The 55,763-nt window shown below is 68.0% G+C and carries 61 protein-coding genes and 1 rRNA gene; 31 read left to right on the top strand and 31 right to left on the bottom strand.

Annotated features, from left to right (window positions below):
• Nucleotides 1-10 precede the first annotated feature (10 nt).
• The 6 genes from AB0H42_RS14755 to AB0H42_RS14730 all read left to right on the top strand — a co-directional run bounded on the left by AB0H42_RS14755 (nt 11) and on the right by AB0H42_RS14730 (nt 4,478).
• A complete protein-coding gene (locus AB0H42_RS14755) occupies nt 11-910 on the top strand; it encodes a helix-turn-helix transcriptional regulator (protein ID WP_357055277.1) in 900 nt (299 codons plus the stop codon).
• A complete protein-coding gene (locus AB0H42_RS14750; protein ID WP_357055274.1) occupies nt 907-1,122 on the top strand; it encodes a DUF397 domain-containing protein in 216 nt (71 codons plus the stop codon). Before AB0H42_RS14755 ends, AB0H42_RS14750 begins: the two co-directional genes overlap by 4 nt.
• A gap of 201 nt (nt 1,123-1,323) precedes the next feature.
• Nucleotides 1,324-1,902, top strand: coding sequence for a DUF3558 domain-containing protein (locus tag AB0H42_RS14745; protein ID WP_357055271.1), 579 nt, complete (start codon nt 1,324-1,326; stop codon nt 1,900-1,902).
• Nucleotides 1,903-1,963: 61 nt separating this feature from the next.
• Entirely contained in the window at nt 1,964-2,359 is a 396-nt protein-coding gene (locus AB0H42_RS14740; RefSeq protein WP_357055268.1) for a hypothetical protein, read from the top strand.
• Nucleotides 2,360-2,361: 2 nt separating this feature from the next.
• Nucleotides 2,362-3,630 carry a hypothetical protein gene (locus AB0H42_RS14735; RefSeq protein WP_357055265.1) on the top strand — a complete coding sequence of 423 codons (1,269 nt, stop codon included), beginning with the start codon at nt 2,362-2,364 and terminating at the stop codon, nt 3,628-3,630.
• Nucleotides 3,627-4,478, top strand: coding sequence for an ESX secretion-associated protein EspG (locus AB0H42_RS14730; RefSeq protein WP_357055262.1), 852 nt, complete (start codon nt 3,627-3,629; stop codon nt 4,476-4,478). The genes AB0H42_RS14735 and AB0H42_RS14730 overlap by 4 nt, the downstream gene beginning before the upstream one ends.
• 203 nt (nt 4,479-4,681) lie before the next feature.
• Here AB0H42_RS14730 and AB0H42_RS14725 read toward each other — a convergent pair whose 3' ends face one another.
• Both AB0H42_RS14725 and AB0H42_RS14720 read right to left on the bottom strand, forming a co-directional pair.
• Nucleotides 4,682-5,884, bottom strand: a complete 1,203-nt coding sequence (locus AB0H42_RS14725) for a cytochrome P450 (RefSeq protein WP_357055259.1) — start codon at nt 5,882-5,884, stop codon at nt 4,682-4,684.
• Between the two features lie 101 nt (nt 5,885-5,985).
• Entirely contained in the window at nt 5,986-6,582 is a 597-nt protein-coding gene (locus AB0H42_RS14720) for a TetR family transcriptional regulator (RefSeq protein WP_357055256.1), read from the bottom strand.
• A gap of 146 nt (nt 6,583-6,728) precedes the next feature.
• On the opposite strand from AB0H42_RS14720, the gene AB0H42_RS14715 reads away from it, so the two are divergent.
• The gene (locus AB0H42_RS14715) at nt 6,729-7,121 is read left to right on the top strand and encodes a VOC family protein (protein WP_357055253.1); all 393 of its coding nucleotides are present in this window, start codon (nt 6,729-6,731) and stop codon (nt 7,119-7,121) included.
• A 135-nt stretch (nt 7,122-7,256) separates the two neighbouring features.
• Here AB0H42_RS14715 and AB0H42_RS14710 read toward each other — a convergent pair whose 3' ends face one another.
• Both AB0H42_RS14710 and AB0H42_RS14705 read right to left on the bottom strand, forming a co-directional pair.
• Nucleotides 7,257-7,820, bottom strand: coding sequence for an NADAR family protein (locus AB0H42_RS14710; protein WP_357055250.1), 564 nt, complete (start codon nt 7,818-7,820; stop codon nt 7,257-7,259).
• A 172-nt stretch (nt 7,821-7,992) separates the two neighbouring features.
• Entirely contained in the window at nt 7,993-8,418 is a 426-nt protein-coding gene (locus tag AB0H42_RS14705; RefSeq protein WP_357055248.1) for an Rv3235 family protein, read from the bottom strand.
• Nucleotides 8,419-8,983: 565 nt separating this feature from the next.
• Between AB0H42_RS14705 and AB0H42_RS14700 the strand changes: the two genes are divergently transcribed.
• The 3 genes from AB0H42_RS14700 (at nt 8,984) to AB0H42_RS14690 (ending at nt 10,992) form a co-directional block, all read left to right on the top strand.
• A complete protein-coding gene (locus tag AB0H42_RS14700; RefSeq protein ID WP_357055246.1) occupies nt 8,984-9,688 on the top strand; it encodes a metal-dependent hydrolase in 705 nt (234 codons plus the stop codon).
• A gap of 68 nt (nt 9,689-9,756) precedes the next feature.
• The gene (locus AB0H42_RS14695) at nt 9,757-10,104 is read left to right on the top strand and encodes a VIT1/CCC1 transporter family protein (RefSeq protein WP_357055243.1); all 348 of its coding nucleotides are present in this window, start codon (nt 9,757-9,759) and stop codon (nt 10,102-10,104) included.
• 81 nt (nt 10,105-10,185) lie between these two features.
• A complete protein-coding gene (locus AB0H42_RS14690; protein ID WP_357055240.1) occupies nt 10,186-10,992 on the top strand; it encodes a hypothetical protein in 807 nt (268 codons plus the stop codon).
• Nucleotides 10,993-11,005: 13 nt separating this feature from the next.
• On the opposite strand, the gene AB0H42_RS14685 is transcribed toward AB0H42_RS14690, so the two are convergent.
• The 9 genes from AB0H42_RS14685 to AB0H42_RS14645 form a co-directional block, all read right to left on the bottom strand.
• On the bottom strand, nt 11,006-11,962 hold the full coding sequence (locus AB0H42_RS14685) for an MlaD family protein (RefSeq protein ID WP_357055237.1): 957 nt from the start codon (nt 11,960-11,962) through the stop codon (nt 11,006-11,008).
• The gene (locus AB0H42_RS14680) at nt 11,959-13,023 is read right to left on the bottom strand and encodes an MlaD family protein (RefSeq protein ID WP_357055234.1); all 1,065 of its coding nucleotides are present in this window, start codon (nt 13,021-13,023) and stop codon (nt 11,959-11,961) included. Before AB0H42_RS14680 ends, AB0H42_RS14685 begins: the two co-directional genes overlap by 4 nt.
• Nucleotides 13,020-14,120 (bottom strand): MlaD family protein, encoded by a 1,101-nt coding sequence (locus tag AB0H42_RS14675; protein WP_357055231.1) that lies wholly within the window; start codon nt 14,118-14,120, stop codon nt 13,020-13,022. Before AB0H42_RS14675 ends, AB0H42_RS14680 begins: the two co-directional genes overlap by 4 nt.
• Nucleotides 14,120-15,190, bottom strand: a complete 1,071-nt coding sequence (locus AB0H42_RS14670) for an MCE family protein (RefSeq protein WP_357055228.1) — start codon at nt 15,188-15,190, stop codon at nt 14,120-14,122. Before AB0H42_RS14670 ends, AB0H42_RS14675 begins: the two co-directional genes overlap by 1 nt.
• A complete protein-coding gene (locus AB0H42_RS14665) occupies nt 15,178-16,182 on the bottom strand; it encodes an MCE family protein (protein WP_357055226.1) in 1,005 nt (334 codons plus the stop codon). The genes AB0H42_RS14670 and AB0H42_RS14665 overlap by 13 nt, the downstream gene beginning before the upstream one ends.
• Complete coding sequence (locus AB0H42_RS14660; protein ID WP_357055223.1) at nt 16,179-17,171, bottom strand: MlaD family protein; 993 nt, start codon at nt 17,169-17,171, stop codon at nt 16,179-16,181. Before AB0H42_RS14660 ends, AB0H42_RS14665 begins: the two co-directional genes overlap by 4 nt.
• 6 nt (nt 17,172-17,177) lie before the next feature.
• Nucleotides 17,178-18,044, bottom strand: coding sequence for an ABC transporter permease (locus AB0H42_RS14655; protein ID WP_357055220.1), 867 nt, complete (start codon nt 18,042-18,044; stop codon nt 17,178-17,180).
• Nucleotides 18,044-18,931: an ABC transporter permease gene (locus AB0H42_RS14650; protein WP_357055218.1), complete on the bottom strand. Its 888-nt coding sequence runs from the start codon at nt 18,929-18,931 to the stop codon at nt 18,044-18,046. Before AB0H42_RS14650 ends, AB0H42_RS14655 begins: the two co-directional genes overlap by 1 nt.
• A 273-nt stretch (nt 18,932-19,204) precedes the next feature.
• Nucleotides 19,205-19,600: a nitroreductase/quinone reductase family protein gene (locus AB0H42_RS14645; protein ID WP_357055215.1), complete on the bottom strand. Its 396-nt coding sequence runs from the start codon at nt 19,598-19,600 to the stop codon at nt 19,205-19,207.
• Nucleotides 19,601-19,705: 105 nt separating this feature from the next.
• Here AB0H42_RS14645 and AB0H42_RS14640 point away from each other — a divergent pair, with 105 nt between their 5' ends.
• The 3 genes from AB0H42_RS14640 (at nt 19,706) to AB0H42_RS14630 (ending at nt 21,994) form a co-directional block, all read left to right on the top strand.
• Nucleotides 19,706-20,383: a PhoU domain-containing protein gene (locus AB0H42_RS14640; protein WP_357055212.1), complete on the top strand. Its 678-nt coding sequence runs from the start codon at nt 19,706-19,708 to the stop codon at nt 20,381-20,383.
• 562 nt (nt 20,384-20,945) lie between these two features.
• Nucleotides 20,946-21,734, top strand: a complete 789-nt coding sequence (locus AB0H42_RS14635; RefSeq protein ID WP_357055209.1) for an HNH endonuclease family protein — start codon at nt 20,946-20,948, stop codon at nt 21,732-21,734.
• A 35-nt stretch (nt 21,735-21,769) separates the two neighbouring features.
• Entirely contained in the window at nt 21,770-21,994 is a 225-nt protein-coding gene (locus AB0H42_RS14630; protein ID WP_357055206.1) for a hypothetical protein, read from the top strand.
• 52 nt (nt 21,995-22,046) lie between these two features.
• Here the strand turns inward: AB0H42_RS14630 and AB0H42_RS14625 are convergent, their stop codons facing one another.
• The 5 genes from AB0H42_RS14625 to AB0H42_RS14605 form a co-directional block, all read right to left on the bottom strand.
• Nucleotides 22,047-23,255: an FAD-dependent monooxygenase gene (locus AB0H42_RS14625; protein ID WP_357055203.1), complete on the bottom strand. Its 1,209-nt coding sequence runs from the start codon at nt 23,253-23,255 to the stop codon at nt 22,047-22,049.
• 228 nt (nt 23,256-23,483) lie between these two features.
• On the bottom strand, nt 23,484-24,143 hold the full coding sequence (locus tag AB0H42_RS14620) for a PadR family transcriptional regulator (protein ID WP_357055200.1): 660 nt from the start codon (nt 24,141-24,143) through the stop codon (nt 23,484-23,486).
• 287 nt (nt 24,144-24,430) lie between these two features.
• Nucleotides 24,431-24,769 (bottom strand): MmcQ/YjbR family DNA-binding protein, encoded by a 339-nt coding sequence (locus AB0H42_RS14615; protein ID WP_357055197.1) that lies wholly within the window; start codon nt 24,767-24,769, stop codon nt 24,431-24,433.
• Nucleotides 24,770-24,871: 102 nt separating this feature from the next.
• On the bottom strand, nt 24,872-25,447 hold the full coding sequence (locus AB0H42_RS14610) for an isochorismatase family protein (RefSeq protein ID WP_357055194.1): 576 nt from the start codon (nt 25,445-25,447) through the stop codon (nt 24,872-24,874).
• 27 nt (nt 25,448-25,474) lie between these two features.
• On the bottom strand, nt 25,475-26,725 hold the full coding sequence (locus AB0H42_RS14605) for a nicotinate phosphoribosyltransferase (RefSeq protein WP_357055577.1): 1,251 nt from the start codon (nt 26,723-26,725) through the stop codon (nt 25,475-25,477).
• Nucleotides 26,726-26,965: 240 nt separating this feature from the next.
• On the opposite strand from AB0H42_RS14605, the gene clpS reads away from it, so the two are divergent.
• The 10 genes from clpS to rdgB all read left to right on the top strand — a co-directional run bounded on the left by clpS (nt 26,966) and on the right by rdgB (nt 33,943).
• Nucleotides 26,966-27,328, top strand: a complete 363-nt coding sequence (gene clpS, locus AB0H42_RS14600; RefSeq protein WP_063130566.1) for an ATP-dependent Clp protease adapter ClpS — start codon at nt 26,966-26,968, stop codon at nt 27,326-27,328.
• A 21-nt stretch (nt 27,329-27,349) separates the two neighbouring features.
• The gene (locus AB0H42_RS14595; RefSeq protein WP_357055191.1) at nt 27,350-27,919 is read left to right on the top strand and encodes a DUF2017 domain-containing protein; all 570 of its coding nucleotides are present in this window, start codon (nt 27,350-27,352) and stop codon (nt 27,917-27,919) included.
• The gene (locus tag AB0H42_RS14590) at nt 27,916-28,977 is read left to right on the top strand and encodes a P1 family peptidase (protein WP_357055188.1); all 1,062 of its coding nucleotides are present in this window, start codon (nt 27,916-27,918) and stop codon (nt 28,975-28,977) included. The genes AB0H42_RS14595 and AB0H42_RS14590 overlap by 4 nt, the downstream gene beginning before the upstream one ends.
• 197 nt (nt 28,978-29,174) lie before the next feature.
• The gene (locus AB0H42_RS14585) at nt 29,175-29,597 is read left to right on the top strand and encodes a M67 family metallopeptidase (protein WP_357055185.1); all 423 of its coding nucleotides are present in this window, start codon (nt 29,175-29,177) and stop codon (nt 29,595-29,597) included.
• A 50-nt stretch (nt 29,598-29,647) separates the two neighbouring features.
• Nucleotides 29,648-29,926, top strand: coding sequence for a MoaD/ThiS family protein (locus AB0H42_RS14580; protein WP_063130570.1), 279 nt, complete (start codon nt 29,648-29,650; stop codon nt 29,924-29,926).
• A 4-nt stretch (nt 29,927-29,930) separates the two neighbouring features.
• A complete protein-coding gene (locus AB0H42_RS14575; protein WP_357055181.1) occupies nt 29,931-30,893 on the top strand; it encodes a cysteine synthase in 963 nt (320 codons plus the stop codon).
• Between the two features lie 71 nt (nt 30,894-30,964).
• Nucleotides 30,965-31,684 (top strand): rhomboid family intramembrane serine protease, encoded by a 720-nt coding sequence (locus AB0H42_RS14570; protein WP_357055178.1) that lies wholly within the window; start codon nt 30,965-30,967, stop codon nt 31,682-31,684.
• Nucleotides 31,685-31,753: 69 nt separating this feature from the next.
• A complete protein-coding gene (locus AB0H42_RS14565) occupies nt 31,754-32,518 on the top strand; it encodes a cyclic nucleotide-degrading phosphodiesterase (protein WP_357055175.1) in 765 nt (254 codons plus the stop codon).
• 43 nt (nt 32,519-32,561) lie between these two features.
• Nucleotides 32,562-33,335, top strand: coding sequence for a ribonuclease PH (gene rph / locus AB0H42_RS14560; RefSeq protein WP_357055172.1), 774 nt, complete (start codon nt 32,562-32,564; stop codon nt 33,333-33,335).
• Nucleotides 33,335-33,943 carry an RdgB/HAM1 family non-canonical purine NTP pyrophosphatase gene (gene rdgB, locus AB0H42_RS14555; protein WP_357055169.1) on the top strand — a complete coding sequence of 203 codons (609 nt, stop codon included), beginning with the start codon at nt 33,335-33,337 and terminating at the stop codon, nt 33,941-33,943. The genes rph and rdgB overlap by 1 nt, the downstream gene beginning before the upstream one ends.
• 16 nt (nt 33,944-33,959) lie before the next feature.
• On the opposite strand, the gene AB0H42_RS14550 is transcribed toward rdgB, so the two are convergent.
• The 3 genes from AB0H42_RS14550 to AB0H42_RS14540 all read right to left on the bottom strand — a co-directional run bounded on the left by AB0H42_RS14550 (nt 33,960) and on the right by AB0H42_RS14540 (nt 35,784).
• A complete protein-coding gene (locus tag AB0H42_RS14550) occupies nt 33,960-34,328 on the bottom strand; it encodes a DUF3817 domain-containing protein (protein WP_030525494.1) in 369 nt (122 codons plus the stop codon).
• Complete coding sequence (locus AB0H42_RS14545) at nt 34,325-34,834, bottom strand: transcriptional regulator (protein WP_357055166.1); 510 nt, start codon at nt 34,832-34,834, stop codon at nt 34,325-34,327. Before AB0H42_RS14545 ends, AB0H42_RS14550 begins: the two co-directional genes overlap by 4 nt.
• Before the next feature lie 74 nt (nt 34,835-34,908).
• The gene (locus tag AB0H42_RS14540) at nt 34,909-35,784 is read right to left on the bottom strand and encodes an oxidoreductase (protein ID WP_357055163.1); all 876 of its coding nucleotides are present in this window, start codon (nt 35,782-35,784) and stop codon (nt 34,909-34,911) included.
• 126 nt (nt 35,785-35,910) lie between these two features.
• On the opposite strand from AB0H42_RS14540, the gene AB0H42_RS14535 reads away from it, so the two are divergent.
• The gene (locus AB0H42_RS14535) at nt 35,911-37,953 is read left to right on the top strand and encodes an ATP-dependent DNA helicase (protein ID WP_357055160.1); all 2,043 of its coding nucleotides are present in this window, start codon (nt 35,911-35,913) and stop codon (nt 37,951-37,953) included.
• 10 nt (nt 37,954-37,963) lie between these two features.
• Here AB0H42_RS14535 and AB0H42_RS14530 read toward each other — a convergent pair whose 3' ends face one another.
• Both AB0H42_RS14530 and AB0H42_RS14525 read right to left on the bottom strand, forming a co-directional pair.
• Nucleotides 37,964-38,506 (bottom strand): DoxX family protein, encoded by a 543-nt coding sequence (locus tag AB0H42_RS14530; RefSeq protein WP_357055157.1) that lies wholly within the window; start codon nt 38,504-38,506, stop codon nt 37,964-37,966.
• Between the two features lie 100 nt (nt 38,507-38,606).
• Nucleotides 38,607-39,968: an NCS2 family permease gene (locus AB0H42_RS14525; RefSeq protein WP_357055154.1), complete on the bottom strand. Its 1,362-nt coding sequence runs from the start codon at nt 39,966-39,968 to the stop codon at nt 38,607-38,609.
• Between the two features lie 302 nt (nt 39,969-40,270).
• Here AB0H42_RS14525 and AB0H42_RS14520 point away from each other — a divergent pair, with 302 nt between their 5' ends.
• The gene (locus AB0H42_RS14520) at nt 40,271-40,453 is read left to right on the top strand and encodes a hypothetical protein (RefSeq protein WP_357055151.1); all 183 of its coding nucleotides are present in this window, start codon (nt 40,271-40,273) and stop codon (nt 40,451-40,453) included.
• A 13-nt stretch (nt 40,454-40,466) separates the two neighbouring features.
• On the opposite strand, the gene glgP is transcribed toward AB0H42_RS14520, so the two are convergent.
• Nucleotides 40,467-43,004, bottom strand: coding sequence for an alpha-glucan family phosphorylase (gene glgP, locus AB0H42_RS14515; RefSeq protein WP_357055148.1), 2,538 nt, complete (start codon nt 43,002-43,004; stop codon nt 40,467-40,469).
• A 98-nt stretch (nt 43,005-43,102) separates the two neighbouring features.
• Here glgP and AB0H42_RS14510 point away from each other — a divergent pair, with 98 nt between their 5' ends.
• Together AB0H42_RS14510 and glgB are read left to right on the top strand one after the other, a co-directional pair.
• Nucleotides 43,103-45,106 carry an alpha-1,4-glucan--maltose-1-phosphate maltosyltransferase gene (locus AB0H42_RS14510; protein ID WP_357055145.1) on the top strand — a complete coding sequence of 668 codons (2,004 nt, stop codon included), beginning with the start codon at nt 43,103-43,105 and terminating at the stop codon, nt 45,104-45,106.
• A 10-nt stretch (nt 45,107-45,116) separates the two neighbouring features.
• The gene (gene glgB, locus AB0H42_RS14505) at nt 45,117-47,273 is read left to right on the top strand and encodes a 1,4-alpha-glucan branching protein GlgB (RefSeq protein WP_357055574.1); all 2,157 of its coding nucleotides are present in this window, start codon (nt 45,117-45,119) and stop codon (nt 47,271-47,273) included.
• Between the two features lie 429 nt (nt 47,274-47,702).
• Here glgB and AB0H42_RS14500 read toward each other — a convergent pair whose 3' ends face one another.
• From AB0H42_RS14500 to AB0H42_RS14490, 3 genes are all read right to left on the bottom strand, one after another.
• Entirely contained in the window at nt 47,703-48,551 is an 849-nt protein-coding gene (locus tag AB0H42_RS14500; protein ID WP_357055571.1) for a tetratricopeptide repeat protein, read from the bottom strand.
• 61 nt (nt 48,552-48,612) lie between these two features.
• Nucleotides 48,613-48,981 (bottom strand): DUF3817 domain-containing protein, encoded by a 369-nt coding sequence (locus tag AB0H42_RS14495; RefSeq protein WP_357055142.1) that lies wholly within the window; start codon nt 48,979-48,981, stop codon nt 48,613-48,615.
• 69 nt (nt 48,982-49,050) lie between these two features.
• Nucleotides 49,051-50,229: an acetyl-CoA C-acetyltransferase gene (locus tag AB0H42_RS14490; protein WP_357055139.1), complete on the bottom strand. Its 1,179-nt coding sequence runs from the start codon at nt 50,227-50,229 to the stop codon at nt 49,051-49,053.
• A gap of 390 nt (nt 50,230-50,619) precedes the next feature.
• Here AB0H42_RS14490 and mce point away from each other — a divergent pair, with 390 nt between their 5' ends.
• Both mce and AB0H42_RS14480 read left to right on the top strand, forming a co-directional pair.
• Nucleotides 50,620-51,093, top strand: coding sequence for a methylmalonyl-CoA epimerase (gene mce, locus AB0H42_RS14485; protein ID WP_039822866.1), 474 nt, complete (start codon nt 50,620-50,622; stop codon nt 51,091-51,093).
• Nucleotides 51,094-51,179: 86 nt separating this feature from the next.
• A complete protein-coding gene (locus AB0H42_RS14480) occupies nt 51,180-52,193 on the top strand; it encodes a hypothetical protein (RefSeq protein ID WP_357055136.1) in 1,014 nt (337 codons plus the stop codon).
• A gap of 278 nt (nt 52,194-52,471) precedes the next feature.
• Here AB0H42_RS14480 and AB0H42_RS14475 read toward each other — a convergent pair whose 3' ends face one another.
• Nucleotides 52,472-52,771, bottom strand: coding sequence for a hypothetical protein (locus tag AB0H42_RS14475; protein ID WP_357055133.1), 300 nt, complete (start codon nt 52,769-52,771; stop codon nt 52,472-52,474).
• Between the two features lie 237 nt (nt 52,772-53,008).
• Between AB0H42_RS14475 and AB0H42_RS14470 the strand changes: the two genes are divergently transcribed.
• Nucleotides 53,009-53,260 (top strand): hypothetical protein, encoded by a 252-nt coding sequence (locus AB0H42_RS14470; RefSeq protein WP_357055130.1) that lies wholly within the window; start codon nt 53,009-53,011, stop codon nt 53,258-53,260.
• Between the two features lie 462 nt (nt 53,261-53,722).
• Nucleotides 53,723-54,259, top strand: coding sequence for a hypothetical protein (locus AB0H42_RS14465; RefSeq protein ID WP_357055127.1), 537 nt, complete (start codon nt 53,723-53,725; stop codon nt 54,257-54,259).
• 228 nt (nt 54,260-54,487) lie between these two features.
• Here AB0H42_RS14465 and AB0H42_RS14460 read toward each other — a convergent pair whose 3' ends face one another.
• The 3 genes from AB0H42_RS14460 to rrf form a co-directional block, all read right to left on the bottom strand.
• Nucleotides 54,488-54,793 carry an ATP/GTP-binding protein gene (locus AB0H42_RS14460; RefSeq protein ID WP_357055124.1) on the bottom strand — a complete coding sequence of 102 codons (306 nt, stop codon included), beginning with the start codon at nt 54,791-54,793 and terminating at the stop codon, nt 54,488-54,490.
• Nucleotides 54,794-54,803: 10 nt separating this feature from the next.
• Entirely contained in the window at nt 54,804-55,487 is a 684-nt protein-coding gene (gene nucS / locus AB0H42_RS14455) for an endonuclease NucS (RefSeq protein ID WP_357055121.1), read from the bottom strand.
• Nucleotides 55,488-55,672: 185 nt separating this feature from the next.
• A 5S ribosomal RNA gene (gene rrf / locus AB0H42_RS14450) occupies nt 55,673-55,763 on the bottom strand; the annotation flags it as partial.

Here is a 55,763-nt window from a genome sequence, read left to right as displayed (position 1 = left end):
AAGGGGAACAATGCCGACACACGATCAACCCGGTTCGACGCTGCCGCGCCGGCAGCTGGGTCGAGCCCTGCGGGAAGCGCGCGAGGGGGTGGGGTTCACCCTCGAACAAGCGGCCCGGGAAATGGAGATGAGCAAGACGGCGCTCATACGACTGGAGAAGGGGCACAACGAGAAGGTCCGGGTGCGGGATGTGGAGGGGTTCGGGAGGTTATACGAACTCGACGCAGGTCGGATCGAGGCGCTGAAGGCACTTGCCGAACAGACGTCGACCAGATCCTGGTGGCAACGCGCACGGCACCTGATCAAGCCCGGGTTCGATACGTACCTCGGACTGGAGGTAGGAGCCGATCACCTGCACATTTATCAGCCACTGATCATCCCTGGACTTCTTCAGACAGCCGAATATGCCAGGGCGATAGAGCGACCGCGTCCACTAGAGCCGCGCGATACGCCCGAGGATCTCGAGCGACGTGTGGATCTGCGGTTGCGGAGGACCGCGATCCTGACGAGGCAGCGCAACCCGACAACAGCCGAATTCATTGTTCACGAGGGGGCACTACACACAGCGGTGGGATCGCCCGCGATAATGGCCGCGCAATGCCGTCATATGGCTGATATGAGCACCCGCGCCAACATCACGATACGAATCCTCCCGTTCCTGGCCGGGTTCCCCGGGGACTGGAACCCCGTGCTCCCCTATATCATCCTCGACTTTCCGGCAAGCAGCCGGGAATTCGGCGCTGAGCCGCCAGTTGTCCATACCGAAACTACGATAGGAACAATGTTTTTCGAAGACGCTGAAGATGTGGGGGTCTACCGCGACATCCACCACTCCCTCCAGAGCGCCGCACTACCTACACAGGCATCCAGGGACCTGTTACGGCAGGTCGCAAGGAGATACGAACGGTGAGCGACGGCGGGCTATCCGGTGCTAGATGGTTCAAGTCGTCTCACAGCGGTACGAGTGGAGAATGCGTCGAGGTGGTCTGGCTGGATGACGGACAGGTCGGCGTCCGGGATTCGAAGTGCGCGGACGGGCCTGCATTGGTCTTCGGTGCGCGCGCGTGGTCCACATTCGTTACCAGCGTCTGGAATGGTGAGGTCGGCCGTCCACCATCGTGACGGGTACCGCCCGTGACCACATCGGCTACCGAATAGTGGCGAGACACCGAACCACTCGGTCTACGACTCGGCCGAGGGTGCGTCGAGAGGTCGTCATCGCAGACCACTCACCCACCATGTATACGGTGCCGGGTGGGAAGGCGACCCGGTATGGTGAGTTCGGGTCCGTGTGGAACGTTCACACGTTGTTGCAGGAGGGGCATGCACACCGCCGATAAGCGCCGGGCAGGGATCGCGGGTCACGCAGCACTTGCGGTGACAGTGATGTGCTTGACAGCCGGATGCGGCGTCACCGTCGAGGGCGAGTCCGCACAGGGGCAGTCCACCAGCAGTGGGCAGGCTTCCGTCGAATGGAATCCGTGCTCACAACTGTCAGAAGAGGCATTGCGAGCCGCCGGAGCCGATCCTTCGGAGAAGACCACGGCCTACGACGCGCCGGGCGATCAGGCGCTGTTCCGGGTCTGCGCCTGGGATTCACTCAACGGCCCCTATCATGTGGGTGTCGGTTCGACCACGCTCACCCAGGACGAGTGGTACGACAACACCGAAGTGACCGGCGTCAGCCCACGACAGGTCAACGGTAGGTCTGGCTTGACCTTCTATCCCGACAACGGCGACCAGCCCATCCGCCAGTGCTACGTCAGCTTGCCGACCACAGGCGCTTCGCTTTTCATCAACGTCGACTGGCAGTACAGCCAGCGCAGTTCGCTACCGGAGTCTCCACCATGTGAGTTGGCGGTTGAGGCTGCGCAAAAGCTCGAGCCCTATCTCCCGAAGTAACAACCTCGCGGGGGGAGAGATCGGTTCATATCAGCATCCAGCGAACGGGGGAGAGAACACCGTGGCAGAACAAGACACCACACAGGTCGCGATGCTGCAGCAATGGCAGAACTTGAAAACCCAGGCCGAAAACGGTCAGCTGCACATGGATACGGCGATCGTGGACAAATTGAAAGCCCGTTGTGACACCTTCATCGGTGACTTGGAAGACATGCTGAGCCAAGCCGGCTTCCTCGCCACGCTTTCTGGCTTCGGCACGCTGAAGTCCGCGGAAGCCCTGCATAAGAAGTTTGTGGCCAAGGCTGTCCAAGACACCGATTCTGCTTCCAACCGCCTGAAGACCGCGATAGACATAGTGATGCTGATGAAGGAGACCTTCGAGCTGTCGGCAGGTCGAGTCCTGGAAACCGACACTTCTACATCCAACGCGCTGGGCAATGCAGGAGCTGGAGCCTAGCGATGTCCAGTCTCTCGCAATGGCTCGGTTCGATTTTCGACGGGCCGAACCAAGCATCGAAGAACAAGTCCGATGACACGAGCCGGGCCGAAGCCCAGGACACTACCTGGAATCAAGACCGCACAGCCTTCGATGGAGAATGGTCCGGTCTGGTCAGTGAGTTCGGCGGCCAGTTCGCACCGCCCGCCATCCTGGAGAAAGACGGCTTCGCGGCCATGACCCATCAGCAGATCTGGGATGCGCTGGAATCCGTCAGCTCTACCACCATCAACGACTTCGCAACCGCCTGGCGCAACCTGACCGACAAGGCCCGCACCGCGAACAAGGAATTCCTCGACGGTGTCAACGCCGACCTGGAAGCCGGCTGGAACGGCCGGTCCGGCACGGCCGCCGTGAACGGCGTACGTGAGTTCAGCACCTCGTTCGATTCCTTGGCCGCGAGCTTCCAGATGGTGGCCCACGGCCTCGACCTGATGGAAGGCCATCTCGCCCAGGCCAAAGCATCCGTCGGGAAACCCGACAACGTGACCCTCGGCGACAAGGTCATCAATTCCCTGCCCCTCGGCGACACCTTCAAGAGCCCGCAGTACCGGGCCGACGAAGCCCAGGAAACCGCCCGCTGGGTGATGACCACCTATTACGAGCCCGGCGCCACCGATGTGGACAGCAAGACTCCTGTGCTGCCCGAGCCGAAGAAGACCGTCGACGACGGCAGCAACCCACCCCCGCAGCCGGTGCAGCCGACCGGCGGGCCGGCGCAGACGGCGGGCCCGACCACGCAGCCGCAGGACACCACCACCGACGACGGCACGCAGACCGAGGACGGCACCCAGGATCCGTCGGCCGAGCCGGAGGATCCGCAGGCCACCGAGCCGCAGACCACGACGCCGCAGTCGACCGCGCCGAAGACGCCGACCTCCCCCGCGCTCACCACCGGCGCCCCGACCGGCACCACACCGGGCAGCCCGTCGGGGTCGCCATCCGGATCTCCTGCCGGTACGCCCCAGACCACCACTCCGTTCGTCCCGGGGCAGACCGTGCAGGGCGCGCCGCAGACCACGACCGGAAGTGCGGCCGCGGCCTCGACCGCTGCGTCCACTCGTGCCGGGCGCAGCGGTATGCCGGGCATGATGTCGCCGGGGGCGCGCGGTAACAAGGGCGATGATGACGATGAGCACAAGACTCCGGACTACCTGGTGTACGACCGGGGTAGTGAACTGCTCGGCACCCAGCCGCCGGCGCTGCCGCCGGGTGGAGTGATCGGCGGGTGAACGACGCGCAGTGGCGGCTGGACGGGGAGATGTTCGCGCAGGCCGTCCGGGCGTTCGGCCGGGACCGATTGCCCTACCCGATCCGCGTACTGCCGCTCGGCCCCACCGAGACGCCGCCGACGTCGGATGAGTACGAGCAGGTCCGGCTGGCGGCGGCCCGGCGGCTGGCGGACCTGGCGGACGAACGGTTGTTCCGCGCCCTGGAAACTCTGCTGGAACCGCAGGTTCGCCTCGAGATCCACGGCATCTACGACCGCGGATTCGACCGGGTGGTGCGCATGCACGCGGGTGTGCGCGGACAGTCCGCCACGCTCGCTGTCCAGGCGCCCGGCCCGACAAAGGAATACGGCGGCGATGTCCTGCTGCACATCGTGCCCGACCGGCAGCTGGCGGCCCGGATCGTCGCGTACCTGCCGCGCTGTGCCGCTGGGAGGTATCCCACGGTCCACGGTGTGCGCGCCGATATCGGGAAGATCGAGTACTCCCGCCATCCCACCCGGATGTCGCGGACCGAGGAGATCAGCCGGATCATCCGGCGCCCGCGGTCGGGGATCGGCGAGATCGGGGTGTTCGCGGGCCCGGCGATCGACTCCCGGCCCACCGGCAACCCGCACGGTTTCCATTGGATGGACTATCTGCCGGAGGACGGCCGCTATCTGCTGATCAACCACACGAAAGAGGAATTCACTCTCGCACCGGGCCCGCCCGAGGAGATCACGCGGCGTCTCCAGCAGGCCATCGCGACCGTCCGGCCGACCGCGGCCTCGTCACCCGGCGTCCGCCGGGACGCGGCCGACGGAGACGACGACTACTACCGGCAACGCAACGAACGCGGCTGGACGACCTGACCTGGTCCCGTCGCAAAACATCGGGACTTCACATCGGTCGCGCGGCGGCCGTCAGGCACGGCATCCTGCGCGACACCACGAACCAGATGCACAATCCGGCGCCGTCGTTCCGCTTCGTGCTGGTGGCATTGATCGTCGGCGAGATCGGCGGATTCGCAGTACTACTCGCCGATTCGCCGCCGGCGAACTCTGCTGAGCGGGCTTCACCACTCCACGAGCAGCTGTTTCGGGCCGCGGACCAGCAGACCCGACTTCCACGGAATCTCGTCGAGCGGCCGCGACAGCCGCAACGACGGGAAACGTTCCAGCAGTGCCTCCAGCGCGACCTGGAGTTCGACGCGGGCCAGTTGCGCCCCCAGGCAGTGGTGCGCGCCGTAGCCGAAGGCCACGTGCGGATTGCGCTGCCGGGTGAGGTCCAGTGATTCGGGATCCTCGAAAACGACCTCGTCGCGGTTGGCGGCCTGGGTGTTCACGAAAACCGAATCCCCGGCCCGCACCGTCACGCCGCTGAGCACCACGTCCTCGGTGGCCACCCGGGGTTGCCCGGCACCGGCGCCTAGCTGCACGTAGCGCAGCAGTTCCTCCACCGCGCCCGGAATCAGCTCGGGCTCCGCGCGCAGCAGCTCCCAATACTCGCGCTGGGTGAGCAGCACATAGGTGAAATTGGCGATCTGGTTGGCGGTGGTCTCATGGCCCGCGATGAGCAGGCCGACGCCGAGGTTCACCAGTTCCCGTTCGCTGAGGCGGTCTTCTTCGTCGCGGGCGGCGACCAGCGCGCCGAGCAGATCGTCGGTGGGTCGCTGCCGGCGCTCGGCGACCACCTCGGCGAGGTAGGTCTCCAGCGAATCCCGGGCACTCTCGATCTGTTCCCGGGTGTAGGCCGTGGTGGATAGGATCGCGTCGGAGAAATCGCGGAACCGGTGCTGGTCACGCGGGGGCACCCCGAGCATCTCGCAGATCACGGTGACCGGTAGCGGCAGCGCGAAACCTTCCACCAGATCGGCGGGCGCACCGGCCTGTTCGAGTGCGGTGAGTTTCTCGTCGACGATCGCGCGGGTGCGCGGACGGAGTTCGGCGACCCGGCGGCCGGTGAACGCCTTCGCCACCAGCTTCCGCAACCGGCTGTGCTCGGGCGGGTCCATGCTCAGCAGGGAATCGGGGCGGACGGGCGCCGGAGTGGCGCGCGGCAGATCCTCCCGGCCAACGGTCGCCGCACGGCTGAACCGAGGGTCGGCGAGGACCAGTTTGACGTCCTCGTATCGGGTGACCAGCCAGCCTTCGCCGCCATAGGGGAGTTCGACCCGGCAGACCGGCTCTTCACGGCGCAGTTTTGTGAACAGCGGATCCATCTCGAGGCGAACCGGTTCTCCGAAGGGGTACCGACGCACCTCGGTGTTCACGGTCATACGGTCTCCCTTTCCCGACGCCGGCGGCTTCAGCTTGTAAGCGATTGCTTACTTAGTCAGGGTAAGGGTTTCTGTGAGGGGGCGTCAATGACGTAACAGCGTTACGCCGGAGGGAATCTCGTATCGTTGCGCTCCAGCAGCACTTCCGCCGCCCGCAGCACATGACCGGCGACCTGCACCGGATCCGCACTGTGCAACGGCTCCCGGTGCAGCACGGATCGAACCAGCCCGATTCCCAGCAGCCAGGCCAACAGGAGATCCGCGCGCAACTCCCCGTCGCCACCGTCGGTGAGGGTCGACAGCGCCCGGATGTACTCCTCCCCCAACTCCCGGCGGATCACCGACGCGCCTTCTTCGTGTCCGCTGGAACGCAACGCCGCCTGTAACCAATTACCCGGCGAGACAGTCTCGCTCGGCTCCAGCGCGCGCTCCAGCAACCGCGACAGCAAGGCCTCCACCGGCCCGGCGTCGAGCACCGAACGCCCGCGATCGGTCATCGTCGCCCGGAAGAGTTCGTCCTTGTTCCCGAAATACCGGAAGAGCAGTGCCTGATTCACCCCGGCACGGGTGGCGATATCGCGTACGGTGGCGCGCTCGTAACCCCGTTCGGCGAACAATTCCTGGGCCGCCGCGAGAATCGCGGCACGCGTGGCCGAGGAATCCCGTCGACGACCGACCAACTCGTTTCCGCTGACCATGCACCCTCCGCTCCGCGTGCCATCTGGAAGAGCAGCGTAAGGCACACCGGATCGGACAAAGCGGGCGCCCAGCAACGCCCCCGCACACCACCCCTGCGCAACACACCCTGGACGCGAGCCGGACAGGGCTTTACGCTCGGATGACCATGCCGGAACTCCTCGGGATCAACCATCTGACCCTGTCCACGACGGACCTGGACCAGCTCGTGGCGTACTACACCGGAGTGCTCGGGGCACGGCTGTCCTTCGAGCGTCCCGCCTCGGGCACCCACCCTCGTATCGCGGTCCTCGACGTCGGGGGCGCCGACCACCTGGCGATCGTCGAGACCACGACCGGTCCGGCCACCGACCTCGACCCGCTCGGCCGGGCCGGTTGGGGTCTGCGCCTGGCGACCTACGCCCAGCTGTGCGAGGTCCGCGAACGGATCATGGGTGCCGGGCTCCCGGCCGGACCGATCGAGACACTCCCCACCCAGTGGACGATGACGGCCCAGGACCCGGACGGCCGCCCGGTCGATATCCGGGCCCACCGCCCCTGAGCCGCGGTCCCGGCACCGTCACGCCGTTCCGCGCCGATACGCCCGGCCCCACCGAGCGCACCGCTCACCTCCAGGGGCGTCGAAAGGCTTCAGCACGTCGCCCCCACCGGCCTGGTTCGTCCTGGTCCGAAGCTTTCACCCGACCAGCTGTCCACGCAACGCCGATCGTGTCTCCATGAGGGCGAACCCGAGCAGGTTCAGCCCCTTCCACCGCGTAGGGTCCTCCGCACCCGGGTCGTCCGCCGCCAGCCCGATACCCCAGACCCGGTCCACCGGGCTTGCCTCGACCAGCACCCGATCCCCGGTGTTCAGCAGGAAACGCCCCAGCGGCTCGTGCTGACCGAACTTCGCGATATTGCCCGCGACGACGATTCCGAATCGATGCAGGTCCCACAACTCCTCGTCGAAACCGCCGATCCGCCGCCCCAACGACTTCGCCTCCCCGGGGCTGCCCGCCTCCAGTATCTCCGCGGCGATCGCCCCGTCGTCGAACAGCATCGCTTTCCGCCACATCATGTAATGCTCGGCCGTCGGAAAGACGTTTCCGTCGACCGTGAATTCCGCCGGCCACCACTGGCTGAGGCAACCGGCACCGGCCGACCCGTCGCTACGGGGGCGATGGCCCCAGAACGGCAGATACTTCACCCGGCCGCCATCGGCCACGATATGGATCAACTCACTGACACTCCGTGCCGTCATCCGGTCAACCCTGCCCGAAACATGTGGACAGCGCATCCGGCTTTGGATCGGCCGCAGTCGTCCCGGAGTGAAGTCTCCGGGCGATCGAGGAGCGCCACCCCGGCCGCGGATACGCACCCGAACGGGCCCCTCCGCTTCGTTCACGGGCCCCCGGCGCAGGCCACGGGCGGTTTCACAGGATGCGCAGCGCGGTCACCTTCCAGGGTGTGGTGCTGCCGCGCTCGATACGCCCGGCGAGGACCAGGCGGCGTGGACCACGCTGGTAGGTGGCCACCATCTCCGCCGCCCGCTCCTCCACCTGGAACAACCGCACAGTGCCGGGCACGGCCGAGCCGAGGGTCCGGCCGGGGGCGTGATCGCCTGCCACCAGGGAGCCGATGGCGCAGAGCGGCCCGGGTGTGCACAGGGCGGTGAGCTGCGCGACCGGGCGCCGGCGGTCGAGTACCTCGAGCAGGATCCGGACCGAGGTGGTGGCGAAGGCCCGGGCACCGGCGGGTTCCGGGTTCCGGGACGTGTCGTGACCGGCACGCTGGGCTCGCCGGATACCCGCGGGGGCACTGTGGTTGCGCCGGAGGGTCTTCCGATCCGGGCGGGTCACGCAGCCCCGGACGGACGACGCCTGGTGCGTAACGAGATCATCGGCTCTCGTCCCCACCGGGGCGCACGGTTCCGAGGCCGGGTCGGAATCGAGCACTGTCGCGAGCCGGCTCCGGGCGGGCTCGGCGACCGCGTCTCCGGGAGGCGCTGGTGGCGGGACCGCGGCCCCGGAAGCGGCCGCCCGCTGCCGATGTCCCACGGCCGGGCCTTCGGCACACACCCGATCAACCCCCGGAGGGGCACCGGTTCGCGCACACGACCGGCGCACCGGCGGTTCGTATCCCGGCACCGGATGGAGAACCGGCTGGAATTCACACATTTCTACGCCCCCCTTTGCGAAACGGATCGCCCCCACGACGTTTCCCTCCGCGACAGCATCGCACCTCCGGGCGCGGCAGTACAGACGATCATCGGATCTTGCACCGGAAACCCGGTCGAGGCGGCGTGTTCCCGGACCCGCCGGCGATGCGGCGAGTCGTGCGCACTACGCGCTGGTCCGAGGTGTCGGAATCGATTGCTAACTTGAACGCTACCGTTCGTTCGCTTTTCAGATATCGGGAGAGTTAGTGCTCGGCCATTCCCACGCCACCAGCGGCGCGCTCGCGTTCGTCACCGCCGCCACCATCGTCCCGACTCCGGTGATGGAGGTGGTGCAGGGGCCGGTGGAGATCAGCGCGCTCGAACTCGTTCTGGGAGCGTTGATCACGGCGGGCGCGGCATTGCTCCCCGATATCGATCACCCGAACGGCACCATCGCGCAATCGCTCGGGCCGGTGAGCAACGTGCTCGCGAAGGGGGTTTCGGTGGTGTCCGGCGGACACCGCAAAGGGACGCACGGCTTGCTGTTCATCCTGCTCGCCGGGTGGGCGACCTGGGCCGGGGTGCACCATCTCGGCCGGTATTTCACCCTGAGCATGATCTTCGTGATGCTCGCCTTCGGGGTGCGGGCGCTGCACCTGACGCCCAAGGGCGATTCCCTGCGCGCCTACGGCATGTGTGTGCTGCTGGCCGGCGGCGGCACCGTGCTGATGGACCGCTGGCTACCGGACGCGCCCTACTGGCTACCGTTCGCGATCGGGCTGGGGACGCTCATCCATATCGTCGGCGACTGCCTCACCGATCGGGGCTGTCCGCTGCTGTGGCCGCTGAAGCCCCGGCTGGCGTTGCCGATCATCTCCCGGACCGGGAACAAGGTGGAGACCTGGGTACTGACCCCGCTGATGGGCCTGGTCACGGTCGGGTTACTGTACGTCTACGCAGTGCCCAACTAGTCCGTGCGCAATCGACACACAGGCACCGAGCCTGTCCTCACCTGCGCATATGCGCATAGTGTGCGGCCATGACCGAGGCAGCGGAGGACCAGTACCTCCCGCAGACCGGACTGGCGGCGAAACTCAATTGGCTGCGGGCCGGAGTGCTGGGCGCCAACGACGGGATCGTCTCGACCGCGGGTCTCGTGGTGGGGGTCGCGGCCGCGTCGTCGAATACCGACGCGATTCTCACCGCGGGTATCGCGGGCATCAGCGCGGGCGCCATTTCCATGGCGCTGGCGCTCACCGGTTCGATCAGTGCCGGGCTCGGTGGTAGCAGCCGGCCACGTGCGATGGCCCGGGTGGTGATCGGTGGTGCGCTGGCGATGGCGGTCACCTACGGGATCGGCAAGCTCGCGGACGTCACCGGTATTTGAGCTGCCGCGAATTCTGTTGCCGGAGAGTAATTCCAGTCAAGTGAACCAGCGCCGATTCGGATATTTTGCTGTACTTGGCGGGTGAGTTCTCTTTTCGCCGTATTGCCCGCGGCCGGTATCGAGTCGGCCGCACAGGCTTACGAGCGTTATCGGTCCCTGGCCGGCGCACCCGAGCCGACCCCGCCGCTGCAAACGGTGGGCGTCGTGTGCACGCTGATCCACCGCTCCGGAACCGGGTTGCGGGTGCATCGGCGCCCGGATGCCCGCGGGGCACTGCTGGAGGCCACCGTGGATGATCGTTTCGACTGTCTGCGCGCACTGCTGGCCCTCACCGCCGACCGCGATCTGGCCGTGCTCGATGTCGCCACCCGCCGCTTCTACAATCCGCGGGGAGCCGCCCGGGTCCCGGTGACCGCGGGCGATTTCCGGCTGCCCTATCTCACCGAGAGCATTCTCGACGAGATTCTGGAGACTCCGCCGGATCCGCGCGACCCGGCCCTGAAGGTGATCCGCGCCCCCATGTGCCATATTCGGGCGCGCCGACTACCGGAGGGGATATTCGAGCTCGAACATCGCGACCTCGACGCGTTCTTCCAGCTCTACACCGACGACGCCATCCTGGTGCGCAAGACGATCTGGGCCTGGGCGACCGATGATCCGTGGTGGCAGCAGGCCATCGCCTGGCAGCCGATCGACGCCCCGGATCCGAGACGCCGCCGCCCGCCCGAGGACGATATCGATTCCATTCTGGCCGAGCTACGGCAGATGGCCAAGGAGACACCGTTCGAACTCGGCGCGCTGAACTTGATCTCGGCCCTGGGCGATGTCGACAACCAGGCCCAGGCCATCCTGGACCGCGCGAATATGGACGCCCCGGACCAGCCCTGAACCACCGGTCCGGTTACTTGACCCCGACCCGCAGCCGCACCGAATCGTCGGTGGTGCTCTGCAGCGCCTGGCCGATCAGACTGCCGATATCCAGCTGCGGCACGGCGCCGTTCAGCGCTTCGGTGAGTGGCACCAGCCCGGGTTGCAGGGCGGCCAGTTCGGGGCCGGCCTCGTCGAGGAACTCACGCAGCCGCTGGAGCAGCGATACCAGGCCGTCGTCGCGCAGATACATCTCCGGTGAGCCCTCGGCGCCGGTGAACCGGCCCACCGCTTCGGCGAAATCATCGAGTACTTCGGCGAACCGGGTGAATTCGGTGGCCGCGGCCGAGGTGGCCGGGCCGGACCAGTCGCTGTCCGCGGCGGCGGTCTCGAAATTGTCGAGTAGTTCGGCGATGCGCGGTTCCCGGGACATGATCGTGGCCGCCAGCAGATCGGCGGCGCGGGTGAGTTCGGGCAGCGCCGCGTCGGTGCCGTGCAGGGCATCGCGCAGGGTCCGCACCAGCGATCCCATGGTCGCCGGGTCGAGCTGGTTCATGGTCCGGGTCACCATCCGCGCGGCTTCCGGAATCGACAGCGGGCTGTGCACGTCCTCCGATTCCAGCCGTTGCCCGTCGCGCAGGTACGGGCCCGCCCCGGTCTCGGGCGCGAACTGCACATAGGGTTCCCCGAGCGCCGAGAGATGTTCGACGGTGACGACGCTGTCGGTGGGTAGGCGATGGGAATCGTCTACCCGGAAACCGACTTCCACGCCGTCGGCGACGCGGTCCACCGAGGTCACCCGGCCGACCTCGATACCGGTGAGCAGCACCGGTGAACCCACTCCGAGCCCGCCGGAATTGGCGAGGACCAGCGAGGCGGTCAGGTACTCGGTGAACGGGTCCGCGCGCACCACACCGAAGGTCAGATAGCTCGCGCCGAGCACGGTGATGGTCGCGATACCGCCCAGCGAGGCCAATGGCCCGATCTTCATCGCACGGCTCCGATCATGCGCAGGGTTTCGATGATCCGGTTCACCTGGTCGTCCGCGGACATATCGCCGGCGCGCACCGAGCGCAGGTTCACCTGGGGCCCGTTCTCCACGAACGGGATGACCTTGTCCCGCAGCAGTGCGACCAGCAGGTTCAGGTTCGAGGGCTGCCGCAGATCCAGCGGTCCGCCGGTCACCAGTGGAACCAGTGCCGCCGCGGCCGCCCCGCCGGACTGCGCGAGCGGCGCCAGCCAGGTCAGCGATCCGCCCACCGGACCCAGCCCGCCGAAGATCTCGGTCACCCCGGCGATGGATTCGGTGGCGGCGCTCATCTGCCGCACCGACTCCGGACGCAGGATATTGTCCAGCTCGTCCTGGATTCCGTGCATCACCTCGGCATTCGACGCGACGCCGTACAGCAGCAGATCCACCTGGTCCAAGTGCGCGGCCAGGTCGACCGCATCGGTCGCGAGAACCTGCGCGATCCGCTTCGTCTCCGCCGGATCCTGGGGCAGCACCGAGTTGACGCGGTTCACGATGTCCTGCAACTGCCCCACCGACCCGCTGTTCACGAAGAACGCGATGGCGGCCATGGTGTCCTCGAGCTGGACCGGCGGCCGGGTGTGGTCCCGGGTGATGGTGTCGCCGGGGCGCAGCAGCGTGCCGTATCCGTCGGGCGGGGTGGTCAGCGCGATATGGATATCGCCGAGCACGGTGTTCTGCCGGAGTTCGGCGAGGGTGGTGGCCGGTAGCTCGACCGAATCCTCGACTTCGATATCGACGGCCACGTATCCCGGGCCCGCCGCGTCACCGGGTATCACCTCGACCCTGTCCACATTGCCCACCTGGGCGCCGTTGGCGATCACCTTGGCCCGGGCGGGCAGATTCAGCACATTGGTGAACTCGACCCGCAGCCGGTAGCTGTCCCCCGCGACCGTGGCGCCGGGCACCGGAATCTCGGAGGGGTCGAACGCGCAGGCCGACACGCCCAACGCCGCCACCAGGCCGCACGCGGCCAGCCCGCGCCGCAGGCGGGTGAGGTCCACCGTGATCCGCGCGGTCATCGAGCACCCACCGATCCCAGCACCAGCCGTGTCAGATCCAGATCGACCATGCCGCCGGCGGCGCCGGCGCAGCGGCCGGGCGAGACCGCGTTCACCGCCGCGCACACCTGCTCGGCGTTCGCCTGCGGGACGGCCACCCGCGGGGGCGCGTAGGTGAGCCCGGACGCCCCGCTCGCCGGATCGGTAACCGTCCGGAACGCCGAGACCAGCACCGGCGTGGTGCGCACGATCTCGCCGAGCGACCCGACATTCGCGCGCAGCAGCTTCACCAGTGGTACCAGGCCGTCGAGCGAAGCCATGAGCGGGTCGGCCAGGATCACGGTGAGATCGTTGAGGGCGGGCAGGATTTCGCCCAGCCCGTCGAACAGCGCGATACCGGGGGTGAGCAGTTCGGTGTGCGCCTGGTTCAGGGTCGGGGCCAGCCGGGTCAGCATCAGTTTCAGATCACCCCAGTGTTCGGCCACCCTGTTGGATACCGATGCGTAGGCGTCGAAGATGCCGGCCAAGTGGGCGATATCGGCGTCCGGTGATTCCAGGACCCGGCCCAGCTGACCGATCAGATGGTTGATCTGGGGCCCGGCACCGGCCGAGGCCGTGTCCAGCGCGTCCAGACCACCGGCCAGGGCGTTCGGCCGGGTTTCGGTGCCGCCGATCTGATCGGACAGTTCCGCGAGCGCGGTGACGGTCTGGGTCAGGCTCTTCGGTGTGAGGGTTTTGGTCACACACTGCCCGGGATCCCATTCCTCCATGGTCTTCCCGCTGGACAGCACCGCCAGCTCGCGGTCGGCGACCACGGTGTTGGACACCGTGGTGGCGCCGGAGTCGGCGTAGAGCGGATGGTCGGCGTCGACCTCGAAATCCACACGCACTTTCGCGCCCGCCGGCGCGATACCGGTCACCGTACCGACCGCGATACCCCGCATCGAGACCTGGTTGCCCTGGTAGAGGCCGATACTGTCCGGCATGAGCGCGCAGTACGCGCGGGTCTGCTTCAGCGGTTCGAACGCGATCACATAGGCCGCGGTCACCGCCAGCACCAGCACCACTGCCCCGGCGATCGACATGAGCGCCGGCGATCCGAGCACTTTCCGCACCATCAGCACGCCTTCCCGGGCAGCGGGACACAGACGAGCGCACCGAAGTTCAGCTCCGGAGCGGTCACCGTGGTCCCCGACCGATCGATCCGCACCCCGCCGTCCGGACCGGTCAGCTCACGCAGTTTCGTGCCCAGGCGCTGCGCCGAAACGATCATGGGCTCCAACTGGTTGCCGTACTCCTGCAGACGGGGCAGGGCGTCGGCCAGCTGCTGGACCTTCGGCCGCAGGGTGTCGTTCCAAGCCGGCGCCAGCGCGCTCACCCGCTGCACCACCGAACTCAGCAGTGCCAGCGCCTGCCGCAGTTCGGCGCGTTTGTCCAGCAGAACCGTTTCCATGAGGTTGACGTTGTCCATCAGACGGCCCAGATCCGTTTTCGCGCCGTCGTACATGGTGACGTACTCGTCCGCGGTCGCGATGGCGTTCGACACCTGGGTGCGCTGGCGTTCGATGGCGTCCAGATAACTGCCGACCGTATCCAGCACGCTGCGCAGCGATTCCGGCGCGGCGTCGATGGAGGTGTCGAGCGCGGCGAGATTGCGGCGCAGGGTGTCGCCGTCGGTTTCGCGCAGCGGGGTGGTGGCGTCCTGGAAGGTTTCCAGCAGGCTGTAGGGCAGCCGGACCCGGTCGGCGGGAATCGGTTCGTCCCCCAGCTCCTCGCTACCCGCCGGGAACAGCGCCACATAGTGGCCGCCGACCAGGGTCAGCATCCGAATATCGAGGGAGCTGCGGTCGCCCACGAACACGTCCCGGTCCACGGTGAACCGCATGAGCACACGGTCCGGCCGCAGATCCAGCGATGTCACCTCGCCCACCGGCACGCCGGCCAGGCGGATGTCGTCGCCGGGTTTCACCGATTGCGCCTCGTCGAGTTCGGCGGTGTAGGTCAGCTTCCCCAGCGGTACCACGTACAGCGCCCCGACGGCCACCGCCAGCACCGCCACCGCGCACACTCCGATCACGCCCAGCCGCAGCTGTTTGCGCAGCGTGGTCGGTTCGTCGGTGATCGGCTGGTCGCGGTCGAACCAGCGGCCCATTGCCGCTGTCCACGTCCCGGGTTTCACCCGTTGCATATCGCCACCCGCTGTCCGCCGATCAGCACCCGCACCGGAGCCGGTACCTCGGCCGTGCCTTTACTGCACTCCGGCCGGAAGCCCGCCGGGGTCCAGGGGAAGGAGGTGTCCACCGCGGCCAGCAACCCGGGCAGGCGGCCGAAGACATCGACGGCCTGCCGCGGGTCGGGGAACAGGGCGCGGATCATGGCGTCGATATCGGGACCCATCTCCGGGGTCAGTCCGGCCGCGGCCAGCAGCCGGTCCACCGGTTCGAGCACCGAGGGCGCGCTCATCGCGAAATCGGCCAGCCCGCCGACATTGCGCTGGAGGGCCTGAAAGATATCGGTGAGCCGGGCCAGCAGCGGCACCAGATGGTAGAGGCGGCCACCCACCCGGTCGGACAGATCCGACATGTTCCGGACCAGGGTGCCGATCACCTGCTGCCGGTCACCCACGTACTCGCTCAGTGTGCCGATGGCGTCCAGGGCGGGCCCGATACCGGCGCCGTCGCCCTCGATCACCGCGAGCAGGCTCTCGGTCAGCTGGTTGAGGGCCGCCGGCGAGAGCGTCGCCAGCACCGGCTGCAGACCGTTGAACAGGCTGGTCACATCGAACGACGGGATGGTCTGTTCCGGGCCGATGGTCGATCCGTCGTCGAGCCGGATACCGGCGTTCGGCTGCTGTTGCAGGTCGATATAGCGCTGACCGGTGAGGTTCTGGTATCGGATGGCCAGGGTGCTGTTGTCGTAGACCGGGGTGTCGGTGGTGACGGTCAGGCGGACCTTCGCCCGGTCGCCCTCCAGCGTCACGGCCTCCACCTTGCCGACCTGCACCCCGAACATCCGGACGTCGTCACCGGTCTTCAAACCGTTGGCATCGGTGAACAGCGCGTGATGAATTTCGGTCTCGCCGTCCACGGGTCGTTCGATGGCACCGATCACCAGCGCCAGCACCACACCCATCACCCCGGCGAAGAGGGCCAGCCGCCAGGCGGCGCGGCGTGCGGTCATCGCGCACCTCCCAGCTCCACATCCAGATCGAGCACCGGCCCGTCGGGACCTTCCTTGAACGCGACACCCAGACGGGTGAGCAGGGTGCGCAGATCGGCGGCGGACTGTCGCGGGTCCGGTACGGCCAGCGCCAGCAGGTTCAGGGTCGGCGCGAGCGCGTCGGTGTACCCGGACAGCTGCCCGGCGCTGTGCGCGGTGGCGGCCAGACCCGGCAGGATATCGCCGGTGAGTGCCTTCACACCCGCGTCGTAGTCGGCGCGGTCGGTGCGCAGCACATCGATATCGACGAGCTGGTCGAGCACCTCGATGGTGGCGCCCGCGAACCGGCCGCCGCCCTCGAATGCCGGACCCAGCCGCCCGAGGAGTTCGTTCGCCGGCATCGACTGATGGTCGGCGATCACCCGGCCCGCGGTGATCAGCGCCTCGGCCAGCGGAGTGAACGCCTTCACATCGGCGGCCGCCTGCGAGATCACCATGGCCATATCGGGTGTGAACACCGTGTCACCGGTCTGCGAGAGGCTGCGTAGCAGCGCCCCCATGGTCGCGTCGTACACATCGGCGGCCCGGCGACCGGTCAGCTCGACCACCGCGCCGGCTTCCAGGGGCGCACCGCCCGCGCCCGGCCGCAGTTCGATCTCGCTGATACCGAACAGGTTGGCGGGCGCGTAGTCGACCAGCATGCTGTCGTCGATGCCGTGCAGGCGGTCGCGGTCCAGGGTCAGCCCGATCTCCTGGGTGCCCCGCCCGGCGGGCGCGATATCGGTGACCGAACCGACCTGGACACCGTCGATCCGCACCAGCGTCCCGGCCACCACACCGTCCCCGATCTGTTCGGTCCGCAGCGTGATCCGCAATCCGTCGTCGGCGGTCAGCTCCCGGTACCCGTACCCGGCCAGGGCGAGCATCACCACGAGCGCGACCACGACGGCGCCGACCCGCCGCGCACTGCGCGGATCGGCGGCGACCCCGGGCATTCCGTACTTCGGCATCTGTCCCTATCCCGTGAAGCTGATCGCCGAGTCGAATCCCCACAGCAGGAGGGTGAGCACCATATCGATGGCGATGATGGCGACGAAACTGGCGCGCACGGCCCGGCCCGAGGCGATACCGACCCCTTCGGGGCCGCCGGTGGCGAAGAAGCCGTAATAGCTGTGCACGCAGATCACCACGATGCCGAACACAGCGACCTTCACCGTCGCCGCGACGATGTCGAATCCGGCGATGAACTGGAAGAAATAGTGGTCGTAGACGCCGGCGGACTGGCCGTGCACCAGGGTGATCAGGCCGCGGCAGGCGAAATACGAACCGATCAGCGCGATCAGGAAGGTCGGCACGATGGCGATGGCCCCGGCGATGACCCGGGTGGTCACCACGAACGGTACCGACCGCAGACCCAGTGCCTCGATGGCGTCGATCTCCTCGGAGATCCGCATGGCACCGATCTCCGCGGTGATCCGGCAGCCGGCCTGCGCGGCGAACCCCACCGCGGCGGCGATGGGGGCCAGCTCGCGCGTGGTCGCGAACGCCGAGACGATACCGGTCACCGGGCCCATTCCCAGCATGTCCAGGGTGGCGAACGATTCCACGCCGATCGACGCGCCGATCACCAGGCCCAGCACGATCATCATGGGCACGGTCCCGCCGCCGACGATCACCGAACCGCGGCCCCAGGTCATATCGGTGATGACGCGCAAGGTCTCACCCCGATAGCGTTTCAACGCCAGCGGGATCGAGGACAGCACCTGCCAGCAGAACACCATCACGAAACCGAGCGAATCGACCGCGCCCAGGATCCGGCTGCCGCGCCGGAAATACCGCGCCAGGAAGCCGAGCCCCTTCGGGGCGTAGGAGGTCGCGGCCATCACGCCAGCCTGGTCGGGAGGAACATGGCGGTCACCTGGGTCATGGCCAGATTCACGGTGACGATCGATACCACCGACAGCACCACCGCGGCGTTCACCGCGTCGGCGACACCGCGCGGCCCGCCCTTGGCCTCCACACCGCGCTGGCAGGCGATGATCACCACCAGGAAGCCGAAAATGAGGGCCTTGAGCAATGAGACCCACACGTCGGCGGCGGTGGTGAAGGAGCCGAAGGTCGCCCAGTAGGAACCGGGCGTCACGCCCTGCCCGCCGATCGCTACCAGGTATCCGGCGATAACGCCGACGAAGATCACCAGGATATTGAGCAGCGGCGCGACCAGCAGCATCGCCACCATCCGGGGTATCACCAGCCGGTGCACCGGGCTGATACCCATGGTGCGCAGGGCGTCGATCTCCTCGCGGATCGTCCGGGCGCCGAGGTCGGCCGCGATGGCCGCGGCACCCGCGCCGCCGAGCAGGAATCCGGTGGCCATGGGCGCGCCCTGTTTGATGACGCCGAGGCCGCCGGTGGCGCCGAGCAGTGAATCGGCGCCGAGGTTGTGGATGAGATTGCCGACCTGCACCGAGACGATCACCCCGAACGGGATCGCCATCAGGATCGCCGGGAAGGCGGTGACCGTGACCAGCCGCCACGCCTGGGTCAGCATCTCCTGCCACTGGAACCGGCCGCGCGCCACATCCGACGCCGCGCCGGTCACCGAGTCCCGGGCCATGCCGACCGCGCGGCCGAAGGTGCGCAGCGAGGACACAACGGTGCCCGAGAAATTCTGCTGGACGATTTTTCGCGCGGAGGGTTTTCGCGAGAGTTCGGCGGAATCGGATCGGGCCGCCGAATCGATCGCCGCGGTATGGCGCTCGGAGTTCATGGCCGAGATCCAGGTACCGCTCCCGCGGGACGGATTGTTGCGAAATTCATGCGTGTGATCTCTCCGGTCCGGCATCGATGCCAACGGAGAGGAAGCTAATCGTTACGCACGGTGACGGACAAATCCGCGCTGGTGTGACAGTGAACACGACAAAGAGGCGGTATGTATCAATTTGTGCAGACGATGCGATCCGTCACGCGAATATTCACAGAAAATTAGAACGCGTTTCACCGAATGATCCGGTGCGGTGCGCACAAATATTCGCGAATATCCTCAGCCGTCCAAATCGACGCGAATCGTCAGCAGATCGGTACCCATGACCCGCACCGCGGCACTGTTGCCGCGCGGTAGCGAAGACAACCTGCGCACCGGGTCGTCATCGGGCAGCAGGTGCGCGGTGCCGGGCAGCCATTCGCCGCGCAACCGCACCCGGACCCGGCTGTCCGCGCGGATATTGCGCACATAGTCCGAACGGTCCCCGAACTCCGAGACGAACCAGAACTCGTTACCGGTCCGCCGGCCGCCGACCGGCACGACCCGGGGTGCCCCGCTCACCCGGCCCGTGGTCTCCAGCAACTGCTGCGCCGACCGCTTCCGGTTCAGCGGATTGGCCACATGCCGCTGAAAAGTGGTGACAATGCGATGTTTCATACGCCGCATATCGGTCATGTGGCGACGGTAACACCGGCGCCCGCGACGCGCCCGCAAAACAACCGGCCGAAGGAATCGCCGGTTCATTCGACCGGAGCGCGCGCCATGGGCGACAATTCCCCCGTGCGAACTCAGTTCACCAACGAGCTCGTCGCGTTGACCGCGGATCTGACACAGATGTGCCGTATCACCCATGAAGCGGCCGAACGTGTGACCGATGCCGTCGTCGGGGCCGACCTCGCCGCGACCTACGAGGTCTTCGCCCTCGATGAACGACTCCAGACGATGTACGGCGCCTGCGAAGCGCGCACCGTCGTGCTCCTGGCGCTACAGGCACCGGTCGCCCGCGATCTACGCCATGTGGTGACCGCGATCCAGATCGCGGGTGAACTGTCCCGGATCGGCCGGCTGTTCAGCCGGGTGGCCGATCAGGTGTACCGAACCCATCCCGACCCCATCGCCCCGCCGCCGGTCCTCGACGTCCTGGCGCAGATGGCCGGCCTCACCGCGGAATGCACCGCCCGGGCCCAGCGCGCCGTCACCCGAGGCCGGCACACCCCCGCCGAGGACACCGGCGCGGACACCATGCAGGCACTGAACCAGAAACTGCACAACGCGCTGTCCACGACCGGGAACACCACCACCGGAACCACGATCAGGCTGGCCCTCATCGGTCACAAACTGGCCAGGACCCTGGACCACACCGAGCGCATCGAGCGGTTGATCCATTTCCTGGACACCGGCGTCCCGCCGACTGCCCAGATCCTCCCCGACGACGAGGACGCCGACATCGCGGAATGACCCCCCGATCCACCCCGCGACCCGGCTCGCTCCCAATCATGGGAATTCCCTATGCTTTTCACCTGACGGCGGATCGGCGTACACCGGGAGCCGGAATACCGGCCGACGGCCGGACACCTACAGCTTCATATCGAGAACCGGCCGGATCTTATCCGGCCCCCAGAACGTCACGGCGAGCGTACCGGTGCGGAAAGACCTCGGGTCTACCCCTCATCAAGCCCCGCGGTGTGTCGTGATCGCCGGTCCGGACAACCGGCTCGCGACTCGCACCGGATTCAACGCCCTCGCTCGTGACACGCCCACCCCCGAGTCGGCGCCGGCACGGCGACTCGGGGGTGGTGCTTTTCCAGACGGAAGAGGAATACCCCGCTCCCGCATCGGGTACTCCCGCCCGGGTATGCCGAATCTCACACCGGACAGTAGCTTTCGGTTAGCTGACCGGCCGGTAGCTTGACGCTCGGCACATCCCGGTACCTCGGCAAGGAATCTCGTTGAAGCGCACAGCAAATGAACACGAAGCGGGCCGCGCGCCCCTCCCCCATCGATTCGCGGAGGTCCGGCGATGAACTCGCTGCTTTCTGCCCTGCCCGCCCCGGCCCGCAGGTTCGCCACCCTCGTCGTCCCCGTGCTGATCGCGATAGCCCTGGTCGCGGGCTTTCTCCTGCAGGGCTGTAGTCCCAGCCCGACCGATCCCGCCGCCGGCGCCGCGAAATCGGTCGCCGGTACCGCCGCCGAAATACGGTCCGCGCTCGACAAGTTGCCAGTGAAGGCCGAGGTCGGAATGGCCGGGTACAGCCGGGAGAAGTTCCCGCACTGGGACAACAACGAACCCGAACACGGCTTCGGCCCGGAATTCGCCCAATACCTCAAATGCACCACCCGCGAGGTGATGATGCTGCGCGACGCCACCGGCGAGGTGAGCCTCGATCCGAAGACCTGCGATCTGAAGATCGGCACAGGCGGCGGCTGGCAGGACGCCTACGGCGTCATGGACCGCAAGACCGGGAAGCTCCAGCCGTACAAGTTCATCGTCGAGGCCAAGAGTGTCGACGCCGAGCACATCGTGCCGCTCGCCGAGGCCTGGCGGTCGGGTGCCAAGGACCTCGACACCGACACCCGGCGCCGGATCGCCAACGACGCGCTGAACCTCATCGCCTCCGATCCGTCGGCCAACCGTTCCAAAGGCGACCAGGACGCGGCGCACTATCTGCCGCCGGGAAGTTTCCGGTGTGGCTATATCTCGCATTATGTGCAGGTCAAGCTAAAGTACGGCCTGAGCGTTGACCCAGAGGAACAGACCGCACTGCGCACCGCGGTGGACGACTGCGTCGAACGGGGTGAGTTCAAATAGCCGAAGTCATCGAGTTACCCGCCTCGGCATCGGTGATGACCCGCGAAGAGGGCACCATCTCCGGCGATCTCGACATCACCCTCGATCCCGGGGGTTTCGGTCTCGTCCGCTACCGGGAGACCGAGGGCTGGTACACGATCGGCAATCTGGACGACGACGAGCCGCGCACCTGGAAATCGGTCGCGGAACTCGAGGAAGCGATAGTGAAGGGCATCGGGGCCCGCGACGCCGCGGGAAACACGATCCCCTTCGAATGCTGACGACCGACCGCACGGCCCGGCGGCGAGACACCCTCGCCGCCGGGCCGTTCGGCTACCGGGCCGAGGCCGGGGTGCGGCGCACCGGCTCGTCCCAGGTGATCCGGTAGCGCTGCTCGGTGGCGACCGTCTTCTCCGGTTTCATCACCGTGCGCGCCAGGACGGGCATCAGCCACTGCATCATCCTGCGGGCCACCGGTCCGGGCGTCTTACTGTGATTGATCTTCGCCGCGCGCGCGGCCACACCTTCCACCCGGGTGCGGCGCAGCGTCTCGTAGGCCGCGAACGCCTCGGCCGGCTCGGCAATGTCCCGCAGGCACCGAGCCAGTTCGATCGCGCTCTCGATCGCCAGCGACGCACCTTGCCCGGAACTGTTCGACGGCGCGTGCACCGCGTCGCCCACCAGTACCATTCGCCCCCGGTACCAGTGCGGAACCGGCGGCATGATGTGCAACGCGCCCACGGTTTCCAGCTGGTCGGCGGTGGTGGCCCGGGCCAGTTGGCCACCCGGGGTGTCGTCGCCGTAGGTTTCGCGCAGCACCTCCAGCCAGTGTTCGGCCGGAATCCGGCGCGCGTCGGTGAGTGAGAGATATTCGTCGCTGGGCAGATTCGCGCCCCAGCCGATCCGGCCGGGACCGACGCTCCAGTACAGGTAGTAGGCCCGGGAACCGTAGGCGAAAACGATGGTGTCGGGTTCGATATCGACCGCGCAGTCCACTGTCGCGCCGAACCCGAGCATCCCGGTGTATTCGGGGCCCGGCGCCGCCGGATCGATCAGCCCGCGCACGGTGGAGCGGATACCGTCCGCGCCGATGAGCACATCGGCGGTGGCGGTGCTGCCGTCGGCGAACCGGGCGAGCACGCCGTCGGCGGTCTGCTCCGCCGATTCGAGCCGCTTGCCGAATTCGACCGGCACCCCGGCGGCCACCGCCCGCTCGTGCAGGGTGCGGTGCAGTTCCCCGCGATCAACCAGTTGCAGCGGCGGCTGATCCCCCAGCACGGGCATGGACAGCAGCTTTCCGCCGACCGACAGCGACATCCGCGGGACGGGTACCGCGATATCGCGGACCGCGTTCCCGGCGCCGATCACATCCAGGGCGGCGACACCGTTCGGTGCCAGGGCCAGGCCGCTGCCGATCGTGTACGCGGGGCTCGGATACGCCTCGTAGACGCGGGCCTCGATACCCGCTTTGTGCAGTGCGGTGGCCACCACGGGCCCCGCGATTCCGCCGCCGATCACCAGGGCGGTCGCTGTTGCGGACATGGGAGTACTCCTCGGGAGTTCGAATCGACGCCGCCGACCCGCGGCGGCACGGTCCGGGACCCTCGTGGTCCGGACCGTTTCCTTGCCGAACCACCCCGTCGTCCACCTACCCGGTTATCCTGTGTTCTGCCAAACTCGTGGCCGGGTGTGCGTCCGCGCGGGCACGGTCCGAGACGGTGATCCGAGCTCGATGGTGGTGTTGCCGCACCTCCATCGAGCCCGGTTGGTTCACTGATCCGTCGTGCTATCAGCCCCCTCCACGTACGCGCGAGCACGCCCGCTGTCCACACCCGGCCCGTTCCGGTGCCAGGCCCGCCATTCCGCCAGATCGGGGAAGGTTCCCTCGACCAGCTCGGCGCGCAACGCCCTGGTCCACTCCGCCTCGGCCTCGAGCACGGTGAGCCCGTACTCGGATTCGATCAGGAAGAGCCGGGGCAAGGTGCCGGCGAGCTGGGCGAACTCCGCGCGCACCTGCGCGATCTGCTCGTCCAGTACGGCCAGCCGGCGGCCCAGCAGCTCGGCCACGTCATCCGGCGGCAGCACCGCCAGAATCGACAGGCCCGCGACGAACCGGCCGCGCTCGGGTTCCGGTTCCGCGATCAGTTCCCGGGTCCAGTCCACGAGTTCGCGACGTCCGGCCGCGGTGATCCGATAGATCACCCGCTCCGGCCGCGCCCCCTCCCGCTCGCTGCCCACCACCTCGAGAAAACCGGCCTTCGCCAGGTTCTGCACAACCGTGTACAGCGACCCCCATTTGATATCGATGTCCCGGTCTTTGCCGTATTCACGCAGCCGTGCCGCGATCTGATACCGGTGCATGGCTTCGTCCTGCATCACCGCGAGCACCGCGAGGGCCAGCAGATTGCCGACCTTGCGCTTCTTCGCCATACACCCTCCTTACTCGCCTACGAATATACGCGGACGAGTATATGCACGACAAGAGCTCGATCCGTGTCGTCCGATCCGAAACATCGAATGCCCACGTAACCCCGCGCGTCGAGTTTTGCGAGACACCTCGAAGGGTTGAGGCCCCCTTGGTCTCAACCCCGCGCCGCCGGAGGCGGCGCCAAAAAACACAGCACCTTCACGCGTAAGCCCACATCGCTCTACCTTCCCGAGCAAACCCACACCGAACATCGCGATATCGAAGGCAGCGCGCACCGGACACTCCGGCCCTATGAAACCCCCGCCGCGAGGCTTTCCGGCGCCGCCAGCCGCCACGAATCCAGGATTATGTCGCGCATCTCGTCCAGGTCGTCCAGCGCCGCGAGCCGTACCCGGACCCACGGGTTGTTGGCCTCGTGCCCGGCAATCCAGAACTTGTCCGGTTCGGCCTGTACCAGTTCGTCCCGGTCGACGACCGGGCAGCGCACCGCCATCGAGGTCTCGTCCTCGGGCAGGGTGAGGAACAGCCGGCGCTCCACCTTGAAAATCGGCATGCCCCAAGCGAATTCTTCGGTCGTGGCCGGGAGGGCCAGGGCGTAGGAGCGGACATCGTCCCCGGTGGCGATCATGACGGTGATTGTGCCCGGCGCCGGTGACAAGTGCACCCGTCGTGGGACCGTTCGCACACCCCGGAGCCGGCTTCCGCGCAGCCGAAGATCATGGGAGCGGTCTCAGGCGCCGGCCCTGACCACGGCGCCGGAGAGCTCGACCCCTGCCCGGTTCAGTTCGTCCAGGGCTTTCTCGACAGTCGCCGACGCGACGCCGGCGGTGAGACCGAGCAGGATCCGCGTGGTGAAACCGGCGGCGACGGCATCCAGCGCGGTCGCCCGGACACAGTGGTCGGTGGCGATACCCGCGATATCGACCGCGGCGATATCGCGGGCGCGTAACCACTCGGTCAGGGTTTCTCCGGCGGTCGACGCGCCCTCGAATCCCGAGTAGGCCGCCGAGTACTCGCCCTTGGAGAAGACCTCCTGCACCGCGGCGGTATCGAATTGCGGATGGAAATCGGCTCCCGGGGTGCCGACCCGGCAGTGCGGCGGCCAGCTGTCCAGATAGTCGGGTGCCTCGGAGAAATGGGCGCCCGGGTCGATGTGGTAATCGCGGGTGGCCACCACCGCGTCGTACCGGTTCTCGGCCAGATATGCGCTGATCAACTCCGCGACGCGGGCGCCACCCGATACGGCAAGCGAACCGCCCTCGCAGAAATCGTTCTGCACATCCACCACGATCAGCGCGCGTTTCATAATTCCAGTCTCCTCGCGTACGCCCGGTCAGATCAGGAATGTAGTCGCAACCGCCGGGTCACCGCCGGACAGTTTGAGTCCCTCCCACGGCAGACTCACCACGCCGCGGGCGACGAGATCCCGGGATTCGGCGAGGCCGGGCCGGTCCAGCACCGCACCACCGCGCACCAGCGGGACCGACAGATCGCGCACCTCGTAGCCGTCGGGCGCCGGCCGGTCGGCGGTCGCGGGGTACACGACCTCCTCCACGATGGTCCCGGTGCCGCGCGCCAGGCGCACCGAGCGTTTGGCTCCGCCGCGGGACTCCTTGTGACTGGACCGTTTGGCCACCGGCAGCCCCTCGACCTCGACCAGCTTGTAGACCATGCCGGCGGTCGGCGCGCCGGAACCGATGACCAGCTGGGTGCCGACTCCGTAGGCGTCCACCGGTTCGGCCCGCAGTGCCGCGATGGCGTATTCGTCCAGGTCCCCGGATACGACGATCCGGGTTTTCACCGCGCCCAGTTCGTCCAGTTGCCGGCGTACCTGCCGGGCCAGGACACCGAGGTCACCGGAGTCGATACGCACCGCGCCCAGTTCCGGTCCCGCGACCTCGACCGCGAGCGCGACGCCGCGGGTGATGTCGAAGGTGTCGACAAGCAGGGTGGTGCCGGTGCCGTGCGCCGCCACCTGACTGCGGAACGCCTCGATCTCGTGTTCGCCGTCGGCGCCGCTGTGTACCAGGGTGAACGCGTGCGCACTGGTACCCGCGCCGGGCACGCCGTAGCGGCGGACCGCCTCCAGATTGGAGGTCGCGTGGAAACCGGCCAGGTAGGCCGCCCGCGCACTGGCGGGCGCGGCCTGCTCGTGGGTGCGCCGCGACCCCATCTCGATCATCCGGCGCCCGTCGGCGGCACTCACCATCCGGGCGGCCGCGGCGGCGATCGCGCTGTCGTGGTTGAACACCGACAGTGCCAGTGTCTCGAGCAGCACGCATTCGGCGAAGGTTCCGGTCACCGAGAGGATCGGCGAACCCGGGAAGTACAGCTCGCCTTCCGGATAGCCGTCGATATCGCCGGTGAACCGGTAATCGCGCAACCAGGCGACCGTATCCGCGTCCAGGAACCGGGCGACGATCTCCAGCTCCGCCGCGCCGAACCGGAAGTGGGCCAGCGCATCGAGGAAACGGCCGGTACCGGCCACAACGCCGTATCTGCGCCCGTGCGGCAAACGCCGGGCGAACACCTCGAAGGTGCACCGCCGCGCCGCGGAACCGTCGGCGAGCGCGGCGGCCAGCATGGTGAGCTCGTATTGGTCGGTCAGCAGAGCGGTGCTACCGGCCGCGTCGCGCAGGTCCACGGGTGTCACTGTAAACAGCCCGTCCGCGCCGCGGCGAAGCCCGCCGGGGGCAGCGCCGGGCGCCGAACCCGCGCGGCGGCGTGTCGCGTGTTGTAGGCGGCGACCCGGCAGGCCTGGACGACCGGCATCGTTGCTGCTCCGGGTGTTGTGAATTACTCCGCGCGTCGTACTCTTGAATTCATGGCCTTGTGCAACACCGCACCCCGCTCATCGACGACAGAGGTCCTCCTCGGCGCCCCCGGCGTCACGTTGTCGGCGGCCCAGGCGACACCGGAGGCCGTGGAGTACACCGAGATCCTCGAGGCGGAGGACCGGCCGTGGGTCACCGTGGTCTGGGACGATCCGGTCAACCTCATGCACTACGTCGCCTATATCTTCCAGAAGCTGTTCGGCTACAGCAAAGCCAAGGCGACCGAGCTGATGCTCAAGGTGCACAACGAAGGCAAAGCGGTCGTATCGTCGGGATCGCGGGACAAAATGGAACAGGATGTCCGCCGCCTGCACGCGGCGGGCCTGTGGGCCACCATGCAACGAGACGACTGATCGGACGGTTACCGTAGCGACGTGCGTAAATGGAGCCGGAAGAACTCATTGAGCGGTCTCAAACTGCGGTCGGAGATGGACGCGCGCGAAGCCAGCGTGCTGCGCTCGCTGGTCGGAGCAGTTTCGGGTCTGCTGGGTGAACGCGCCTCCTCGGCCCCCGAGGACGAGCTCGCCGCTCTCACCGGTCTGCGCAGCGGTAATACCGCGCCGCCCGACGACCCGCGGCTGGCCCGGCTGCTGCCCGAGTTCCATCGGGCCGAACCGGGCTCCCCCGACGCCGAACGAGCCGATCTGAACAGCGCGCTGCGCGGTCTGCACGAGCCGGAGATCATCGACGCGAAACTGGCCGCCGCCGGGGTGGTGCTGCACACCCTCCCCGAGGAAGGCGGCAAGATAGTGATCACTCCGGAAGAGGCCGATTCCTGGCTCACCGCGCTCACCGATGTCCGGCTGGCCCTCGGCGTGGTGCTGGAAGTCGACGCCGACACGCCCGAGCAGTTTCCGCCCGACGATCCGCGCGCTCCCCATCTGGACGTCTATCACTGGCTGACCTGGATGCAGGACTCCCTGCTGCAGGCGATGGCCCCGTGACCGCCGCGCCCGGAGCGCGGAACGCGCTCACCGATGTGGCGGGCCTGCTCGTCGGCCACCACCACATACTCGATCCGGACGCGACCCGCGGCTCCGGCGCCGCCACCGGCTGCACCGTGGTCCGCGCGCCGGGCGGCGCGGTCGCCGCGGTGGATGTCCGCGGCGGTGGCCCCGGCACCCGGGAGACCGATCTGCTCGATCCCGCGAACACGGTCCGGCAGGTACACGCGATTCTGCTCACCGGCGGCAGCGCCTACGGCCTGGCCGCCGCGGACGGCGTAATGCGCTGGCTGGAGGAGCACGGCGAAGGGCTGCCCATGTCGCCCGAGGACCCCACCCGTGTGGTCCCGATCGTGCCCGGTGCCGTGATCTTCGACCTCCCGGTCGGCGACTGGAACACTCGCCCCACCGCCGAATTCGGTTATTACGCGGCCGACTCCGCCCGACCCGATTTCGTGCGCGGTTGTGTAGGCGCCGGGACCGGCGCCCAGGCCGGCGCGCTCAAGGGCGGTGTCGGCAGCGCCAGTATCCGGTTCGACGACGGCATTGCCGCCGGGCTCACGGTGGGTGCGTTGGTCGTCGCCAACCCGGTCGGATCGGTTTTCGATCCCCGCACCGGGATCCCGTGGGGCGCGGGCACCGACGGACCCGAATTCTTCGGCCTGCGACCCGGTACCGCCGAGCAACTCGCGGCCGCTAATGCGCTGGCCGTGAAGGGCACCGTACTCAACACCACCATCGGCGTGGTCGCCACCGACGCCCCGCTGGACCCGGCCGGGTGCCGCCGGCTGGCCACGGTCGCCCACGACGGTCTGGCCAGGGCGGTTCGCCCGGCCCACTCCCCGCTCGACGGGGACACCTTCTTCGCGCTGGCCACCGGCACCGCGACACCGCCGGAGGGGCCTCGGTTACCCGCCGCGTTCCCGGCCGACCTGGCGGTGGTCGACGCCTTGAGCACCGCGGCGGCGGTCTGCGTCGAACGCGCGGTGGTCGACGCGATCCACACCGCCCACTCCGTAGCCGGCATCCCGGCGTACAGCGACCTGTTCGGTACCTGATTACCCCGCCTCCGGCGAGGCGGGGTCGGGAGCTCCGGTGACCCCGGCCGCGGCGGTGGCCCGTCCCGCGTCCACGCGGATACGCGCGCAGCGCGGTAGGGGGCCGTGCAGGGTGCCGGGAATACCCGAATATCCTCGGCAGTTGTCGGCTGTGACCGGTCGGCGGTGGCCGTGCCAAGAGGTGGAAGGGTTTGATTGTGCTCGTGATCAGGGCCGATCTGGTGGATGCGATGGTCGCGCACGCGCGCGCCGACCATCCCGACGAGGCCTGCGGCATCATCGCGGGACCCGAGGGGTCCGACCGGCCCGAGCGTTTCGTCGCCATGCTGAACGCGGAGCGATCGCCCACCTTCTACCGTTTCGATTCCGGCGAACAGCTGAAGGTCTGGCGGGCCATGGACGACGCCGACGAGGAGCCGGTGGTGATATACCACTCGCACACCGCGACCGAGGCCTACCCGAGCCGTACCGATATCTCCTACGCCTCCGAACCCGGCGCCCACTACGTGCTGATCTCCACCCGTGACGCCGCGCGCCACGAGCTGCGCAGCTACCGGATCGTCGACGGCGAGGTCACCGAGGAACCGGTTCGGATCGTCGACGCGTACGAAGCCGCCTGACCGCCCCAGTTTTCCGACCCACATACCGAGTACAAGCGAGGAGCAGCACCATGCCGGTCACCGTGTCCATCCCGACCATCATGCGTACCCACACCGGAGGCGAGAAGCGCGTCGCGGCCGAGGGGTCCACGCTCGCCGCGGTGATCGAGAACCTGGAGGCCAACCACCCGGGGCTGGCCGAGCGGCTGCTCAACGAGGGCAAGCTGAACCGGTACGTCAATATCTATGTCGACGACGAGGACGTGCGGTTCTCCGGCGGCCTGGAGACCGCCGTGGGCGAGGGATCGACCGTGACGATCCTGCCGGCCGTCGCGGGCGGGGCCCGATAATTCCGTGGCACGCTACGAGTCACTGATCGCGACCCTCGGGAACACCCCGCTGGTCGGTCTGCGCACTCTGTCCCCGCAGTGGGAGGGCGAGCAGCCGGTACGGCTGTGGGCCAAACTCGAGGACCGCAACCCCACCGGGTCCATCAAGGATCGTCCCGCGTTGCGCATGATCGAGCAGGCCGAGGCCGACGGCCGGCTGACCCCGGGCTGCACCATTCTGGAACCCACCAGCGGAAACACCGGGATCTCGCTGGCCATGGCGGCGAAACTCAAGGGATACCGCCTGGTGTGCGTGATGCCGGAGAACACCTCGGTGGAGCGCCGGCAACTGCTCACCATGTTCGGCGCCGAGATCATCGACTCGCCGGCGGCGGGCGGTTCGAACCAGGCGGTGGCCCGGGCCAAGGAGATCGCCGTCGCCAACCCGGACTGGGTGATGCTGTACCAGTACGGCAACCCGGCCAACGCGCTCGCCCACTACGAGACCACCGGCCCGGAGATTCTCGCCGACCTGCCCGAGATCACCCATTTCGTCGCCGGGCTCGGCACCACCGGCACCCTGATGGGGACCGGTCGGTTCCTGCGTGAGAAGGTCCCGAACATCGAGATCGTCGCGGCCGAACCCCGCTACGGCGAACTGGTATACGGTCTGCGCAACATCGACGAGGGCTTCATCCCCGAACTGTACGACGAGTCGGTACTCACCAGCCGGTTCTCCGTGGGCCCCTACGACGCCGTGCGCCGCACCCGCGAACTGGTCCTCGAGGAGGGCATCTTCGCCGGTATCTCCACCGGCGCGATCCTGCACGCCGCGCTCGGGGTCGCCCGGAAGGCGGTCGCCGCGGGCCGCCGCGCCGATATCGCCTTCGTCGTGGCCGACGGCGGCTGGAAATACCTGTCCACCGGCGCCTACGACGGCACCCTCGAAGAAGCCGAGGAACGGCTCGACGGCCAGCTCTGGGCTTGAGGTCACGCCGACTCGGTACCCTCGGAAGCAACGCGCCGGGAGCTGTGGCGCGTGGCGAGGAGGAGATCGTGATGACCGGTGGTGGGCCGCTGGGCGCTTCGTTCGACCCCGACCGTATCGCCGCATTCCGACCCCCGCCGGGTAGTGGACCGGTTCCCGGCGGTTCGGGTTCCGGCGGGTTCGCCACCACCCGTCGCACCTGGTCGCGGGCCGGGATCGTGACCCTTGCGTTCCTGGTGGTGCTGTACCTGATCGAGTTCGCCGACGCGGTGATCGACTCGTCCATCGATCGAACGCTGGGCATCGAACCCCGCGAGGTCGACGGCCTGGACGGTATCGCCTTCGCGCCCCTGCTGCACCACGGCTGGGACCATCTGATCGGCAACTCCGTGCCCGTGCTGATCCTCGGTTTCCTCACCTTGGCCACCGGCATCCGCCGGGGGCTGGCCGCCACCGCGATCGTCTGGCTCGTCGCCGGGGTGGGCACCTGGCTGACCGGCGGCGAGGGCACCGTGCACGTCGGCGCGTCCTCGCTGGTCTTCGGCTGGCTCACCTATCTCATCTGCCGCGGCTGGTTCGCCCGGCAGCTCGGGCAGATCGTATTGGGGCTGGTGGTCCTGGTCCTCTACGGTTCGCTGCTGTGGGGCGTGCTACCCGGCCAGGACGGAATCTCCTGGCAGGGACACCTTTTCGGCGCTATGGGTGGACTGTTCGCCGGGTGGGTACTCTCCAGTGATGAACGTCGACACCGCCGTCAACTCCACACCGGGCCACTCGCCTCGCCCCGGTGACCGTGGGTGCGGCCAGTATTTTCGGGGGATGCGGTCTTGAATCGGGAAACCTCGTGGCAGCATGGTGACATGCGCCTCACCGTCCTCGGGTGCTCGGGCAGTGTGTCCGGCCCGGATTCCCCCGCGTCGGGTTATCTGCTCACCGGTCCGGACATGTCGCCGGTGGTCATCGATTTCGGTCCGGGCATCCTCGGTGCGCTGCAGCGATTCGCCGATCCGGGCGAGGTGTCCATCTTCCTGACCCATCTGCACGCCGATCACTGCCTCGACCTTCCCGGGCTGCTGGTGTGGCGGCGCTACCACCCCACGCCCCCCGCCGGGCGGGCGATTGTCCGTGGTCCCGCGGACGCGCCGGTGCGGATCGGTAACGCCTCGGCCGAGGTCGGCGGGGAATGCGACGACTGGTCCGATGTGATCGATTTCCGCACTTGGCACGAGGGCGAGGCGGTGGAGTTCGGTCCCGGGCACACCCTCACCGCGCGGCGGATGTTCCACCCGCCGGAGTCCTACGGTCTGCGGATCGTCACCGCCGGCGGCCGTACCTTCGTCTACACCGGCGATACCGCGGTCTGTCCGGCCGTCCAGGAACTCGCCCAGGGTGCCGACGTTCTCCTCGCGGAGGCGTCGTGGACCCACGATCCCGCCAATCGACCGGCGGGCATCCACCTTTCGGGCACCGAAGCCGGCCGGATCGCCGCCGAGGCCGGAGTCGGGGAACTCCTGCTCACCCATATTCCGCCGTGGACCTCCCGCGAAGACGTCATCGCCGAGGCCAAAGCCGAGTTCACCGGGCCCGTGCACGCGGTAACCCCGGGCGAGTCCTTCGACCTGTAGACCCAGGCATGTCCCGGCACGGGTTCCCCACTACGCTGAGCCCGTGTCGAGACGAGCCGATGGCAGGGCGGACGACGAACTCCGCGAGGTACGGATAACTCGAGGCTTCACCACGCACCCGGCGGGTTCGGTGCTGGTGGAGTTCGGGCAGACCCGGGTGATGTGCACGGCCAGCGTCACCGACGGGGTGCCGCCGTGGCGACGCGACTCGGGTCTCGGCTGGCTCACCGCCGAATACGCGATGCTGCCGGCCGCCACCCACACCCGCAGCGGCCGGGAATCGGTCAAAGGCAAGGTCGGCGGGCGCACCCAGGAGATCAGCCGGCTGGTCGGCCGCTCCCTGCGGGCCTGTATCGACCTCGCCGCCATCGGTGAGAACACCATCGCCGTCGACTGTGATGTGCTGCAGGCCGACGGCGGCACCCGGACCGCCGCGATCACCGGCGCCTATGTGGCGCTCGCGGACGCGATCACCTATCTGGGCGCGGCCCGGGCGCTGGCGGATCCGCAGCCGATCTCCTGTGCCATCGCCGCCGTGAGTGTCGGTGTGGTGGACGGACGGGTCCGGCTCGATCTCCCCTACGAGGAGGATTCGCGGGCCGAGGTCGATATGAACGTGGTCGCCACCGATACCGGCACACTGGTGGAGATCCAGGGGACCGGTGAGGGCGCGACCTTCCCGCGGTCCACTCTCGACAAACTGCTCGATTCAGCGCTGGCCGGGTGCGAACAGCTGTTCGCCGTCCAGAAGGAAGCGCTGGCCCTGCCCTATCCCGGTGTGCTGCCGGAGGCCACCGAAACCTCGAAGAAGAAGTGATGACGCGTCGGGTTCTGCTCGCCAGCCGCAACGCCAAGAAACTGACCGAACTGCGCCGCATCCTCGCCGAGGCCGGAATCGCGGGTCTGGAGATCGTGGGCCTCGACGATGTACCGGAGTATCCGGAGGCTCCGGAGACGGGCGCGACCTTCGAGGAGAACGCACTGGCCAAGGCGCGCGACGGCGCCCGCGCCACGCGGTTGCCCTGTATCGCCGACGATTCCGGTATCGCGGTGGACGCGCTCAACGGGATGCCCGGGGTGCTGTCGGCGCGGTGGTCGGGCCGCCACGGTGACGATGCCGCGAACAACGCGCTGTTGCTGGCGCAGTTGTCCGATACGCCCGACGAACGCCGCGGCGCCAGTTTCGTCTCCGCGTGCGCGCTGGTGATCCCGGCGGGCGCGGAAATCGTGGTGCGCGGCGAATGGCCGGGCACCATCGCGCGGGAGCCGCAGGGCGACGGCGGGTTCGGGTACGACCCGCTGTTCCACCCCGACGGCGGGCAACTCAGCGCCGCTCAGCTCACCCCGGCGCAGAAGGACGGGGCGTCCCACCGGGGCCGCGCGCTGGCTCAGCTTTTGCCGGCGCTCGCCGCGCTGGCGGGCTGAGTCCGGCGCCGGGTGGTCAGACCCCGAAGTCCCGCTTGACCTGCTGGGTGTTCCGGTGCTCGACGAAGAACGACAGTAGCGGGATGGTGCCCGCGAGCAGCGTCCCGACGGTGCGTTTGATCGGCCAGCGCACCTTGACCGCCAGATCCGCGGTGAGGATCAGATAGATGAAGTACGCCCAGCCGTGTACCACCGCGATCCAGCTGGGTGTATCCACACCGAAGCCGTATTTGGCGATCATCTCGGCGGTGAGGAACAGCAGCCACAGACCGGTGACCCAGGCCAGGACGCGGTAGCGCAGTAGCGCGCCCGCGATCCGCCGGTCGCCGGTCGGCGCGGCAGCGCCGGCCTCGGGTGCGGTGGTGGCGTTTTCGCTCGCGGTCAACCCGCGCTCCTCTCGGTATCGCGGGCCGGGCCCGCCGTGCTGCCCGCGGCGCCGTCGGCGGCGTGTAAACGGGCCAGGTAGCTGTTGTATTCGGCGAGCACCGGATCGTCGTCGCGGACGGCTCGCGGGCGTTCGGGTAGGAAACCGGCCGGGATCTCTCGCGGCCCGGCCGCCGGGGTACCGCGCCGGCCGGCGAACAGTCCGGTGCGGGTGTTCGAGGGTCCGGACCCGGTTTCCGGCGTATCCGCGCCCGGTTCGGTGGTCACGCCGGACGGTTCGGTACCGGCGGTCTCCGTTTCCAACCGCACGAACCGGAAATAGGCGAACAGCGCGAACCCGGCGAACAGCGGCCACTGCAGTGCGTACCCGAGGTTCTGCGCGGTGCCGCTCGCCGAGGAGAACCGCTCCCACTGCCACCAGCCCAGGGCCAGCGCGGCCAGTGCCAGCACGACCACCAGCAGGACCAGGGCCGGGCGGTGCACGGTGCGGCGAGGTGTTGCGGACACGGCTACCACGGTACCCGTCTACTACACGGACCGTAGTGTGAGGTGGGTATCGCGGCAGCCGGTATCGCCGCCGGTCAGAACTTGTAGGCGACCCCGGTCAGGCGCTCGGACTCCGCCCACAGCTGCTGCCACAGGTCGGCGTTCTTGGACAGTCGGGTGGACGGGGACGCCTCCACCGGGCCCTGGGACTGGAACAACCGGGTCGGACCCCAGTACGTATCGGGATCGGCGTCGGGTGTGGTGGCCGCGAACAGCGTCGAATGCGCCGCCTTCGCCGGTGCGTGCCCGACCAGCCGGATCACCGGTTTACTGACCCAGTCCAGCGGCGTCTCGGTGCGGGTGAACAGTTCGGTGGCCGATACCCCCGGGTGCACACCGTAGGAACGTTTCGCCGAGCCGGCCGCCGCCAGCCGGCGCTGGAGTTCGCGCGCGAACATGAGGTTCGACAGTTTGGCCTGGGCGTAGGCCAGGTTGCGCTGGTAGCGGCGGTTCTCGTAGTTCAGGTCGTCGACCCAGAACTTGGGGGTCTGCTTGTGGGCGATACTGGCCAGGGTCACCACCCGGTCGCGGATCCGGTCCAGCAGCAGCCCGGTCAGCGCGAAATGGCCGAGATGGTTCACGCCGAATTGTGTTTCGAAGCCGTCCACGGTCCGCGAGAACGGCACGTTCATCAGGCCGGCATTGTTGACGAGCACATCGAATTCCTCGGTCTGCTCGGCGAATTCCCGGACCGAGGACAGATCGGCCAGGTCCAACCGGCGGACCCGGAGATCGCCGCCGATGGCATCGGCGACCTCCTGTGCCTTCTCGGTGTTGCGGCAGGCCATCACCACGGTGGCCCCTTTGCCGGCCAGTACTTTTGTGGTCTCGGCTCCGAGTCCGCCGTTGGCGCCGGTGACGACGAATGTGCGTCCGCGCTGGTCGGCTATGTGATCAGGTTTCCACGCCATAATCCGACCTTACTTCTGAGTAAGATCGCTGGGAAGAGCGGTCCGCGCTTCCGGTGTCGAGCGGGCGGGACGGGCCGGTCCTCGACTGGGCGCACGGCTGTCGGTGCGGCGCAGTAGGCTGCCCGAGTGCCCGAACTCCCGCCCGTATCAGACCTGCTGGCGACCGCTGTGACCGCGCTCGGCGGTAAGGAACGCGTGGGTCAGATGACGATGGCCGCGGCAGTGGACAACGCCATCGAGAACAAAGAGCATCTGGCCGTCCAGGCGGGGACGGGCACCGGGAAATCGCTCGCCTATCTGGTCCCCAGCCTGCGCTACGCGGTACGGACCGGCCGCACGGTGGTGATCTCCACCGCCACCATCGCGCTGCAGCGCCAGCTGGTGGACCGGGATCTTCCCCGGCTGGCCCAGGCGCTGACGAAACCGCTGGGCCGCACGCCGGAGTTCGCGATCCTCAAGGGCCGCAACAACTATCTGTGCCTCAACAAGATCAACAGTGCCGTCCCGGAAGAACCCGCCGAGGCCGAACTGTTCGACGCGTTCGCGGTCTCGCGGCTCGGCCGCGAAGTGAAACGGCTCAACGAATGGGCCTCCGACACCGAGACCGGCGACCGCGACGAGCTCGCCCCGGGCGTCGGCGACCGTGCCTGGCGGCAGGTGAGCGTGTCCGCGCGCGAATGCCTGGGCAAATCACGCTGCCCGTTCGGGCAGGACTGTTTCGCCGAACGGGCCCGGGCCGAATCCGCGCAGGCCGATATCGTCGTCACCAATCACGCCCTGCTGGCCATCGACGCCATCAGCGGTGTGCAGGTCCTGCCCGAACACGATCTGGTGGTGGTCGACGAGGCGCACGAACTCGTCGACCGGGTCACCGGGATCGCGACCGCCGAGTTGTCCGCCACCGCCATCAGCACCGCCGCCCGGCGCTGCGCGAAGCTCATCGACGAGCGGGAGGTGGACCGGCTCGAAGAGGCCGCCGAGGCCTGGCACACCGCCCTCGACGAACTGCCACCCACCCGCTGGGACACGCTGCCCGAGGGTGTCGCCGGGGTGCTGGCGCTCGTCCGGGACGCCGCCTGGCACGCCCGCACCGCGCTCAATCCGCAGGGCTCCGGCGGCAACGACCCCGAGGCCGCCGCCGGCCGGAACATGGCCATCGCCGGAGTGGAGGAGATCCACGACAGCGCGGTTCGCGCGCTCACCGCCTTCGACGAACCCGACCCAGCGGCCCGCCGCGATGTGGTGTGGCTGTCGGCCGATGAGATCCGCGGGGTCACCCGGCGCACCCTGCGGATGGCCCCGCTGGCCGTAGGCGGGCTGCTGCGCAGTCAATTGTTCGGCGCCGCAACGGTCGTCCTCACCTCGGCGACTCTGCAGATCGGCGGAAACTTCGACGGCCTGGCCCGCACCTGGGGCCTGCCGCCGCAATCGAACAGCCGTGTCGATCCGGCGACGGCCAACAGCGCCGAGGCACCGAGCGACACCGATACGGTGCGCTGGTCCTCGCTGGACGTGGGTTCGCCGTTCGATCACGCCAAATCCGGAATTCTCTACGTCGCCAAACATCTTCCGGCCCCGGGCCGCGACGGACTGCCCCCGGCCTACCTGGACGAGATCGAGCGGCTGGTGGGGGCCGCGGGCGGACGCACCCTAGGGCTCTTCTCGTCCATGCGAGCGGCGAAGGCGGCCACCGAGGTGCTACGCAAACGCCTGGACACCCCCATCCTGTGCCAGGGCGAGGATTCCACCGGCGCCCTGGTGCGCAAATTCGCCGACGACCCGGAAACCTCCCTGTTCGGCACGCTCTCGCTCTGGCAGGGTGTCGACGTGCCAGGTCCCTCGCTGAGTCTGGTGATCCTGGACCGCATCCCGTTCCCCCGGCCCGACGATCCGCTGCTGGCGGCCCGGCAGCGCGCCGTGGAATCGCGCGGCGGCAACGGTTTCCTCACGGTCGCCGCGAGCCACGCGGCCCTGCTCCTTGCCCAGGGCACGGGCCGGTTGCTGCGCAGCGTCGACGACCGCGGCGTCGTCGCCATCCTCGATCCCCGGCTGGCCACCGCACGCTACGGCGGTTTCCTGCGCGCCTCCCTGCCCCCGTACTGGGAGACGGCCGACCCGGCCGTGGTGGAGAAGGCGCTGCGCCGGCTCTCCGCCACCGCGTCCGTCTGATCCGGACCGCTCAGAACACTGCTTTGAAGATCAGGACTAGCACCGCCGCGACCACGGCGACCACCACCGCGACCAGGCCCCACACCACACTGCCGCGCGCCCACGGGCGGTTGCCGTCCACCGAGAAACGGCCCGGGCCGGTGAACGCCAGGGCCGCTGCCGCCACGGCGTAGAGCAGGCCCGTCTCGTAACCCTGGCCGGTGAGCAGCCCGCCGTCGAAGGTCGTATGGATGATGACGATGGTGGTACCCAGCACGATGGCCGCGCCCAGCGGAGACAGCACGCCGAGGGCCAGTAGCAGCCCGCCGGTGAATTCGCTGAGCCCGGCCAGTGTGCCGAAGAAGGTGCCCGGGTTGAAGCCCATCTGCTCGAAACCGGCATTGTTGTCGGTCAGGCCCGGGCCGTCGAACCAGCCGAAGAGTTTCTGGCTGCCGTGTGCGGCGATGAGCAGACCGAACACCACCCGCAGAATCAAGAGGCCGATATCGGTGGACAGAGCTCGATCTCTGGTCGCCGGTACCGCGGTGCGGTCCAACGTCGACTCGACTGTCATAGGGAACCCCTCCTTGCAATCCGGATAGTTAGCCACCGAAACAAACGGACCGAAGTCCTTTTGTCCAGGCTATCGGTTGCCGACCCCTCGCTCTAGCAGGCTATTCCGCCAGGAGGAAGAAATATCCGAGGAAGATCAGGGTCAGCACCCACATCACCGGATGCACCTCGCGGATCCGGCCGCGGGCCACCATCACCACCGGGTAGAAGATCATTCCCATAGCCAGCCCGTTCGCGATGGAATACGTCAACGGCATCATCACGATGGTGATGAACGCCGGGACCGCGAACTCCAGCCGGGTCCAGTCGATCTCCCCCAGCGAACGGGCCATGAGCACCCCGACCACGATCAGCGCGGCCGCGGTCACCGCCCCCGACGCCGCCACCACCGAGAAGATCGGATAGCAGAACATCGCCACCGCGAACCAGGCGGCCGTCGCCACCGCGGTCAGACCGGTCCTACCGCCCGCGGACACACCGGCGGTCGATTCCACATATGCCGTGGTGGTAGAGGTGCCGATCACCGCGCCGGCCATGGTGCCCACCGCGTCGGCGGACAGTGCGCTCGCGGCCCGCGGCAGCTCACCCTTGCTGTTCAGCAGGCCCGCCTGGTTGGCGACGCCGATGAGCGTGCCCGACGCGTCGAAGAAATCGACGAACAGCATGGTCAGCACCACCACGGCCATCTGCGCGGTGAACGCGTCGGGCAGATGGATGATCGCCTGCCCGAAGGTCTGGTCCAGCCCTCGGGGCAGTGCCGCGACTCCGTCGGGCACATCCACCAGACCGGCGACCATCCCGACCACCGCCGTCAGCACGATGCCGTACAGCACCGCCCCGTGCCAGCCGCGGACCAGGAAGATCACCGTGACCACCAGGCCGAACAGCGCCAGCACCGTCGTGCCCTGGGTGAAATCGCCGAGCTTCACCAGCGTCGAATCACTGTCGACCACGATGCCCGCGTTCTTGAACCCGAGAAACGCCACGAACAGGCCGACACCGGCCGCGACCGCCAGTTTCAGCTGCAGCGGGATCGCGTTGAGGATCTTCTCCCGGATCCTGGTCACCGCGAGTACGAAGAAGATCACCCCCGACAGGAAGGTGCCCGACAGCGCGACCTGCCAGGGAATCCCCATACCCAGCACCACCGAGAACGCGAAGAACGCGTTCAGGCCCATCCCCGGCGCCAGCGCGATCGGGTACCGCGCCCACAACCCCATGACCAGGGACCCGGCCACCGCCGACACCGCGGTCGCGGTGAACACGGCTTGGGCCGGAATGCCCTGGTCACCCAGCGCGCCCTGGTCCCCCAGGATGGACGGGTTGACCGCCAGTACGTAGCACATGGCCAGGAACGTCACCGTGCCCGCCATGAGCTCGCGGCGCATGGTCGACCCGTGCACCCCGACAGCGAAATAGGTATCGATCCGCCCGCGGGTCCGGGTCAGAAGATCGGTGGCCATGGGACCTCCAGTCGGCTGGAAATGACACCCGCCCACACGCGGACGGGGAGCGGACCGGAGTCCGGCAGGAACTCGCCGGGCACCGCTCCGGCCGATACCCGGCGCGTACGCACCGAACCGAACCAGTAGGGGCAACAGCCCCGTATGCCCCTACTGGTGACCGCGCAGTGCACAGTGGGAGCTCGGGCGCCCGGCAGCGCCAGGGTGGAACGGTATCCGATGCCTGTGACGAACCGAAGTCGGCACCACCCCGACCGAGTGGGCCCGGTTATCCGGACCGCCGGTTCCCCGGCGGCGCCGACGTGACCGACACGACCCTGCATGTCCGGATGGGTGTCTTGCAGCGAAGCTATTCTGCGGACGCTCTCGGTGGCATACCCGAACCCGTCGCCCTTGCCGACGAGCACGGTTTCGTCCGGACCGCGGCGCCGACCACCGCGACCACCGTGGAGCCGGCAGAGGCGGAGAGGCCGGTCGCGCGTTGATCGGCGCCGGCGGTCAGGCGTTGACCACCCGGCCCAGCTCCGCGGGGGTGGCCAGCAGATCGTGGGCCGGCAGCACGCGGACCGTGTAGCCGACCGCACCCGAGCACGGCACCGGAGTCTCGACGGTGAAGACCGCGAGCGCGGATTCGGCGGACTCCGCTCCCGTGCAGGCCATCGCCACGGTACTGGTGTCGGTCAGCTCGTCCTCGGGCGTGACCCGCCCGAGCACGGCCTGAACCGTCACGTCATCGGGTCCGAGACCACCGAGGTCCACCCGCGCGGTCAACGACAGCGGTGCCCCGGTCACGGGGGTGTCCGCAAGACCGGCCGCGTCCACCTGCGCCACCCGCACCCGCGGCCACGCGTTGTCCACCCGCCGGCGGTATTCGGCCATCTCCCGCGCACCCCGCAGGTTTTCCCCGGTGATCCGACGAGACGCCGCCGCGGCCGGCAGGTAGTAGCGCTCGGTGTACTCGCGCACCATCCGGTCCGCGAGCACTTCCGGCCCGAGAACGCGGAGCGTGTGGCGCACCATCTCGACCCAGCGGCCCGGGACACCGGCCGCGTCGCGCGCGTAGAAGCGCGGCGCGACCGTCCGCTCCACCAGCTCGTAGAGTGCGCTCGCCTCCAGATCGTCGCGGCGCTCGTCGGACACGCCGTCGGCGGTCGGGATCGCCCACCCGCTCTCGCCGTCGAACATCTCGTCCCACCAGCCGTCCCGGATCGACAGGTTCAACCCACCGTTGAGGGCCGATTTCATCCCGGACGTACCGCACGCCTCCAACGGCCGTAGCGGGTTGTTCAGCCACACATCGCAACCCCAGTACAGATACCGGGCCATGGACATGTCGTAATCGGGCAGGAACACGATCCGGTGGCGTACCGCCGGATCGTCGGCGTACCGCACCACCTGCTGGATCAGCGCCTTACCGCCCTCGTCCGCGGGATGACTCTTACCCGCCACCACCAACTGCACGGGCCGGTCGGGGTCCAGCAGCAGATCCCGCAACCGCTGCGGATCGCGCAGCATCAGGGTCAGCCGCTTGTAGGTCGGGACGCGGCGGGCGAAGCCGATGGTCAGCACCTCGGGGTCGAATACCGAATCCACCCACGACAGTTCGGCATCGGCCGCGCCCCGCTGCCGCCACGATTCGCGCAACCGCCGCCGCACCTCACCCACCAACTTCGCGCGCAGGGTCCCGCGGATCTCCCAGAGCCGTTCCGGCGCCGACTCTCCCAACGCCTCCCAGATTCGCGGACAGTCGGCGGTATCGAGCCCCTCCCCCCATTCCCGGGCAGCCCAAGTGGGCGCGTGCACACCGTTGGTCACCGAACCGATCGGCACCTCGGCGGCATCGAAACCGGGCCACAGCGAGTCGAACATGCTCCGGCTCACCGCGCCGTGCAGGCGGGAGACCCCGTTCGCGCGCTGCGCCAGCCGCAAACCCATATGGGCCATATTGAACACCGCGGGATCGTCCTCCCGGCCCAGCGCGATAATCCTATCCACCGTGATCCCGGGCAGCAGCGGCGATTCCGATTCCCCGGACGACCCGCCGAAATACCGGTGCACCAGCGCGACCGGGAACCGGTCGATCCCGGCCGGCACCGGCGTATGCGTGGTGAACACGGTCCCTGCACGCACCGCCGCCAGTGCGGAATCGAAATCGTGGCCCGCGGCCAGATACTCCCGGATCCGCTCCAGCCCCAGAAAACCCGCGTGGCCCTCGTTCATATGGAAGACCTCGGGATCCGGAAGCCCGGTGGCCACGGTGTAGGCCCGGACCGCCCGCACACCGCCGATACCGGCGAGGATCTCCTGCTCGATCCGGTGCCCTTGGTCGCCGCCGTAGAGCCGGTCGGTCACCGACCGCAGCTCCGGATCGTTGGCCGCGATATCGGAGTCCAGCAGTAGCAGCGGCACCCGCCCTACCTGCGCGATCCATATCCGCGCGGTCAATACGCGCCGGTCCGGCAGCGCCACGTGCACCAGCACCGGCGCGCCGTCGGCGGTCAGCAACCGCAACGGCAGCCCCTGCGGATCCAGCGCCGGATACCGCTCGACCTGCCGGCCGTCGGCGGTCAGCGACTGCCGGAAATACCCGGACCGGTACAGCAGCCCCACCCCGATCAGCGGCAACCCCAGGTCCGATGCCGCCTTCAGATGGTCCCCGGCCAGGATGCCGAGCCCGCCCGAATAGATGGGCAATGCCTCGGTCACCCCGAACTCCATCGAGAAGTAGGCGATCCCCCGCACCCCCGCGTCCGGGACCGGGCGATCCAGATACGCCCGCAGATCCGCGGCCACCGCATCCACCCGCGCACAGAACTCCGGATCACCGGCGAGTTCGTCCAACCGCTCCGGCGGCACCTCCCCCAGCATCCGTACCGGATCGTGCCCGGTCTCCGCCCACCGGCGCGGGTCCAGGGCGGCGAACACATCCTGGGTCGGACCGTGCCACGACCAGCGCAGATTGGTGGAGAGCTCGCCCAGCGCGGCCAGCCGCTCCGGCAGGTGGGCGCGGACGGTGAACCGACGCAGTGCCTTCATCCGCCCGAGCTTATTGGGAGGGGTGAGCGGTGAGGCGGCTGGCCTGTCGCCCCGCGTCCGGTTTCCGCACCGCAGTCGTTGCCAATAACGTGGTGAGGATGACCGGCCGCATCGCCATCGATGACACCGCCCCGCACGTCCCCGGCGGCTACCCGGCGAAGGCCGTGGTCGGGGAGGTTTTCCCGGTGCGTGCCGTGGTGTGGCGAGACGGGCACGGCACGGTCGGCGCCACCCTCGCGGTGCGTGCGCCGGGCTCGTCCCGTTCGATCCGGGTGCCGATGACCCCCGACTACGAACCCGATGTCTTCAACGGTGTCTTCACGCCCACGGCGCCCGGAGTGTGGCATTTCCGGGTCGAGGGCTGGTCGGATTCCATAGCGGCCTGGCGGTCGGCGGTGGAGGCGAAACTGGCGGTTGGACAGAGCGCGGCGGATCTGGACAACGATCTGGAGATCGGGGCCCGGCTGCTGGACCGGGCGGCGCAGGCGGTACCGAAGCGGGAGTTCGAGCGGCTGCGGGCGGCCGCGGCCGCGCTCCGCGGCGCCGACCCGCTGCCGGCGCGGGTAGCTCCGGCGTTCACCGACGAGGTCACCGAGATCCTGCGGCGGACGCCGCTGCGGGAGCTGCTCACGCGCGGGCCGCAGTATTCGGTGCTGGTGGAGCGCTCGCGGGCCCGCACCGGATCCTGGTACGAGTTCTTCCCCCGCTCGACCGGCGGGCGCGACGCCGACGGATCCCCGGTACACGGCACCTTCGCGACCGCCGCGAATGAACTGCCCCGTATCGCGTCGATGGGTTTCGATGTGGTCTACCTGCCGCCGATCCATCCCATCGGCATGGTGAACCGCAAAGGCCGCAACAACGCGCTCACCGCCGGTCCCCGCGATGTCGGCTCACCGTGGGCGATCGGTTCGGCCGAGGGCGGTCACGACGCGTTCCACCCACAACTGGGCACCGAGGCCGATTTCACCGCCTTCGTCCGCAGCGCGACGGACCTCGGTCTGGAGGTCGCGCTGGATCTGGCGTTACAGTGCGCGCCCGACCATCCGTGGGTGAGCGCGCATCCGGAATGGTTCACCACGCTGCCCGACGGCACCATCGCCTACGCCGAGAACCCACCCAAGAAGTACCAGGACATCTATCCGCTCGATTTCGACCACGATCCGGACGGCCTGTACGCCGAGGTACTGCGGGTGGTGCGGTACTGGGTCGGACTCGGTGTGCGAATTTTCCGGGTCGACAATCCGCACACCAAACCGGCCGATTTCTGGGAATGGCTGATCGCCGCGGTGCGCCGCACGGATCCGGACGTGATCTTCCTGTCCGAGGCATTCACCTACCCCGCGCGACTCTACGGTCTGGCGCGACGCGGCTTCAGTCAGTCCTACACCTACTTCACCTGGCGCACGCACAAGCACGAGCTCACCGAATTCGGTCTGGAGCTCGCCGCAAAAGCCGACGAAGCCCGGCCCAATCTCTTCGTCAATACGCCCGACATCCTGCACGAGAGCCTCCAGCACGGGGGGCCGGGGATGTTCGCGATCCGCGCGGTGCTGGCCGCGACCCTGGGCCCCAGCTGGGGGGTGTACTCGGGTTACGAACTGTACGAGCACCGGGCGGTGCGCCCCGGTAGCGAGGAATATCTGGATTCGGAGAAGTACGAGCTGCGACCGCGACCCTTCGCCGAGGCCCGCGCCCGTGGCGAATCCCTCGAACCGCTGCTCACCCGGCTCAACGAGATCCGCCGCCGGCATCCGGCGTTACAGCAACTGCGCTGCCTGCGCTTCCACCACATCGACAACGACAACCTGCTCGCGTATTCGAAGACCGACCCCGCCACCGGCGACGCGGTCCTGGTGGTGGTGAACCTGAACCCCTTCACCGCCGAACAGGGCATGCTGTCGCTGGACCTGCCCGCCGTCGGCCGGGAATGGCACGACCACCCGGTGGTCCACGACGAGATCAGTGGCGAGCAGTACCACTGGGCACAGACCAACTACATCCGGCTCGATCCCGCGCAGGCGGTCGCCCACATCATCGCGCTGCCCCCGGTACCCCATCACGCCCGCGCCGCCCTGGCGTACCGGCGCGGGTTCCGGTGACGCCGCCATGATGGATCGCCGCGACCTGCTGCTCCTCGCCGCGGGCACCCATCCCGACCCGCATACGGTGCTCGGCGCGCACCCGCACCCCGACGGCACCGCGGTACGGGTGCTGCGACCCGAAGCGGAATCGGTATCGGTGCTGGTCGGCGGCGTCGATCATCCGCTGGATTCGCTGGGGCACGGCGTCTTCACGGCCGTGCTGCCGTACCCCGAGATCCTCGACTACCGCATCGTCACCGTGCACCCCCACCGACCGGCCACCGTGACCGCCGACGGCTACCGATTCCTCCCCACCCTCGGCGAGCTGGACCTGCACCTCATCGGCGAGGGCCGGCACGAACGATTATGGCAGGTACTGGGCGCGCACCCGCGTACCTATCCAGGTCTCGACGGTGAAGTCGCCGGTGTCTCCTTCGCGGTCTGGGCGCCGAACGCCCGCGGCGTCACCGTGTTCGGTGATTTCGACCACTGGCAGGGCGGTACCTGGCCGATGCGCTCGCTCGGGGAGTCGGGAGTATGGGAGGTCTTCGTCCCCGGCGCCATGCCCGGCGACCGCTACAAGTACCGGGTGCACGGGGCCGACGGACGGATCACCGATCACGCCGACCCGGTCGCGTTCGCCACCGAGGTCCCACCGGCCACCGCGTCCGTCGTCACCACGACCGAGCACCGCTGGACCGATCAGGGCTGGCTCACCGCCCGCAGCCACACCGATCCGGCGCGTGCCCCGTTCAGTGTCTTCGAAGTGCATCTCGCGTCCTGGCGGCCGGGACTCGACTACCGCGAACTCGCCACCGAACTCAGCGAATATGTACGCGGGCTCGGTTTCACCCATGTCGAACTGCTCCCAGTGGCCGAACATCCCTTCGGTGGATCCTGGGGATATCAGGTCACCTCGTACTACGCCCCGACCGCACGCTTCGGCAGCCCGGACGATTTCCGCGCCTTCGTCGACCATATGCACGTCACCGGTATCGGCGTCATCCTCGACTGGGTTCCCGCGCATTTCCCGCGCGACGCCTGGGCGCTGGCGCGTTTCGACGGCACCCCCCTGTACGAGCACCCGGACCCGCGCCGCGGCGAACAGCCCGAATGGGGCACCTACATGTTCGACTACGGACGGCCCGAAGTACGCAACTTCCTGGTCGCCAACGCCCGGTTCTGGGTCGAGGAATTCCATATCGACGGCCTGCGCGTAGACGCGGTCGCGGCGATGCTGTACCTCGACTACGCCCGGCCCGGCGGCGGCTGGGAACCCAATGTCCACGGCGGCCGTGAGAACCTGGAGGCCGTCGCCTTCCTCACCGAACTCAACGACAGCCTGCATGCCGCGTATCCGGGTGTCGTCACCATCGCCGAGGAATCCACCACCTGGGCCGGCGTCACCCGCGCCACCGAGGTCGGCGGGCTCGGCTTCTCCATGAAATGGAATATGGGCTGGATGCACGACACTCTCGGCTATCTGGGCCGGGACCCCGTGCACCGCACCTGGCACCACAACGAGATCACCTTCTCGCTCATGTACGCGTGGAGTGAAAACTATGTCCTGCCCATCAGCCACGACGAGGTCGTGCACGGCAAAGGCACCCTGTGGACCCGGATGCCCGGCGACGAGTTCGCCAAAGCCGGCGGGGTCCGCGCGCTGCTGGCCTACATGTGGGCCCACCCGGGTAAACAACTGCTGTTCATGGGCCAGGAGTTCGGGCACTACCGCGAATGGTGGCACGACCACAGTCTCGACTGGCCCGAACTCGGCAATCCGCTGCACCGCGGTGTCCAGCTGCTGGTCGCCGACCTCAACCGGATCTACCGCGACCATCCCGCGCTCTGGAGTCAGGACACCACTCCCGGCGGCCACTCCTGGATCACCGCCGACGACCGGGAGGCCAATGTCCTCGCGTTCCTTCGCCACGGCGCCGACGGCAGCACGGTCGCCTGCCTCTGCAATTTCTCCGGCGCCACCTACCACGACTACCGGATCGGCCTGCCCGCCGCCGGGCACTGGACAGAAATCCTGAACACCGACGCGCTCGAATACGGCGGCACCGGCTCGGGCAATCTCGGCGTGGTGCACGCCGACGCGGTCGGCCGCCACGACCGTCCCGCGTCGGCCGCGCTCACGCTGGGCCCGCTCAGCGTCATCTGGCTGACCCCACGCCCCTGAACAGCCGCACTTTCCCCGGACAGGTACAACCACCGGCGCCGAGCCGACGCAGCTTTGAGAACGTCAGAGAATCCGAGAGATCTCGGGTGGCGATCCGCGAAACCCCGACTCACGCAGTGGCGTCGGCGTCCGACCTCCTCGGCGCCCTGTGGTGCCGAGCTCGGCGAGCCCGCAACGTTCGAAGCCCGCGAGCATCCCTGGACCTGGGAATATTTCGGTGTTGTCGCACCGAATTCGACTCATGCGATCGCGTCGACATCCACCATCCCGGTCACCCGCCGGCGCCGAGTCTTACGAGGCCCTGAAAGGGTCGAGGCCCGTCCCGCTTCAGGCCTCGAAAGTGCATGAGCCGAAGGCTCGAGTCTCGAGGCCTGAACGGCGGGACCAAGGGGGCCTCGACCCCGCGCCGCCGAAGGCGGCGCCATGAACTCAGTACAGGGCGGTTGCCAGTTTGCGGCGGGCCGCCACCACGAACGGCTCGGCCTGGTCGAAGAGTTCGAACAGTTCCAGCAGGCGGGTCCGGACCGTGGTGCGTTCGTCTCCGGCGGTCCGGGCGACCAGTGCGATGAGCCGGTCGAACGCGGCCTCTGGCTGCTGCTGGAAGAGTTCCACATCGGCGGCGTCGAGCGCGGCCGCGACATTGCCGGGGTCCGCGTCGGCGGTGGCGATCGCCGATTCCGGGAGGTTCTGCGCCCGGCGCAGGAACTTCACCTGCCGCAGCGCCGCTTTGGCCTCGGAGTTACCGGGCTCCTGCTCGACGATCGATTCGTAGGCCGATTCCGCGCCCGCCAGGTCGCCCTGTTCGAGCAGCGCCTCCGCCGCCGCGAACCGGGGGTCGGCGGGCGGCTCCTGTGGCGCGCTCGGGTCGCCCTCGAGTTTGCCCTCCACCGCCTGCACGACGGCGGCCAGCCATTGCGAAACCTGTGCTTCGGGCTGGTTGCCCTGGAAATCGGCCAGCGGTTGTCCGCCCGCGACCGCGATCACCGTCGGGATGCCCTGGACGCCGAAGGCCTGCGCGATCCGCATATTGCTCTCGGCTTCGACGGCGGCGAGTTCCCAGGTGCCGTCGGCCTCGCCCACGAGCCGCTCCAGCAGCTGGACCAGTTCGATGCTGCCGGGACTGCGCTGGGAGTACAGCGCCACCACGACCGGGACCTGGGCGGAGCGGCGCAGCACCTTGGTCTCGAAATCCGCCTCGGTGACCGTATGGTCGCCCGCGGCGGCCGGCGCGCCCGCCGGCGGCTGCTTCAGGGCGGACAGATCCACCGCCCCGGACATGGCGGCGGCTACGGCGGGTGAAGGACGGCGGGATGCTGGTCGAGTCACAGGGTCCAGTTTGTCACGAGGAGGCCGCGAGGGTCTGCGGGGACTCGGTGGCGCCGACCGCACTCAGCTCACCCAGCTTGCCGGTGCGTACGGCCCACACTTCGAAAACGACCGTGCAGAACGGCGGAATGCTGGACAGCAGCGCCAGCACCGTGGTCTTCCAGTTCCATTCGAGCTCACGCGCGGCCAGCAGTGCCGTCAGCACGAACAGGACGAAGATGCCGCCGTGTACCGGGCCGAAGATCTTCACGCCGATCTCGTTGCCCTCCGCGGGGAGGTACTTGAACGCCATTCCCACCAGCAGGCCCAGCCAGGACAGCGCTTCGAGTACTGCGAAGAAGCGGAACCTGCCGGCAACGGTACGCAGACCAAGGAAGTTCATGCGCCCATTGTGCACTAGCCACTACACGGTGTCGTAGTCGAACCGGTCACACGAGACAAACCGGGCGGTCTACACCTTGACGATCAGCGCATCGCCCTGGCCGCCGCCACCACACAGCGCGGCCGCACCGATCCCGCCGCCGCGGCGCTTCAGCTCCAGCGCCAGATGCAGCACGATCCGCGCGCCCGACATCCCGAGCGGATGCCCGACCGCGATGGCGCCGCCGTTGACGTTCACCTTCGCCGGATCGAGCCCGAGCTTGCGGGTCGAGGCGATACCGACCGCCGCGAACGCCTCGTTGATCTCCACCAGGTCCAGATCGGCCGGGGTGACCCCCTCCTTGGCACACGCCTTGGCGATCGCGTTGGCCGGCTGGTCCTGCAGGGTCGAATCCGGGCCGGCCACGACACCCGCCGCACCGATCTCGGCGATCCAGCTCAGCCCCAGCTCCTCCGCCTTGGCCTTGCTCATCACGACCACCGCGGCCGCGCCGTCGGAGATCTGCGAAGCCGACCCGGCGGTGATCGTCCCGTCCTTTCGGAACGACGGACGCAACTTGGACAGCGATTCCGCGGTGGTATCGGCCCGGATCCCCTCGTCCTGCCGCACCACGACCGGATCACCCTTGCGCTGCGGCACCTCCACCGGGGCCACCTCGTCGTCGAAGATCCCGTTCTTCCAGGCGGCGGCCGCGCGCTGATGCGACGCCGCGGCGAACGCGTCCTGATCGGCCCGGGTGATCGGGTCGGTGTCGTTGCGCTGCTCGGTGAGCGCGCCCATCGCCTGGTCGGTGAAGATATCGTGCAGCCCGTCGTAGGCCATATGATCGCGCAGGGTCACGTCACCGTATTTGAATCCCTCGCGGCTCTTCTCGAGCATATGCGGGGCGCGGCTCATCGATTCCTGCCCACCGGCCACCACGATCTCGTACTCCCCGGCCCGGATCAGCTGATCCGCCAGCGCGATCGCGTTGATCCCGGACAGACACACCTTGTTCAGGGTCAGCGCGGGCACATCCATCGGGATACCACCCGCTACCGCCGCCTGCCGGGCCGGAATCTGTCCCGCCCCCGCGGTGAGCACCTGACCCATGATCACGTAGTCGACCTGGTCGCCCCGGACGCCGGCCTTTTCGAGCGCCGCGGCGATCGCGAACCCACCCAGATCCGATCCGCTGAAATCCTTCAGACCGCCCAGCAGCCGGCCGATCGGGGTACGCGCACCGGCCACGATCACAGAGTTGGTCACGACGAGCCTCCTGTATCTGTTGCGCCGCCGTCGGCGGCGCGGGGTCGGGGGCCGCTCGGGACCCCGGCTGTGTTCATCTGCTCCGCGTTCGGCAGTCCACCCTGTCGCTCCGACCCGGTGCGGGCTCCGATCACACAGGTGACCGGCCCGGGAACGGCCTCGCCCGGCTCTCGGGTTCGGCCCGGGATGCGCGCGATGCGACCCACGATCCGCGGGTAACCCGAAAGCCACCCGCGGCGCGGACTACTCCACGGTAGCTTGCGGTATCCCCGGATCGGCGTGCCGGGATGGCAGATCACCTCGTCGAGTTTTGAGGGCAGCCGCCCTCTATCGACCTCGATCCGGGTGGGTACGCGACCGCGGCAGGGTGGAACGCGCTACTTTCGAAGGGTGAGCACCGCTACCCCGTCATCAGAATTCATCCCCGCCGACTACATCGTCGCGGTCGACCATGTCGGTATCGCCGTCCCCGACCTGGACACCGCCGTCGCGTGGTACGCGGAGAACCTCGGCCTGGTCGAGACCCACCGGGAGGTCAACGAGGAACAGGGCGTTCAGGAAGCGATGCTCTCCGCGCCCGCCGCCGAGGACGATTCGACTGCTCTGCAGTTGCTGGCTCCGCTCGACGAAACCTCCACCATCGCGAAATTCATCGATCGCAGCGGCCCGGGTCTGCAGCAGCTGGCCTTCCGGGTCACCGATATCGAAGCCGTTTCCGCATATCTACGTGATCGAGGCATGCGTCTGCTGTACGAGGCGCCGCGACGCGGAACCGCCGACTCCCGTATCAATTTCGTCCATCCGAAGGATGCTGGCGGTGTGCTGGTCGAGTTACTGGAACCGGATCCGAATGTTACGCACTAGTCTCGAGATCGGACTGTAAGGAGACGCTCCGATAACATTCCCGGTCGGCTCACCATGCGCAGGTCTCAGGCTGTAGTTTGTTGGCCATGTCGTCACCCGAGTCCGATCGCAATCGCTTCGTTGCGCTGCCCTTCACCGTTGTGCGCAAGGGTTATGCGCAAGACGAGGTGCGTAACTATTTCGACCGCTTCGATGCCGAGTTGCGGGTTACCGCCACCGACCGCGACGCCGCCGCCGCCCAGGCCCGGAACCTCGCCAGTCAGCTGGAAGACGCCCGCGACGAAATCGACGAACTCCGCAAGGAAGTCGACCGGCTGTCCGTACCGCCGACCACCGCGGAGGGGATGAGCGACCGCATCTCCCGCATGTTGCGATTGGCCTCGGACGAGGCGTCCGAGGTTCGCGCCCTCGCCCAGGCCGAAGCCGCCGAGATGGTTTCCATCGCGGAGCAGCAGGCCACCGAAATGCGCGGCAAATACGAATCCCTGCTCGCCGAAACCAAGGAAAAGCGCGAAGCGCTGGAGATCGAATACGAGCAGACCCTGGCCAATGCTCGTACCGAATCCGCGAAGATCATCGACGCCGCGCAGGCCGACGCCGAGCGGCTGGCCAAGGAGTCCGAGGCCAAGCGCAAGGCCAACCAGCAGGACTTCGAGGTCACCATGGCCGAGCGGCGCACCAAGCTGACCCGCGCCATGGAAGAGCTCGAGGCCACCAGCCGCGCCGAGGCCGCCCAGCGGATCAAGGACGCCACCGACGAGGCCAACCGTCTCATCACCTCGGCCACCCAGACCTCCGAGCGCAAGATCGCGCACGCGAAGGAACTGGCCGAGGAGATGCGCGTACTGCGTGGCCGGGTCCTGGCCCAGCTGCTCGGTATCCGCGGCCAGCTCGATTCGGTGCCGGCCATGCTCGCGGCCGTCAACCGGGAGAGCGAACTGCTCGACGGTGTGCCCGAGCAGCCGCGCAAGTCCATCGGCAGCGGTCAGAACAAGTCGGTGTCCGGTCAGCGTCAGAAGGCCATCCCCGAGCTGAGCTCCGATAACGACTCCGACGATATCGTCGAAGAAGAACGCGAAAGCGCCGACATCAGCAACTGAGCTTCTGTCGGGAGGTGTACGGCGACACCGCGGATCGATCCGAAGGCCGCCCCGGATGGGGCGGCCTTCCTCATATCCGAAGATTCACCCAACAGCCACAAGAGCCGGGGTCCGTGCGCACTTCGTCGCCCGGCACCCTCAGCGACTATCCGGCCGGCCGTAGGTAGTGGTGCAGGTCAGCCGAGACATCGATGTGCACCCGGAGTCACCCGAGCCGGTCGCGGATCCCGGCGACCCGGTGCGCGGCCCTCGTCCGGCACCGCCACGAACACGCAGCATCACCGGCCGGCGTCGCCGATAGCACCCCGCCGTTCAGAGCAGCGGTTAGACTCCTCTATACCCTCCACGACCTGGGAATCTGCACACCTCCCGCAGTGGACCGGATCATAGAACGCATTTCCCTGGACGACCCATCGGCGGCCGCGCAACTGATAGATGCAGTGTGGCATGTGGGTGAGCACGACCAGGCCGTTGACTTCGCGCACCGCGCCGCCGATCACGCGCCTTTCACAAACGCTCGCGATATCGCCGAACTGGTGAATGCGCTGCTGTTTCTGCGTGAGAATATAAAACGCCACAAAAGGCCGGTTCGGGCAAGCAAGCGGGCAGACTCTCGCCCCGCGTTGCTGCCCTACGCGATACGTCCGAGAACCTGAAGATAGTCAAGGTATTGAAGGACCCGGAGGCAGATGAGCAGGACCGTGGGCTCGCGTGCCGTGCCGCCGTCTACGTCTCCTTCGAAAATGGGGCCGAACGGCCATGATGGTTCTGCTGTTGAACGTGGCGGGGGCCAGCGAGCAACTCCATGAGCTCGCGTGCCGGATCACCGCCGAGTTTCCCTCGAGGATGTGTTTTACGTCGGCCTGGTGATGCACGTGATGTCGCGAGTGGGCGAGACTGAGCAAGCCGATCAGCTCGCGCGCCGAGCCGCTCCCGACGTCGCCGTCGAAGGAGTCGGTATCGGTCTACTGGTACAAGCAATGCGCACGGCGGGAGCGAGCGGACAGGTAATCGATCGGCTCGCGAACCGCATCGCCGCCAGAGCTACCCTTGAAAATTACAGCTGAAGAGGCAAGGTTGCTCGATGTAATAAGGGTGGCGGGAGCAAGTGAATTGGCTGTCCGCCGACTCGCCAGCCGCGTCGCCGCCGGCATCGCCCTCAACAACGAGCACGAAATCTATGAACTGGTATATAAACTGCGGATGGTCGGAGCGAATGAGCAGGCCCATGAGCTGGTGCACCGACTACCTGTCGCAGGAATGTTCAAAACTTTCCTGAGAGTCACCGGGGCGAGCCAGTTCCACTTCGGACGAGCCCTGATGGGCGCTCGACAGAACCCTGGGCCTGGGACGATCTCGAAAAAAGGCTTGCCGACATCGGAGGCGCTCAAGGGCGGGCTGTACAACAGGCCACTCAGTTTCCGACGAGGAAAAAGAACCCTCCACAGCCGGAGACGAAGGGGCGCGGGACCCGTAGTCCGCGCTGATACTGTTGCCTCTCCATCGCCTATTCGAATTCGGGAGCACCATTGCCTCACGCAAGAAAGTTCGTCACCGCGATACTCGCCCCCACCACCGCCGTTCTCGCGGCGGCCGCGCTCATAACCGCGGGGGCCGGCACCGCCGCGGCGCAGCCCGCGCCGTCAACCAATATGACCTGCGGTAGCGCCAATCCGCTGCCGTGGGCTCCGCCGTTCACCTGGCAGATCCGGGCGGCCTCCGGCGCGAGCCAGCCGCCCGGCGGCACGGTCCTGGAGCCATCGCTGCTGCTCAGCGGTGGAAACGATCTGCCCAACCCACCCGCGAGCATGTTCCCGATCTTCGGCACCACTCCCTACGGCACCCGCGTCCAACTCGACTGGCACAACGAGACCACCGGCGCCTCGGGTACGGCGTTCAGCGATGAGGAGATGCTGAAGCAGAAGCCGAGTATCCCGGTGAACCGCGCCTGGCCCGGGGTCGGCACGGTGTCGTTCACCGTCACCACCCAAACCGGCGCCGGCTGGTGGTTCCTCAACACCCGGTCCGCGGTGTGCCGCGGCACCGTATCGATCCTGCCGGCCTGACCCGCCACAGCCGTACGCCCGGCAGCATCCGGTGCTACTCCGGATACTGCCGGGCCAGCGCCCGACCGTGGTTCCAGCTGAGTGGCGAACTGCTGCTGATAGATCGCCACCGCAGCTCCCAACCTTCCAGCCATGTTCTCCAACTGTGCTGGCAAGATATACTTGCCGAACGGTGCGTTCGATAGCGCATTCGCCACTCCTGCACAACCGCTTAGGACCGCTACTCCGCTACGACCAGCGCCGGGTGATCCCGCGGGTTCCGCGCCCGTTCCAGCAGCCCCGATGCCAGTGCCGGCGGTCCGTTTCACCGCCACCGACCGGCCACGCCACCACATGCGCCACGCGGGGCATGACCTCATGATCGCAGCCCGGGCAGCGGTACCGTTTCACCGCCCGCGCGCCTGGCACCGTACGGACCACGTATTCGTCACCGTGCGGCCCTGATTCAATCCGCCGGTAGACATCCCCCAACCCACTGTCCGGCCGCGGCGTCTGCGCCCGGGAGCGCTCGGTACGCGGATTTCTTCGTGGCATGACTTCCAGTCTAGAAGAGCCGGAATTCGTCGCTCTCGGTCCCACGCAGGGCGTTGTAATCGAGCGTGAGGCAGCGGATCCCGCGATCCTCCGCGAGCGTGCGCGCCTGCGGTTTGATCTGCTGCGCCGCGAAAACCCCGGCGACCGGCGTCAGCAGCGGATCCCGGTTCAACAGTTCCAGGTAGCGGGTGAGCTGCTCCACCCCGTCGATCTCGCCCCGCCGCTTGATCTCCACCGCGACCGTACGCCCGCCGGCGTCACGGCACAGCAGATCGACCGGACCGATAGCGGTCATGTACTCCCGCCGAATAAGGCTGAACCCGGCGCCGAGCGTCTGCACATGCTCGGCCAGCAGTTCCTGCAGATGCGCCTCCACCCCGTCCTTGACCAGCCCAGGGTCCACGCCCAGTTCGTGACTGGAGTCGTGCTCGATCTCGGCGACGCTGATCCGCAACTCCTCCCCCGCCTTGTTCCTGACCACCCACAGCGCCTTCAGCTCCGCCGCCGGGTCCGGTTCCCGTTCTTCCAGCCAGCACGGTGGGCTCATCCAGTTCAACGGCTTGTAGGACCCACCATCGGAATGCACCAGCACCGAACCGTCCGCTTTGATCATCAGCAGCCGGCGAGCCATCGGCAGGTGGGCGGTCAGCCGCCCGACGTAGTCGACCTGACAGCGAGCAATCACAAGGCGCATCCGGGTGAGTCTAGGTGAGCACCCTGGCCGCCGTTCCGGGGCCCGACAGCGTTTCGCGACCGGCCGGATGGACCGACGGAGCCTGCTCTCGTACCGACGAATCTCACCTGAACACACCCCGAGAACGGTAATACCCCGAAACGCCTCTAGGGGCCCACAATTGTGGGCCCCTAGAGGGAAATATGTTCCGGCGGTGTCCTACTCTCCCACACCCTGTCGAGTGCAGTACCATCGGCGCTGGCAGGCTTAGCTTCCGGGTTCGGAATGGGACCGGGC

Source organism: Nocardia sp. NPDC050799 (genome assembly GCF_040654015.1).
Classification (GTDB): Bacteria; Actinomycetota; Actinomycetes; order Mycobacteriales; family Mycobacteriaceae; genus Nocardia.
The sequence above is the reverse complement of the archived record's forward strand: the minus strand, read 5'-3'. Positions and strand labels throughout refer to the sequence as shown.

Excerpts from the sequence above, each read along its gene's own strand:
- AB0H42_RS14460 (WP_357055124.1), bottom strand. The coding sequence starts at position 54,793 with ATGCCACGAAGAAATCCGCGTACCGAGCGCTCCCGGGCGCAGACGCCG.
- AB0H42_RS14680 (WP_357055234.1), bottom strand. The coding sequence starts at position 13,023 with ATGACCGCGCGGATCACGGTGGACCTCACCCGCCTGCGGCGCGGGCTG.
- AB0H42_RS14570 (WP_357055178.1), top strand. The coding sequence starts at position 30,965 with ATGACCGGTGGTGGGCCGCTGGGCGCTTCGTTCGACCCCGACCGTATC.
- AB0H42_RS14495 (WP_357055142.1), bottom strand. The coding sequence starts at position 48,981 with ATGAACTTCCTTGGTCTGCGTACCGTTGCCGGCAGGTTCCGCTTCTTC.
- AB0H42_RS14605 (WP_357055577.1), bottom strand. The coding sequence starts at position 26,725 with ATGCTGGCCGCCGCGCTCGCCGACGGTTCCGCGGCGCGGCGGTGCACC.
- AB0H42_RS14650 (WP_357055218.1), bottom strand. The coding sequence starts at position 18,931 with ATGAACTCCGAGCGCCATACCGCGGCGATCGATTCGGCGGCCCGATCC.
- AB0H42_RS14685 (WP_357055237.1), bottom strand. The coding sequence starts at position 11,962 with ATGAAGATCGGGCCATTGGCCTCGCTGGGCGGTATCGCGACCATCACC.
- AB0H42_RS14540 (WP_357055163.1), bottom strand. The coding sequence starts at position 35,784 with ATGGCGTGGAAACCTGATCACATAGCCGACCAGCGCGGACGCACATTC.
- AB0H42_RS14655 (WP_357055220.1), bottom strand. The coding sequence starts at position 18,044 with ATGGCCGCGACCTCCTACGCCCCGAAGGGGCTCGGCTTCCTGGCGCGG.
- AB0H42_RS14620 (WP_357055200.1), bottom strand. The coding sequence starts at position 24,143 with ATGGCGAAGAAGCGCAAGGTCGGCAATCTGCTGGCCCTCGCGGTGCTC.
- AB0H42_RS14735 (WP_357055265.1), top strand. The coding sequence starts at position 2,362 with ATGTCCAGTCTCTCGCAATGGCTCGGTTCGATTTTCGACGGGCCGAAC.
- AB0H42_RS14670 (WP_357055228.1), bottom strand. The coding sequence starts at position 15,190 with ATGCAACGGGTGAAACCCGGGACGTGGACAGCGGCAATGGGCCGCTGG.
- AB0H42_RS14565 (WP_357055175.1), top strand. The coding sequence starts at position 31,754 with ATGCGCCTCACCGTCCTCGGGTGCTCGGGCAGTGTGTCCGGCCCGGAT.
- AB0H42_RS14675 (WP_357055231.1), bottom strand. The coding sequence starts at position 14,120 with ATGGTGCGGAAAGTGCTCGGATCGCCGGCGCTCATGTCGATCGCCGGG.
- AB0H42_RS14755 (WP_357055277.1), top strand. The coding sequence starts at position 11 with ATGCCGACACACGATCAACCCGGTTCGACGCTGCCGCGCCGGCAGCTG.
- AB0H42_RS14715 (WP_357055253.1), top strand. The coding sequence starts at position 6,729 with ATGCCGGAACTCCTCGGGATCAACCATCTGACCCTGTCCACGACGGAC.
- AB0H42_RS14660 (WP_357055223.1), bottom strand. The coding sequence starts at position 17,171 with ATGCCGAAGTACGGAATGCCCGGGGTCGCCGCCGATCCGCGCAGTGCG.
- AB0H42_RS14525 (WP_357055154.1), bottom strand. The coding sequence starts at position 39,968 with ATGGCCACCGATCTTCTGACCCGGACCCGCGGGCGGATCGATACCTAT.
- AB0H42_RS14500 (WP_357055571.1), bottom strand. The coding sequence starts at position 48,551 with ATGTCCGGGGCGGTGGATCTGTCCGCCCTGAAGCAGCCGCCGGCGGGC.
- AB0H42_RS14480 (WP_357055136.1), top strand. The coding sequence starts at position 51,180 with ATGTCGTCACCCGAGTCCGATCGCAATCGCTTCGTTGCGCTGCCCTTC.
- AB0H42_RS14645 (WP_357055215.1), bottom strand. The coding sequence starts at position 19,600 with ATGACCGATATGCGGCGTATGAAACATCGCATTGTCACCACTTTTCAG.
- AB0H42_RS14615 (WP_357055197.1), bottom strand. The coding sequence starts at position 24,769 with ATGATCGCCACCGGGGACGATGTCCGCTCCTACGCCCTGGCCCTCCCG.
- AB0H42_RS14580 (WP_063130570.1), top strand. The coding sequence starts at position 29,648 with ATGCCGGTCACCGTGTCCATCCCGACCATCATGCGTACCCACACCGGA.
- AB0H42_RS14610 (WP_357055194.1), bottom strand. The coding sequence starts at position 25,447 with ATGAAACGCGCGCTGATCGTGGTGGATGTGCAGAACGATTTCTGCGAG.
- AB0H42_RS14725 (WP_357055259.1), bottom strand. The coding sequence starts at position 5,884 with ATGACCGTGAACACCGAGGTGCGTCGGTACCCCTTCGGAGAACCGGTT.
- AB0H42_RS14625 (WP_357055203.1), bottom strand. The coding sequence starts at position 23,255 with ATGTCCGCAACAGCGACCGCCCTGGTGATCGGCGGCGGAATCGCGGGG.
- AB0H42_RS14720 (WP_357055256.1), bottom strand. The coding sequence starts at position 6,582 with ATGGTCAGCGGAAACGAGTTGGTCGGTCGTCGACGGGATTCCTCGGCC.
- AB0H42_RS14665 (WP_357055226.1), bottom strand. The coding sequence starts at position 16,182 with ATGACCGCACGCCGCGCCGCCTGGCGGCTGGCCCTCTTCGCCGGGGTG.
- AB0H42_RS14695 (WP_357055243.1), top strand. The coding sequence starts at position 9,757 with ATGACCGAGGCAGCGGAGGACCAGTACCTCCCGCAGACCGGACTGGCG.
- rdgB (WP_357055169.1), top strand. The coding sequence starts at position 33,335 with ATGACGCGTCGGGTTCTGCTCGCCAGCCGCAACGCCAAGAAACTGACC.
- nucS (WP_357055121.1), bottom strand. The coding sequence starts at position 55,487 with ATGCGCCTTGTGATTGCTCGCTGTCAGGTCGACTACGTCGGGCGGCTG.
- clpS (WP_063130566.1), top strand. The coding sequence starts at position 26,966 with ATGGCCTTGTGCAACACCGCACCCCGCTCATCGACGACAGAGGTCCTC.
- AB0H42_RS14630 (WP_357055206.1), top strand. The coding sequence starts at position 21,770 with ATGACCCGCGAAGAGGGCACCATCTCCGGCGATCTCGACATCACCCTC.
- AB0H42_RS14530 (WP_357055157.1), bottom strand. The coding sequence starts at position 38,506 with ATGACAGTCGAGTCGACGTTGGACCGCACCGCGGTACCGGCGACCAGA.
- AB0H42_RS14635 (WP_357055209.1), top strand. The coding sequence starts at position 20,946 with ATGAACTCGCTGCTTTCTGCCCTGCCCGCCCCGGCCCGCAGGTTCGCC.
- glgP (WP_357055148.1), bottom strand. The coding sequence starts at position 43,004 with ATGAAGGCACTGCGTCGGTTCACCGTCCGCGCCCACCTGCCGGAGCGG.
- glgB (WP_357055574.1), top strand. The coding sequence starts at position 45,117 with ATGGATCGCCGCGACCTGCTGCTCCTCGCCGCGGGCACCCATCCCGAC.
- AB0H42_RS14745 (WP_357055271.1), top strand. The coding sequence starts at position 1,324 with ATGCACACCGCCGATAAGCGCCGGGCAGGGATCGCGGGTCACGCAGCA.
- AB0H42_RS14710 (WP_357055250.1), bottom strand. The coding sequence starts at position 7,820 with ATGACGGCACGGAGTGTCAGTGAGTTGATCCATATCGTGGCCGATGGC.
- AB0H42_RS14510 (WP_357055145.1), top strand. The coding sequence starts at position 43,103 with ATGACCGGCCGCATCGCCATCGATGACACCGCCCCGCACGTCCCCGGC.